We start from the raw sequence: 56,682 nt of genomic DNA on the forward strand, positions 1-56,682 counted from the left end.
GAGGGTCATGGTCTTCCCGTCTGTCCGGGGGAACGAACGCAGTCAGGTCCGGTGGTGAGTCCGGGGTGGGGCTCCGGGGCGGATCGGCTGTCGTGGGTCGCGACGGTGTGGCGGGATGGCGTGGGCGCGGCGGGGAATGCGGGTGTCACCGGCCGGCGTCGACCATCTGGGCCCGCCAGGGGCCAGGGCGAGGAGCGGGATGTCTCGCCGGAGGCCGTCGGAACGGGCCATCAAGACTCGGTAAACCGAGGGTAATGAAATCTTTGCACAGCGTTGTTCTCGGAGGGAAGCGGAAAATCGCCGGTTCACCCCATTGGGTGGTGTTCGAACGGACGGGAATCTGCTGGTGGGAGGCTCGGGCCGGTCCCTGGACGCTCCCCTTGGGCGGCCCTGGGGCGTCGGTCGGGGGCGTCGGCCGGGGGTGGGGCCAGGGGTGGGGCCGGAACGGCGAACGGGCCGCGGCGTCCCCCGGGGTGAGGGGGAGGCCGCGGCCCGTCCGGTCGGTGGCGGTGCCGTGCTCGGGACCGCGTGGTGATGTCAGACGGGGGCTCCGGCCGGGAGTCCGCTCGGACGGCCGCTCGGGATTCCGCCGAGGACGAAGTCCTCGTCCACCTGGGTCGCCAGGTCGATGCCGACCTTGGCGTTGGCCCAACTCTCCGCGTTGCGCCGGTGGAAGAGCACCGCCTGCGCGGTGTAGCGGTGCTCGTCGCGCAGCCCGTACGCCGCTTCGGCCTCGACCCGCAGCTGCTCCAGCACGGCCCGGTTGGCCGGCTCCAGCGACCTCAAGGGCGGCTCGGCGCCCTGCTCCAGTCGGCGTACCCAGTCCGACTGCCCGAAGGTGGTGAGCAGGTCGTCGCCGACCTCGCGGCGCAGGAACGCCAGGTCGTCCGGGCCCTGCACCTTGTTGCCGATCACCCGCAGCTGCACGCCGAAGTCCCGGGCGTAGTCCTTGTACTGCCGGTAGACCGAGACGCCCTTGCGGGTGGGCTCGGCGACCAGGAAGGTGAGGTCGAAGCGGGTGAACAGCCCGGAGGCGAAGGAGTCCGAGCCGGCCGTCATGTCGGTGACCAGGTACTCGTCCGGGCCGTCCAGCAGGTGGTTGAGCAGCAGTTCCACCGCGCCGACCTTGGAGTGGTAGCAGGCCACCCCGAGGTCCTCCTCGGTGAACGCGCCGGTCGCCAGCAGCCGGACCGAGCCCTCGTCCAGCGCGATCGGGCGGGCGCAGGCGGCGTAGACCGGGTTCTCCTCGACGATCCGCAGCAGGCGCGAACCGTGCCCGGGCGGCGTGGTTTTGATCATCTCGTCGGCCGAACGGATCAGCGGGTTGCTGCCCCGGAGGTACTCCTTGATCTCCGGCAGGTGCGCGCCGAGCGAGGGCAGGGCGGCCGCATGAGCGTCCGTCAGGCCGAGTGCGGGGCCGAGGTGCTGGTTGATGTCGGCGTCGACGGCGATCACCGGTCGGCCGATGGCGGCCAGGTGGCGGATGAACAGTGCGGACAGCGTGGTCTTCCCGCTGCCGCCCTTGCCGACGAAGGCGATCTTCATCTGGGGCTCCGGCTCTCGCTCTGGGCCCTGGGGGCGGGCCGCGTGCTCAGGGGCGCGCAGGTGGGGGCGCCCCCTAACTGGAAATCGTTATCGTCTCCGATAGTGGCCATGCTAGCCGGGGTTTGGGGTCCGCCGGGGGAGGGAAGTGAGGATTGCCTCTAACGGGTGATGCGGGGTTGCTGTTCCGGGAGGGGCCGCCCGTTCATTACTCTCGGGTAGGTGAGCACTGGAACAGATCCCCTCGCCCCGTTGGCCCAGCTCCCCGCGGTGCCCGACGCCGTGGCCGAGGTGCGCAAGGCCGTCGACCGGCTCTACGGCCACCGGGTGATGCGCCGCCGCGCGGCCGAGGTCACCTCCGAGTCCGCGCTGCGCGGCGCCCGCGCGTCGGCGGCCGTGGCCGGGGCCGACTGGCCCCTGGAGGAGGTCCGCCGGCGGACCGATTTCAGCGCGGACGCCGAGGCCCGTTCGGTCGGCGCGGCCCTGCGGATCACGGCCGAGGCTGGTCAGCTGCTCAGCGTCTGGCGGCACTCGCCGCTCCAGGTGCTGGCCCGGCTGCACCTGCTCGCGGTCGGCGACACCGACCCGGCCGCCGGCCGGCCGCGCCGGGCGGGGGAGGGGGCCGAGGAGCTCTTCCCGCTGGAGCTCGAACCGGTGGAGAGCGTCGAGGTCGAGGCCGCGGTCGGGCCGACGCCCGTGCTGCCGCCCGCGCCGGGCGCGGAGGAGGTCGCGGCCCGGCTGGACCAGCTCTCCCGGCTGCTGGTGGCCCGCGCGGAGGGGCAGGGCGTGGGGACGCCGGCCCTGGTGGTCGCGTCGGTGGTGCACGGCGAACTGCTCGCCCTGCGGCCGTTCGGCAGCCACAACGGGATGATCGCGCGGGCCGCCCAGCGGATCGTGCTGATCGCCGAGGGCCTCGACCCGAAGTCGATCTGCCCCACCGAGGTCGGCCTGGCCGAGCTGGGCACCGACACCTACCGGCGCGCCTTCGCGGGCTACCTGGCGGGCACGTCCGAGGGCATGGCGGCCTGGATCGCCCACTGCGGGCGGGCGCTGCGACTGGGGGTGCGGGAGAGCACGGCGGTCTGCGAGGCGATGCAGCGCGGCATGGCCTGAGCCCGGGCGGAGAGTCCGCGCGACGCGAACCCCGCGGACACGAAGATGCGGCGGCACCTGATCCTGCTGGGTGCCGCCGCTGGTGCAGACAGCCGGGTGACCAAGCATGCACCGGAAGTGCCGATCAGACGGGGATCCTGCCCGTTCGTCTGGTCCGGCGGCCCGACAGCGGGTCGGCTGCATGTGGGTGCTCGGATGTCTGTACGTGCGGTCCGTGGGGCCTGAACTGCGTTGTCGGTTTGACCTCTTCGGTCCTGACCGGGTCTCGCGGGCCGTGCTTCCTTTGTATCGCGTTTCGGCCGAAAGGGGAACCCGAAACGAGAAGTCTGTGCTGATCTGCCCGTTTCGGGGCTTTCCCGGTGGATCGCACCGGATTGCGGTGGATCAAGGTCTTCCGGTGGGCGCTTCAGGCGGCCGGGCGGCGCCGGCGGGCCAGGTACCAGATCACCCCGGCGGTCACCGCGGCCGTCCCGACCGCCACGGCCGTCAGCACCGAACCGCTCGGCGCGGAGAACTCCGGCACCCGCCGTCGCAGTTGCACCGGCCGGTCGAAGACCAGCACCGGCCACTCCCGGGCCTGCGCCTCCTTGCGCAGCGCGCGGTCGGGGTTGACGGCGGAGGGGTGGCCGACCGCCTCCAGCAGCGGCAGGTCGGTCGAGGAGTCGCTGTAGGCGTACGACGCGGCGAGGTCGTAGCCCTCCGTCCCGGCCAACTCCCGGATCGCCGCGGCCTTGTTCTCCGCGTAGGCGTAGTACTCGATCTCGCCGGTGTAGCAGCCGTCCTCGACCTTCAACCGGGTCGCGATCACGTGGTCCGCGCCCAGCAGTTCGCCGATCGGCTCGACCACCTCGGAGCCGGAGCTGCTGACGATCACCACGTCCCGGCCGGCCGCGTGATGCTGTTCGATCAGTGAGGCGGCCTCGTCGTAGATGATCGGGTCGATCAGGGTGTGCAGGGTCTCGGCGACGATCTCGCGGACCTGCTGGACGTTCCAGCCCCGGGTGAGCGCAGAGAGGTACTCGCGCATCTTCTCCATCTGGTCGTGGTCCGCGCCGCCCGCCAGGAAGACGAACTGGGCGTACGCACTGCGCAGTACGGCCCGACGGTTGATCAGGCCGCCCTGGTAGAAAGGCCGGCTGAACGCCAGCGCGCTCGACTTGGCGATGATGGTCTTGTCGAGGTCGAAGAAGGCGGCGGTCCGCAGGCCGGTCGGCCGGGGGCGGGCGGGTGCGCTCGGCTCCTCGGGCCCGGTGGGGTCGCCCTGGGACTCGTCGGCGTGGTCGTCGGCGTTCTCGGTGGTGTCCACGGGAACCGAGGATAGAGGGAGCCGCAAAACACCCCGCCATTCGGTGTACTCGTGGGCGTGCGGGTTTGTGTTTCTGGCCGCTCGGGTACACCATGGAAGTCACGGATCGTTCGCGACCGTGCTAACCCGGTCCGGCTCCTCCCCCCCGAGTCGGGCTGTGGATAGACGACCCCCGCTCTCCCCCCCGGCGGGGGTCGTCGCACGTCCGGGGCCATTTTCAGGGCTTGAAGGCCCTTCGCGCAGGCTTCCGCGCGGTCCTTCCCGAGGTGTACGGGTGGTGTCGACGGCTCGATCCGTCCACCACCTTTCGTCACTCTGCGTTGCCGTTTGCTCATGACGCGCAGGATGCCCACGGCTGGTTCCGATCGGCTCCCCGGGGTCGTTCCAGCGGGGGTGAGCGGGACTGTCCTGGCGGGGCGCGCGGGGCCGTCCTGATGGCGCGCGCAGGGCCGCTGGGGCGGGGGTGGGGAGGGCGGTCGGCTGGGGGGCGATGGACGGCCGGGCCGTCCCCGCGACCCCCTTTCGTCAATTCTTCGACGAATAGCCCCCCGTCCGAGTGAACGTTTTCATCCACAACCCCCGAGTTATCCACAGGCAATCGGAACGTGGATGACGGAATCCGGATCTCCCCCCACCGTGATGGTCGGCGGCGGTCGCCGGGCAGGGCCTCACCCCTTCCTCTCCCAGAGGTCTGCCTGGCGGCCGTCCGTCGGAACCGTCCGACGCGTGCCGCGGCCGCCCCTGGTGGCCGCGGCACAGAGGGGAGAACACCATGTCGACGCCGATCACCTCCCACGTCACCGCCGAGGGCCCCGCGGCCACCGGGCCGCTCGTGGTCACCGGGGACGAGGACCTGGCCGAGCACCTGCTGCGGGTCTGCGCGGCAGCGGGCACCGAGCCCCGGCTGATCAGGGGCGCGCCGCCGCCGCGCGAGTTGTGGGAGGCCGCCCCGCTGGTCCTGGTCGGGGACGACCGGGCGGAGCACTGCGCGGGGCTGGGTCGGCGCAGCGGGGTCCTGCTGCTCGGGCTGGACCTCGACGACCCCGGCGTGTGGGTCAGAGCCGTCCAACTCGGCGCCGAGCACGTGCTGTTCCTGCCCGACGCCGAGGCCTGGCTGCTGGACCGGATCGCGGACGCGGCCGAGGGCGTCGGCTCCCCGGCCGTCACCGTCGCGGTGCTCGGCGGCCGGGGCGGGGCCGGGGCCTCGACCCTGGCCTGCGCCCTCGCGGTCACGGCCGCGCGGACCGGGCGGCGGACCATGCTCCTCGACGGCGATCCACTGGGCGGGGGCCTGGACATCCTGCTCGGCGGCGAGACGGCCCGCGGGCTGCGCTGGCCCGACCTGGCCGGTTCGCGCGGGCGGGTCAGCGGGGCCGAACTCGCCAGGGCGCTGCCGGCCCTCAAACGGCTCTCCGGGCTGTCCTGCCTGTCCTGGGACCGCGGCGACACCCTGACGGTGCCGCCGGCCGCCATGCGCAGCGTGCTCGCCGCCTCCCGACGGCGCGGCGGGCTGGTGGTGGTCGACGTGCCGCGCCACCTGGACGCGGCCGCCGGGCAGGCGCTGGAGCAGTCCGACCTGGCGCTGCTGGTCGTCCCGGCCGAGCTGCGTGCGGTGGCGGCCGCCGACCGGGTCGCGGCGGCGGCCCGGATGCGGCTCGGGGACGTCCGGGCCGTGGTGCGGCCGGTGCGGGCCGGCGGGCTCCCGGCCCACCGGATCGCCCGCGGGCTGCGGCTGGAGCTGGCGGGGGAGCTGGAACCGGAGCCGGGGCTGACCGAGGACGTCGAGAAGGGCGTCCCGCCCGGCACACGGGAGGGCGGTCCGCTCGCGCGCTTCTGCGCGAGCTTCCTGAACGAGGTGCTGCCGCCGGTGTCGGCGGTCGGAGGAGGTGCGTACTGATGGTCCGTCTGCGCAGGACAGGAACGCGGGGCGGTGCCCCGGCCCCGGGCGACGGTGCGCGGGAGCACCGGCCGCTCCGGAGCGTGCCGCCGCCCGGCGGGCCGGGCCCGGCCGGACACGGGCCCTGCCCGTACGGTCGGACGGCCAGCGAGGAGCGGTCGGCCGAGCTGGTGGACGCGGTCCGGCTGCGGCTGGCCGAGTCCGGGGCCGACCCGACGGCGGGCTCGGTGGCAGCCGTGCTGCGGGCCACCCGGCCACCGCTCGGCGGGGACGAAGTGCTGGACACCGTGCGCTCGCTGCGCGCCGAACTGGTGGGTGCGGGCCCGCTGGAGCGGCTGCTGGCGGCGCCCGACGTCACGGACGTGCTGGTGAACGGTCCGGACGAGGTGTGGGTCGACCGTGGCGGCGGTCTGCACCGGGCCACCGGGGTCCGGTTCGCCGACGCCGAGGCGGTGCGGCGGTTGGCCCACCGGCTGGCCACCGCGGCCGGGCGGCGCCTGGACGACGCCCGGCCCTGGGTGGACGCCCGACTGCCGGACGGCACCAGGCTGCACGCGGTGCTGCCGCCGATCGCGGCCGGCTGCACGCACATCTCGCTACGGGTGTGGCGGCCCCGGCCGTTCACGCTGGACGAGTTGGTGGCGGGCGGCGCGCTGCCACCGGAGGGCGCGGAGCTGTTGGCCGGCATCGTGCGGGCGCGGCTGTCGCTCCTGGTCTCGGGCGGGACGGGCTCGGGCAAGACGACCCTGCTCGCGGCCCTGCTCGGCCTGGTCGGTCCGGACGAACGGATCGTGGTCGCCGAGGACTCCGCCGAACTGCGGCCGGCCCACCCGCACGTGGTCCGACTGCAGAGCCGACCGCCGAACCAGGAGGGGCTGGGCGAGTTCACCTTGCGGGACCTCGTCCGGCAGGCACTGCGGATGCGGCCGGACCGGCTGGTGATCGGCGAGGTGCGCGGGGCCGAGGTGTCGGACCTGCTGGCCGCGCTCAACACCGGCCACGAGGGCGGTTCCGGGACCGTCCACGCCAATACGGCGGCGGACGTGCCGGTCCGGCTGGAGGCGCTCGGCTCGCTCGCCGGGCTCGACCGCCCGGCCCTGCACAGCCAACTGCGGGCCGCGCTGGACGTGGTGGTGCACCTGGTCCGGGACTCGGACTCGGGGCGGCGCCGGGTGGCGGAGATCCACACACTGGCCGGGGACGGCAACGGGCTGGCGGTGACCACCCCGGCGGTGCGGTTCCCGGCCGCGGGCGGCCTGGTGCCCGGGGCGGGCTGGGAACGGCTGGTCGGGCTGCTGGCCGCACGCGGGGTGGCGATCGGGGCGGTGACGCCATGAGGGCCGTGGTGGCGGCGGTCTCGACCGCAGTGCCGGTGTGGGTGCCGGCCCCGGTGTCGGTGGCGGCGGCGGTGGCGCTGACGGGGGCGGGCCGGGCCGAGCGGGAGCTGCGGCTGGTGGAGATCGGGTTCGTGCTGTTCCTGGTCGCGTGTGCGACGGGCGCCCTGGTGCTGCTCGGGGCAGCGGGCCGGAAGGGTCGAGGGCAGGGAGGTGGGTGACATGACGCAGGTCCAACCGGCGCTCTGCTGGGTGACGTTGCTGTGCCTGCTGGCCGCTGTCGGGTGGCGGGCGGTCCAGGAGCAGCTACCCGGTGGGCGGCGCTCCAGGCTGGTGCCGGCGGGCAGCGGGCCCCCGGTGTACGGGCCCCCGGTCCACGGGCCGCAGCCGGAGGAGGTGGGCCGGGTGCGGGGCCGGCTGCTTGGGCTGCTGGCGCCCGAACTACTGGCGCTGCCGGTGGGCTTGGTCGCCGGCCAGGCGACCGCCTCGCCCGTGCCGGTGCTCGCGGGAGTGCTGGCCGTCCTCCCCCTGAGGAGGTGGCGGCTGCGGCGGCGACGGGAGGCCGAGGCCGGGCGGCGGGCCGCCGCGGTGGTGGAGCTGTGTGCCGCGCTGGCCGGGGAGTTGCGCAGCGGTGCGACCCCGGAGCAGGCCCTGCACCTGGTCACGGCCCGGCTGGCCGCGGACCCGGACGGGCTGCGCCGGCTCGGCGCGGAGCCGGTGGCCCGGCTGGCGGCGGGGCGCTACGGCGGGGACGTCCCCGCTGCGCTCCAGCTGCTCGCCGAACTGCCCGGAGGCAGCGGGGCGGCAGCGATCGCGGCCTGCTGGCGGGTGGCCTCCGACGGCGGGTCGGGGCTGGCCGCCGCGCTGGACCGGGTCGCGGAGGCGCTGCGCGGCGAGCGGGCGTTGACCGAGGAGATCGCGGGGGAGCTGGCCGGACCGCGCGCGACGATCGCGGTCCTGGCCGCCCTGCCGGGCGCGGGGCTGCTCCTGGGCGGAGCGCTCGGGGCCCGTCCGGTGGAGGTCCTGCTGCACACGCCGGCCGGACTCGGCTGTCTGGGGGCGGGGGCGGTGCTGGAGGGCCTGGGGGTGCTCTGGACGGCCCGGATCGTCCGGGCGGCGGCCCAGGGCGCGTTGGAGGCCCCCTGGGGTGTGGGGAGCCGTCCTGGGGTGACGGGCCTGCCTCGGCGCGGCGGTGGGCGGCGAGGGGGCCTGTGGGCGCTCGATGTCGGAGCGGGGGCGGGGTGATGCGACTGGGCGGGTGGGTGCCGGCCGGGCTTTCGGTGACGGCTGTGGCGCTATCGGCGGCTGCGGCCGGGGTGGCCCGGCACGGGGCGGGGCGCAGCGCCGGACGGAGGGCGTTCGCCTGGCAGCGGGAACGAGAGGAGGTGCGGAGTCGAACCGGGCCCGGGCGCAGCGATGTTGGGCGCACCGGTGTTGGGCGCAGCGGGGTTGGACCCCGGCGGCGACTGGCGACGGCGGTCGTCGCGGGGCTGGCGGTGGCGGCGCTGGTCGGTGGTGGCCCCGGTGCGGTGGCCGGGGTGCTGGCAGCGGTGGGCGTGCACCGGTGGTCGGCCCGGGCCAGGTCGCCGACGGATCGCCGGGCGATGCTGGAGGAGCAGTTGCTGCTCAGGCAACTTCCCTTGGGCGCCGATCTGTTGGCGGCCTGCCTCGGAGCGGCGGCGCTGCCCTCGGCGGCGGTGGCGGCGGTGGGGCGGAGCGTGGGCGCACCGCTGGGGCCGAGGCTGGTCGCGATCGGGGCCGAACTGGTCCTGGGTGCACCGCCGGAGCTCTGCTGGACCAGGTTGGGCGCACGGCACGCGGCGCTGGCGCCGCTGGCGCGGTGCCTGGTCCGGACGAGCCTCGGTGGAGCTCCCGCGACCGGTCCGTTGGTCGAACTGGCCCGGGAGCAGCGGACCGCCGCCGCCCGGGCGGCCCACGTCAGGGTCCGCCGGGCCGCGGTGCTCGCCACCGCGCCGCTCGGACTCTGCTTCCTGCCGGCCTTCGTCCTGATCGGAGTGGTGCCGGTGGTGATCGGCCTGACCAGCCGTTTCGGGTGGTCGATGTGAGTGGGTGTCGGGTCCGGGCCCGTCGGGCCGGGACCCGCGAGAGGGACCGGTAAGTATCCAGACAGGAGAGATCGATGACTGCAGTTTTCGCGACCAGGCCCAGCATCGGGCGTCCGTTCCAGCACCTGCCGGGAGCGTGGCGGCGGAAGAGCCGCGGGGTCGCCGGCCGGGTACGCAGGGTGGCGCGGTACCGCGGGCGTTCGGACGCCGGGATGACCACGGCTGAGTACGCCGTCGGCACGCTGGGTGCGTGCGCCCTCGCGGCCGGGCTGTACAAGGTGGTCACCAGCGCGGCCATCACCGGGGCGCTGACCGAGACGCTGGAACGGGCGCTCCGTGCGACGTAGCGCCCGACCGCGACCCGGCCGGTCGAACCGGCCTGTACGGGCCGTACGGAGGCCGTGGCAGGGGCCGTGGCAGGGGTCGTGGCGGGGGCGGCGCGGGGACGCCGGCTTCGTCACGGCGGAGACGGCGGTGCTGCTGCCCGCGCTCGTCCTGCTCGCGGCGATGCTGATCTGGGGCGTGCTCGCGGCCGCGGCGCAGATCACCTGCGTGGACGCGGCCAGGATCGGCGCCAGGGCGGCCGCCCGGGGCGAGTCGGACGCCGCCGGACTCGCCCGTGCGGCGGCTCCGCCGGGAGCGCGGGTCCGGGTGGCGGTCGCGGCGGACACGGTACGGGTCGACGTGGACGCCCCGTGCGCGGCGCCGGGGAGGTTGGCCGGGCTGCTCGCCGTCCGGGTCGGTGCGATGGCGGTGGCCGCCCGGGAGGACGTGCTGGGCGGCACCGCGGAAGGAACGGAAGGAGCGGAAGGGACCGTGGAGGGAGGAGGTGGAGGTGGATGGCCCGCCTGACGGCTCGACAGGTGGCCCGGAGGACTGCCAGGTCGGCCGACTGCCGTCCGGTTGGCCGTCGGTGGGCGGTGGAGTGGCCGGCGCGGTTGGGGCGGTTCGGGCGGGTCCGTAGCGCTCGGGCGGCGGCACCGGGCAGGGGCGGGTACGGGGCGGACACGGGCTCGGCGACGGTCTGGCTGCTCGCCCTGGCGATGCTGGGCACGACGGTCTTCGCGGCGACGGTCGCGGTCGGCACGGTGGTGGCCGCCCGGCACCGGGCCGAGTCGGCAGCCGACCTGGCGGCCCTCGCGGCCGCGGACCGGCTGCTGCTGGACCCGGACGGCGGCTGCGCCCGGGCCGTCGGGATCGCGGCGGCGCAGGGGGCCGCGCTGGTGTCCTGCGCGGTGGACCGTTCCGCGGACGCCGTCGAGGTGGTGGCCGAGGTGCCGGTCGGTGGGCTTCCGCGGCGGCTGCCGGTCGGTCCGGCGCGGGCGAGGTCGCGGGCCGGGCCGGTGCGGGCCCCGGCCGCCGCGGCCGAGGACGGCCTCGGCGAGGCGCTGGGCGGCCCCAGCGGCCCCGGTACCCCGGGCGGGACCCCGAGCGCCGCGCCCACGGCCCCCGGCCCGTTGCCGGCCCCCGGTGCGCCCACGGCCCCGGGCGGGGCGGTGGCCTCATGAAGCGGCCGGTGCTCCGCCGTCCGGGTCCGCTGCGGGGCCCATCGCGGGCCCTACCGCTGGCCCTACCGCCGGGCCTGCGGCGGGGGCCGCCGCTCCGGCCGCCCCGGGGGCCCCGGCCAGCAGGACGTCCAGCAGCCGGACGGCGGCCGTCTTGTCCAGCGGGTCGTTCCCGTTGCCGCACTTGGGCGACTGGACGCAGGACGGGCAGCCGCGCTCGCACTCGCAGGAGGCGATCGCCGCGCGGGTGGCGGTGAGCCACTCGACGGCGCGCTGGAAGCCGCGTTCGGCGAAGCCGGCGCCGCCCGGGTGGCCGTCGTAGACGAACACCGTGGGCAGCCCGGTGTCGGGGTGCAGCGGGACGGAGACGCCGCCGATGTCCCACCGGTCGCAGGTGGCGAACAGCGGCAGCAGCCCGATCGAGGCGTGCTCGGCGGCATGGGCGGCGCCGGGCAGCCGGTCGAGCGGCAGGTCCGCGTCGAGCAGTTGGTCCTCGGTGACGGACCACCAGACGGCGCGGGTGCGCAGGGTGCGGGGCGGGAGGTCGAGCTTGCTCTCACCCATGATCTCCCCGGTGGAGATCCGCTTCCGGAGGTAGCCGACCACCTGGTTGACCACCTCCACCGAGCCGAAGCTGAGTCGGCCCTCGCCCCAGTGGACGGTGGTGTCGGTGTCGAGGACGGAGATGGAGGTGATGTCACGGGCGGCCGTGGTGTACGGCGGGTCAGCCGGTTCGACCAGGGCGACCGAGTCCTCCAGGTCGAGCTCCCGGACCAGGTAGGTACGGCCCTGGTGGAGGTGGACGGCCCCGGTGTGGACGGTGGTGTGGGCGGCCGCGGCGTCCACGGTGCCGAGCAGCCGGCCGGTGTCGGCTTCGACGATCTGCACCGGGCTGCCGCCGCTGCCCCGCAGGTCGACGGCGTCGGCGGCGCGCTCCCGGCGGGTCCAGTACCAGGAGCCGTCGGTGCGTCGGCGCAGCAGGCCGCGCCGTTCCAGCACCGGCAGCAGCGGTGCGGTGGAGGGCCCGAACAGCTCCAGGTCGGCGTCGGTGAGCGGGAGTTCGGCGGCGGCCGCGCACAGGTGCGGGGCGAGTACGTGCGGGTTGTCGGGGTCGAGCACGGTGGCCTCGACGGGTGTCGCGAACAGCGCCTCCGGGTGGTGCACCAGGTAGGTGTCCAGCGGGTCGTCGCGGGCGATCAGGATGGCCAGCGCGCCCTGGGCCTCCCGGCCCGCCCGGCCGGCCTGCTGCCAGAGCGAGGCCCGGGTGCCGGGGTAACCGGCCATCAGGACGGCGTCGAGGCCGGAGATGTCGACGCCGAGTTCGAGGGCGGAGGTGGAGGCGAGTCCTAGCAGTCGGCCGGAGTGGAGGTCGCGCTCCAGGGCCCGGCGTTCGTCGGCGAGGTAGCCGCCGCGGTAGGCGGCCACCCGCTCGGCGAGCGGTCGGCCGAGCTGGTCCTGGGTCTGCAGGGCGACGAGTTCGGCGGCGCGCCGGGAGCGGACGAACACGACCGTCCGGGTCTGCCGTTCGACCAGGTCGGTCAGCAGGTACGCGGCCTCGGCGGTGGCGGTGCGGCGCACCGGGGCGCCGTGCTCCCCGACGTTCTCGGTCAGCGGCGGCTCCCAGAGGCCGAAGACCATCGGGCCGCGCGGCGAGGCGTCCTCGGTGACGGCCGCCGCGGGCAGACCGGTCAGTCGCCGGGCGGTGACGGCCGGGTCGGCGGTGGTGGCGGAGGCGAGCAGGAAGGTGGGTGACGAACCGTAACGGGCGCAGAGGCGGCGCAGCCGCCGCAGCACCTGGGCGACGTGCGAGCCGAACACGCCCCGGTAGCTGTGGCACTCGTCGACGACCACGTAGCGCAGCACCTTGAGGAAGGAGGCCCAGCGGGCGTGCGCGGGGAGGATGCCCCGGTGCAGCATGTCCGGGTTGGTGAGCACGTAGGAGGCGTACTGGCGGACCCACTCGCGCTCCTCGGGGGGCGTGTCGCCGTCGTACAGGGCGGCCCGGACCCGGGGCGGGGCGAGTTCGGCGGCGCGGCGGCGCTGGTCGGCGGCGAGCGCCTTGGTCGGGGCCAGGTAGAGCGCGGTGGCGCCGCGGCCGTTGCGGGCCTCGGTGCCCTCCAGCAGGTCGCTGAGGACCGGTGCCAGGTAGCCCAGCGACTTGCCCGAGGCGGTGCCTGTGGCGATCACCACAGTCTGGCCGCTTTTGGCCAGGTTCATCGCTTCTGCCTGGTGCGCCCAGGGCTGTTCCACCCCGACGTCCGCCGCGGCGGCGACGATCTCCGGTCGGATCGAGTCGGGCCACGGTGAATAACGCGCAGGCCGGGCGGGAAGGTGCTCCGTATGGGTGAGCCGGTCGGCCCGCCCCCGACTGGTGGACAGGGTCGTGAGCAGTGCCTCGGGCAGGCTGTGTCGGGGCGGCATGAGGACCCAGTGTGTCACCGGCGTGACGGAGAATCGTCGTAAGCCATCGTGCGGTCATGGTCGCAGGTGGTTGAATGTGGCCGTGACGGCCGTATGGCCGTGGGTCGCAGCGCTGAGGCTCGCCACGCGTTGGCTTGTTGGCTTGGCGCGCCCGGGCTCGCGACCATGCGGTGGCGGCCGTCCGGCCGAGGATCGCACATGACGTAGCAAGGCAAGGTGCTGGAGGTTCCGTGGACCTGTCCCTGTCGACCCGTGCAGTCGGCGATCGTACGGTCGTCGAGGTTGGCGGCGAGATCGATGTGTACACCGCCCCGAAGCTGCGGGAGCAGCTGGTCGAGCTCGTCAACGACGGCAAGTACCACCTCGTCGTCGACATGGAGGGCGTCGACTTCCTCGACTCGACCGGCCTCGGCGTGCTCGTGGGCGGTCTGAAGCGGGTGCGTGCCCACGAGGGCTCGCTGCGCCTGGTGTGCAACCAGGAGCGCATTCTCAAGATCTTCCGGATCACCGGTCTGACGAAGGTCTTCCCGATCCACACTTCGGTGGACGACGCGGTCGCCGCGACCGACTGACGCGTCCGGGCCGGCCCCCGCGGTCGGCCCGCCCGTTCCACGCGTTCGGGGCGCGGGGGCCTGTGCGGCCCCCGTTCCCCGGGCGTCTCAGGGCCGGTCCAGCCGGTCCGCGGGGCCGCGCTGTCGGCCCCGGTCGGAGTACCCCGAGGGGGAGAGATGGCAACCGTCGAACTTCGATTCAGCGCGCTTCCCGAGCACGTGCGGACGGCCAGGCTGGTCGCCGCGGCCGTCGCCAGACGGGCCGGGGTCGACGAGTCGGTGCTCGACGAGGTACGGCTCGCGGTCGGTGAGGCGTGCTCCCGTGCGGTCGGTCTGCACCAGCGTGGTGGGATCGGCGGCACGGTGCGGGTCGCTTTGACCGACCAGGAGAAGCGTTTCCTCATCGAGGTCGAAGACGAGGCGGGCCCCGCCGCGGTCCCGGCCGCCGGTGCCGCCGAGGGCGGCGACCCGGACGAGGACACCCTGGGACTCGCCGTGATCACCGGCCTGGTCGAGGACCTGGAGGTCACCAACGGCGCCGACGGCGGCGTGATCCGGATGAGCTGGCCGGTTTCGGTGCCCTCCGTCGCGGTCTGACGTCACCCGGCTGTGCCTGCGGGCGCCCACGTTCCGGACGCCCGTACTCCGGACGCCCACGTTCCGGACGCCCGTTGACAAGGTGTGCGGCCCGGCGGTTCGCTGCTTCCGGCACGACCGGGTCCGGTCATCGACCGGACCTCGTCGCGGAAGAGGAAGCACATGCGGATCCGCATCCTGTGGCCGGCCGGGCAGGCCACCGCCACGCTGGCGGCCACCCCCACCACCGAAGCGCTCTGGGCCGAGCTGCCGATCAGTTCCACGGCCTCCACCTGGGGCGAGGAGGTCTACTTCGGCACGCCCGTGAGCGTGCCGCGCGAGGACGGTGCCCGGCAGGTGGTCGAGCCGGGCACGGTCGCGTACTGGACCGACGGCGACAGCCTCGCGCTGCCGTACGGACCGACCCCGATCTCGCACGACGGCGAGTGCCGACTGGCCGGTCCCTGCAACGTCCTCGGCCTGCTGGACGGCGATGCCCGGGTGCTGAGCACCGTGCGGCCGGGCGATCCGATCCGGGTCGAGCGGGCCTGAGCGTCGGGGAGGAGCCGTGGGCGTCGGGCGGGGGCCGGGCGTCCTGCGTGGGGCGGGAGCCGGGCAGCCGGGAACCGGACGGGCGGTGACGGCCGTGTAGGTTCGACGACCGAAGACGACCGAAACCGAAAGGCTCCTCCCGGTGAACAAGCGACTGCTGGCCGTACCCGCCCTCGGCGTGCTGCTCGCGTTCGGCGCCGTCGGCTGCGGCGGCGACGACAACAGCAAGCAGCTGGACTCCTGGGCGTCGAACGTCTGCGGCGCGGCCAAGGACCCGATCGCCCAGGCACAGGTCGCGCTCGCCGACACCGCCCAGGTGAAGACCGGTGAGTCCCCGACCGACCTGCGGAAGCGGCTGTCGGCGGACATCGGGCGACTGGGCAAGACCAACCAGGACATCGCGGCCGCGATCGACGCGGCCGGTGCGCCCAAGGTGGACAACGGTGCCGCGCTGCAGAAGGACACCGTCGACGAGTTGAAGAAGGCGGCCGACGGCTACCTGGACGTCCAGAAGAAGCTGGACGCCCTGGCCATCGACGACCAGGCGAAGTTCGCGGACGGGCTGAACAGCGTCGGCGACCAGTTGCGCCGGCTGTCCTCGCTGTCCACCCAGGCGCAGAGCAAGCTGGGCAGCGGCGACCTCGGCAAGGCGATGGCCAAGCAGGAGGGGTGCAAGCCCTCCCAGGCCACCCCGGGTGCCGGGGCGAGCGGCAGTGCCGGTGGCTCCACGGCCACCCCCGGTGCGGGCGGCAGCCCGAGCGCCAGTGCCACCTCCTCGGCGGGTGCCCCCAGCGGCAGCCCCGCGCCGGGCGGGACGGACAGCGCGAGCCCGGCGGCCGCCCCCTCGGCGGGCGCCACCACCCCGGCGGCCCCGGCTTCGTCCTCGGCCCCGGCGACGCCGGCACCCAGCGCGAGCTGAGCCGAGGTCCTGTCCGGCGTCCCGGCTTCCGGAGGCCCTGCCCGACGTCCCGGTGCGCCCGGTGGGGCGCTCCGGCCGTCGGCGGGGGCGTGGGGCCGGGCCTGCGCTCCCGGTGGGGTCGGCGGGCCGGTGGGGCAGGGGCGGGGTGAGGCGGGGGACAATGGCGGGGTGATCAGTAGCCCCGTTCTCGACCCGACCCGCCTGGCCAAGCTGCGCGAGGCGCTGCTGGCCGCCTCGTTCACCGCCGATGGGTGCCTGGACCTCCTGGGGCCCACCGGCTACGCGGCGTTGGCCCGCAGTGAGGCCGTCCCGGCGCTGCGCGCGACGCGGGGCGGCAGCCCGCTGGAGACCCTGGTGCGGCTCTTCCTGCTGCAGCAGCCGGTGCCGTACCGGGCGGCCGCCGCCGCGCTGCCGGTGGAGGACTGCCTGGCGGACGGCTGGCTGCGCCCGGATGGGGACCTGGTGCGCGCCACCGTGGACGTCCGGCCGTACGCCAACGAGGTTTCCGGGATGCCCAGTTCGGACGCCTGGGTGGTGTCCGACCTGGGGTGCGCGGTCGGTGGCGCGGGCGGGATCGGCTCCGGTGAGACCGCGCACGGGGTGGCCCGCAAGGACCTGGTGCTGGGGGTCGGCGGGGCGTCCACCACGCTGGCCAACATCACCGTGCGCCGTCCCGTCCGGGCGGCGCTGGACCTCGGTTCGGGCTCCGGCGTGCAGGCGCTGCACGCGGCCCGGCACGCCGGGAGCGTCACCGCCACCGACCTCAACCCGCGTGCCCTGCGGTTCACCGAACTGACCCTGGCGCTGTCCGGGTTCGACGCCACCGAGGTGTTCACCGGCAGCCTCTTCGAGCCGGTCGGGGAGCGGAAGTTCGACCTGATCGTCTCCAACCCGCCGTTCGTGATCTCGCCCGGCGGCCGGTTCACCTACCGTGACGGCGGCATGGCCGGGGACGACCTGTGCCGCAGCCTGGTGCGGTCGGCCGCCGAGCACCTGGAGCCGGGCGGCTACTGCCAGTTGCTCGCCAACTGGCAGCACGTCAGGGGCGAGGACTGGCAGGAGCGGCTGGCCGGCTGGGTGGCGGGCACCGGACTGGACGCCTGGGTGGTCCAGCGCGAGGTCCAGGACGTGGCCCAGTACGCCGAGTTGTGGCTGCGCGACGGCGGTGACCACCGCGGCCCGGGCGGCGACTACCAGGCCCGGTACGGCGAGTGGCTGGACGCCTTCGAGGCGGGCCGGGTCGAGGGCATCGGGATGGGCTGGATCACCCTGCGGGCGGGCGGCGCCGAGCGTCCGACCGTGCGGGTGGAGGAGTGGCCGCACCCGGTGGAGCAGCCGCTCGGTCCGCACATCGACGCGTGGTTCGACCGGCAGGACTTCCTGCGCTCGCACGACGACGCGGGCCTGCTCGCGGCCCGCTACGTGCTGGCCGACGAGGTGGTCCAGGAGCAGGTCGGTGCGCCGGGGGCGGAGGACCCGGAGCACGTGGTGCTGCGACACAACCGGGGCATGCGGCGGGCCACCAAGGTGGACACGGTCGGCGCCGGGTTCGTCGGGGTGTGCGACGGCACGCTCTCGGCGGGCGAGATCGTGGACGCCATCGCGCACCTGCTGGGCGAGGACCGGGTGGTGCTGCGGGACCGGGTGCCGGAGTCGCTCCGGCTGCTGACCGAGCAGGGGTTCATCGACCCGGTGCGGTGAGGTCCGGTGCGGTGCCGTGCGGTGCCGTGCCGTGCGGGGCCGTGCCGTGTGGCGTGGTGCCGTGCCGTACTCCGGCCCCGTCCGGTAGAACGCCGCTCCGGCACCTTCCGGTTCACCCTCCCGTCCCCCCTGGTTCGTCCGGTGGTCCCCGTCCGGCTGCCCGCCGTTGGTCGGGTGCTGTGAGGCTCTGTCCACAGGCTGTGGACAGAGTTGGGGAGCCGGGGGCCAGGGGTGGACACGACGACGGCGACCGTCGGCGGGCTGGTGCTCGCCCTCTTCGGTGGCGCGCTGCTGCTCTGGTGCGCCGCCGAAGTGCGCCTTCGCCACCGGGTGCGCCGCTCGGGGGTTCCGGTGGTGGCGACGGTCGTCGCCGAGAGGGACGTGCACGGCCAGCTGGACAGCGCGCCGCTGCTCTCCTTCTCCGTGCCGCCGACGGTCGGCGGGGCCGGGCCGGGCTCCGGCTCCGGTTCCGGCCGGATCGCGGAACTCGTGCTCACCCGGCCGCGCGGGCACACCCCGCTGCGCCGTCCGGAGCGGTTCGCGCCCGGAGCCCCGGTGCGGATCTGCTACGACCCGGACCGCCCCCGCCGGGCGGTGCTGGCGGCCGGGGAGATCGGCCGGGCGGCGGTCGTCGACCTGCTCTGGTGCGCCCTGGGGGTGGCGTGCCTGGGGGCGGGAGCCGGGCTGCTGGCGGCGATCGGCCGCTGAGGGGGCGAGCAGCCCCTCGGTCGGTCGGCCGGACCCGGTGTCAGGGTCCGTCGGCCGGATCCGGCGGTCCGTCGGCTGTCGTCCGGCGGCCGGGTCCAGCGCGATCCGGAGAGCGCCATACCGCATGCGCGCCGATTTTCCGTTGACAGATCTTGAAATCCGTCATTCCATCCTCCGGAACCTGCCGAAGCCCCCCTCCACGGGGCGCGAACCTCCGTCATCGGGTTACCGTTCGAGTGGCGTCGGTGAGCGCGGCAAGCGAAACAGCGGGATCCGTCCGTTTGACAAGGGTGGCCGGGGTACGGTCACACTCCGCTGGTGGGGTGTCGTGCAGCGGCGACCCCGGGACGGTGGAGGGGTCGGGCGGAGCGCAGCCCGTGCTGCCAGCGCCGACCAGCCACATAAGGACCGGGAGAGAAGAGCGAAGGTGTCCCCGAGCAGCGAGACCGCGCACGGACAGCGACTCGTCATTGTCGAGTCGCCGGCCAAGGCGAAGACGATCAAGGGCTACCTGGGCCCCGGCTACATCGTCGAGGCGAGCGTCGGGCACATCCGCGACCTGCCCAGCACCGCGGCCGAGGTGCCGGACAAGTACACCGGCGAGGTGCGCCGCCTCGGAGTGGACGTCGATCACGACTTCGCTCCGATCTACGTGGTCAACGCGGACAAGAAGTCCCAGGTCAGCAAGTTGAAGTCGCTCCTGGCGGAGTCCGACGAACTCTTCCTGGCCACCGATGAGGACCGCGAGGGCGAGGCCATCGCGTGGCACCTCCAGCAGGTCCTCAAGCCCAAGGTGCCGGTGCACCGGATGGTGTTCCACGAGATCACCAAGACGGCGATCCAGGAGGCCGTGGCCAACCCGCGCGAGCTGAACCAGCGCCTGGTCGACGCCCAGGAGACCCGCCGCATCCTCGACCGCCTCTACGGCTTCGAGGTTTCGCCGGTGCTGTGGAAGAAGGTCATGCCGAAGCTGTCGGCGGGCCGGGTGCAGTCCGTGGCGACCCGTCTGGTGGTCGAGCGCGAGCGTGAGCGGATGGCTTTCCACACCGCCTCGTACTGGGACCTGGTCGGCACCTTCGGCACCGGCCGCACCCCGGCCGACGCCGCCAACCCGGAGACCTTCGGCGCCCGGCTGGCCTCGGTCGACGGCAAGCGGATCGCCAGCGGCCGCGACTTCGGTTCGGACGGCCGGCTCAAGGCCGGCAGCACCAACACCCTGCACCTGGACGAGCAGGCCGCGCGTCAGCTGGCCGCCGCCCTGGAGCAGACCGCGTTCAGCGTCCGCAGCGTCGAGTCCAAGCCGTACCGCCGCTCGCCGTACGCGCCGTTCCGCACCACCACGCTCCAGCAGGAGGCCAGCCGCAAGCTGGGCTTCGGTGCCAAGCGGACCATGCAGGTGGCCCAGAAGCTGTACGAGAACGGCTTCATCACCTACATGCGTACCGACTCGACCACGCTGTCGGAGACGGCCGTCACCGCCGCCCGCGTGCAGGTCACCCAGCTGTACGGCGCCGACTACCTGCCGGACGCCCCGCGCACCTACGCCAGCAAGGTCAAGAACGCCCAGGAGGCGCACGAGGCCGTCCGCCCCTCCGGCGACCGCTTCCGCACCCCCGCCGAGACCGGTCTGAGCGGCGACGACTTCCGGCTGTACGAGCTGATCTGGATGCGCACCGTCGCCTCCCAGATGAAGGACGCGGTCGGCCAGTCCGTCACCGTCCGGGTCGGTGGCGCCTCCGCCGACGGGCGGGACGTCGAGTTCTCCGCCTCCGGCAAGATCATCACCTTCCACGGCTTCCTCAAGGCCTACGTCGAGGGCGCCGACGACCCGAACGCCGAGCTCGACGACCGCGAACGCCGGCTGCCGCAGGTCGCCCAGGGCGACCCGCTGGCCGCCGAGCGGATCACCCCGGAGGGCCACGCCACCAAGCCGCCGGCCCGCTACACCGAGGCCTCGCTGGTCAAGGAGCTGGAGGACCGCGAGATCGGCCGCCCCTCCACCTACGCGTCGATCATCGACACGATCATCCAGCGCCGGTACGTGTTCAAGAAGGGCACGGCGCTCGTCCCGTCCTTCCTCTCCTTCGCCGTGGTCAACCTGCTGGAGAAGCACTTCGGCCGGCTGGTCGACTACGACTTCACCGCGAGGATGGAGGACGACCTCGACCGGATCGCCGCCGGTGAGGCGAAGTCCGTGCCGTGGCTCAAGCGCTTCTACTTCGGTGAGGGCGAGGGCGCGGCCGGCGGTGCCGCCGAGGCCGGCAACGGCGACGGCGACCACCTGGGCGGCCTGAAGGAACTGGTCACCGACCTCGGCGCGATCGACGCCCGGGAGATCAGCTCGTTCCGGATCAGCGACGACATCACCCTGCGGGTCGGCCGCTACGGCCCGTACGTCGAGCGCGCCTCCGCCGTCGAGGGCGAGCCCGGCCAGCGCGCCGACATCCCGGACGAGCTGCCGCCGGACGAGCTGACCGTCGAGCTGGCCGAGGAGCTGCTGGCCAAGCCCAGCGGCGACTTCGAGCTCGGCCCGGACCCGGTCAGCGGCAACATGCTGGTCGCCAAGGACGGCCGCTACGGCCCGTACGTGACCGAGATCCTGCCCGAGGGCACGCCCAAGACCGGCAAGAACGCCGTCAAGCCGCGCACCGCCTCGCTGTTCAAGACCATGGCGCTGGACACCGTCACCCTGGAGGACGCGCTGCGGCTGCTCTCGCTGCCGCGCGTGGTCGGCACCGACGCCGAGGGCGCCGAGATCACCGCGCAGAACGGCCGCTACGGCCCGTACCTCAAGCGCGGCACCGACTCGCGCTCGCTCACCAGCGAGGACCAGCTCTTCACCATCACCCTCGACGAGGCGCTGGCGATCTACGCCCAGCCCAAGCAGCGCGGTCGCGCCGCGGCCGCCCCGCCGCTCAAGGAGCTGGGCACCGACCCGGTCTCCGAGCGCCCGGTGGTGGTCAAGGACGGCCGCTTCGGCCCGTACGTGACCGACGGCGAGACCAACGCCACGCTGCGCAAGGACGACGAGGTCGAGACCATCACGCCGGAGCGCGGCTACGAGCTGCTCGCCGAGAAGCGGGCGCGCGGGCCGGTGAAGAAGGTGGCGAAGAAGGCCCCGGCGAAGAAGGCCGCGGCCAAGAAGACGACCACCGCCAAGGCGACGGCGACCAAGACCGCCGCCAAGAAGACGGCGGCGAAGAAGACGACCACCACCAAGACGGCGGCGGCGAAGAAGACGGCCGCGAAGAAGACCGCGGCCGCCAAGACCACCGCCACCACCGACGAGGGCTGATCCGACGGGGCTGATCCGTCGGGCGGCAGCTCGACGGCAGCTCGACGGCGGCACCGGGCCCGTGTCCCCCACCAGGGGGCGCGGGCCCGAGCTCTGTGCGGGGACGGGCTCGAGCTCTGTGCAGGGATCGTCACAGGCCGGTGATGAGGGCGAACCGGAACCCCCTTCGTCTCAATCCGGCAAAGCCCAGCCCGCTACGCTGACCGTATGACGAGCGAGGAGCAGCCCACCCCCAGCGCCGCCCCGGCCGCCGGAGCCACCGGGCCCGACCTGCCCGAGGTCGCGCCCGCCGGCACCCCGGTGGACCGGGCCCGGGCGCTGCTGCGGACCAGGCCCTACCGGCGCCTGTGGACCACCCAGCTGATCGGCGGCACCGCCGACCGGCTCGGGCTGCTGGTGCTGCTCGCGCTCACCGTGATCGCCGTCGCCCAGGGCGGGCAGTTCGGCGACCTGCCGCGCAGCCTCGCCTTCGCCGTGGCGGCCGTCCTCGCCGCCCGGGTGGCGGCCACCGGGCTGGTCGGCGTGGCGCTGCTGGAGCCGGTGCACCAGCTGGTCGCCGGCAAGCTCGACCGGCGCTGGACGCTGGTCGGCGCCGACGCGCTGAGCGCCCTGCTGATCGGGCTCGCGCCCTGGTGGACGGTCTGGCTGGGCTCCGGCCCCCGGCCCTCCGGCGGGGCCGGCTACGTGCTGCTCGCCACCGTGTTCCTCACCGGTGCGGCCGAGCGGGTCCGGGGGATCGCCAGGGCCGTCGCCGTCCCCGGCCTGCTGCCGCCGGCCAACCCGTACGCCCCGGCCGCCGAGCGGCGGCCGGCCGCCGCCAACCTGGACACCGTCCGGAGCATCGACCGGTTCACCGGCTGGGTCACCGTGCCGCTCGGCGCCCTCGGCCTGGTCGCGTTCACCCTGGTCAACAACGTCGGTGCGGCGCTCGGCTCGGACTGGCTGCGCGCCCACCAGCTGACCTTCGCGGCGCTCGGCGCGGCCGGCCTGTTCACCGCCGCGGCCGTCTGCGGCCACCTCCAGCAGCTGCCCGGCGGCCCCGTGGCCGTCGCCCCGCACTCGCCGCTGACCGGCCTGCGCGCCCCGACCGACGCGACCCCCGGCCCCGCCCTGGGCAAGGGCCGCACCGGCAGCGCCCCGTACTTCACCTTCGCCGTCGCGGCCGGCTACGCCTCGATGGCGGGCGTCGCCGCCCTGGCGCTGCTCACCGCCGCCGAGCACCGGGCCGGACCGATCGGCTACGGCCTGGTCGTGCTCGCCGCGGCCAGTGCCCCGGCGCTGGGCACCCGGCTCACCCGGGCCACCCTGCCCTCGCTCTCCCGCCGCCGGCTGCTCGCGCTGGCGCTGCTCGCCGAGGGCGTCGCGCTGATCCTGGCCGGGCTGGTGCTGGACTTCGTGCTGGTCCTGCTGCTCACCGTGCTGGCCGGACTGGCCGCCGGGATCGTCGTCTCCGCCGGGCGGGGCCTGCTCGCCCAGGAGGTCGAGGAGGCCCGGCTGTCCAAGGTCACCGAGCACCTGTACGCGGTGCTGCGGGCCGTGGTCGCCGCCGCGCTGGTCGTCGTCCCGCTGATCGCCGCCGGGTACGGGGACGTCGAGTACGGCACCGTCGAGCCCGGCTCGTTCACCTTCATCCACGGCGGCGGCGCCCTCGCCGTCGCCACCGCGGGGCTGCTCACCCTCGTCCTCGCCGCCGTCGTGCTGCTGCGCACCGACGACCGGCGCGGCACCGTGCCGTTCGGCCGGGACCTGGTCGACGCCGTCCGCGGCGGCAGCGGCCCGGTGCCGCACCGGGGCGCCGGCACCGGCTTCTTCATCGCCCTGGAGGGCGGCGACGGCGCCGGCAAGTCCACCCAGGCCCAGGCACTCGCCGAGTGGATCCGCGGCAAGGGGCACGAGGTCGTGCTCACCCGCGAGCCCGGCGGCAGCCCGGTCGGCCAGCGGCTGCGCGGCCTCGTCCTGGACGTCGGCAACACCGGCCTGTCGCACCGCGCCGAGGCGCTGATCTACGCGGCCGACCGCGCGGAGCACGTCGAGAACGTCATCCGGCCGGCCCTCGCCCGCGGCGCCGTGGTGATCACCGACCGGTACATGGACTCCTCCATCGCCTACCAGGGCGCCGGGCGCGACCTGGCCGCCACCGAGGTCGCCCGGATCTCCCGCTGGGCGACCGGCGGACTGCTGCCCGACCTCACCGTGGTGCTGGACGTCGACCCGACCCGGGCCCGGCAGCGCTTCACCGAGGCGCTCGACCGGCTGGAGTCCGAGCCCACCGAGTTCCACCAGCGGGTCCGGGCCGGCTTCCTCGCCCTCGCGGCCGCCGACCCGGCGCGCTACCTGGTGGTGGACGGCAGCCAGGCCCCCGGCTTCGTCACCACCGCCATCCGCCACCGGCTCGACCGCGAGCTGCCGCTCTCCGAGCAGGAGAAGGCCGCCCGCGCCGAGCAGGAGCGGTTGGCCAAGGAGGAGGCCGAGCGGCGCGCTGCCGAGGAGGCCCGCAGGAAGGCCGAGGAGGAGGCCGCCGAGCGCAAGCGCCAGGAGGTGCTGGCGCAGCTGCGGGCCGAGCAGGCCGAGCAGGAGCGGCTCGCCAAGGAGGAGGCCGAGCGGGTCGCCGCCGAGGCGCGGCGCAAGGCCGAGGAGGAGGCCCGCCGCCGGGCCGAGCAGGAAGCCCGTCGCCGGGCCGAGGAAGAGGCTCGCCGTCGGGCGGAGGAAGAGGTCCGGCTGGCGGCGGAGGCCGCCGAACGGAAGCGGATCGCCGACGAGGCGGCCGCCCAGGCCGAGCTCCAGCGGCAGCGGGAGCTGGCGCGCGAGGAGCAGCGGCGCCGGGCGGAGGAGGCGCTGCAGCGGGCCGAGGAGGCCCGGCTGGCGCAGGCCGCCGCGCTCGCGGCTGCGGCTGCTGCGGCGCAGACGGCTGCGGACCGGGCCGGTGCGGCGGCGACGGCGGAGCTCCGGGCGGTTCGGGACACGCCTCGGGACGAGCCTCGGGACGCGCCTCGGGACACTTCTCGGGACGCGGCGGGCGGCCTCGGCGACGAGGCGACGCGGGAGCTGACGCCGCAGGACCGGCAGGCGGCCGTCCGGGCGGCTGAGGCTGTTGAGGCCGCTAAGGCCGCGAGGGCGGCTGAGGCTGTTGAGGCTGTTGAGGCGACCACCCGGCTGCCGAAGGTGCCGGCCGTCGACGAGACCGCGGTGCTGCCGAAGGTGCCTGCGGTGGACGAGACGGCCGTGCTGCCGAGGGTTCCCGCCGTGGACGAGACGGCGGTGCTGCCGCGGGTCGGTCCGGGGCGTCCCGGCGAGCCGGTGGACAGTACCCGTGAGCTGCCGGTGGTTCCGCAGGCCGGCGAGTCACAGTCCGGCGAGTCGCAGTCCACCGCCGAGCGGCCGAGGCCGGACTGGGCCGAGGAGACGCCGATGGACGACCTGCCGAGCCTCACCGACACGCTGCTCGGCTCGCGGGACGAGTGGGCGCACTGGGAGCACGGCGGAGACCGGGCCGACCCCGGCCGCGGTGGCGGGGACGACCGCGGCGAGGACGGCGGCAAGGGCAAGGACAAGGGCAAGAGCCGCCGCTGGGGCCGACGCAGCTGAGCAGCGCTGGCCGGGAGGTCCGACGGCCGGTTGGAGGACGGGCGGTGTCGCACCGGGGGAGCCCCGGGGTGGCACCGCCCGTCGTCGTACCCGGGGCGCGCGGCTGTCGGCCGTGGGTTCGGCCGTGAGTTCGGCTGTGAGTTCGGCCGTGGGCTCGGCGGGGGTGCGGGGCGGGGCGGCGGCGGTTCGGCCGTCGTTCGCGGCCCGGTGCGCCTCGGACGGAGCAGTGGCTGTCGGAGCGGAGACGTATGCTCGACGGCGGGGAATCGGCGCCTGGCGCGCTGCCGTACGGAGCTTGGGAGCAGCAGTGGCCGTCTGGGACGACCTGGTGGGCCAGGATCGGGTGGTCGAACAGCTGACCGCCGCGGCCCGGGCGGCCGGGGCGACGGTCGAGGCCGGTCGCGGCGCCGCCGCCGACCAGGGCGGGAACGCCTCCCTGATGACGCACGCCTGGCTGTTCACCGGCCCGCCCGGCGCCGGGCAGGTCACCGCCGCGCGCGCCTTCGCCGCCGCCCTCCAGTGCACCAGCCCCGACCTCGCGCTGGGCGGCACGCCCGGCTGCGGGTTCTGCGACGGCTGCCACACCGTGCTGGCCGGCAGCCACGCCGACGTCAAGTACGTGCGGACGGACGGCCTGTCCATCGGCGTCGGCGACATGCGCGACCTGGTCCTGCGCGCCTCCAGCTACCCGACCGGCGGCCGCTGGTCGGTGATCCTGGTGGACGCGGCCCACCGGCTCACCGAGGCCGCCGCCAACGCTCTGCTCAAGGGCGTGGAGGAGCCCTCCCCGCGCACCGTCTGGCTGCTGTGCGCCCCCTCCGTCCAGGACGTGCTGCCGACCATCCGCTCGCGCTGCCGCCTGCTGGTGCTGCGCACGCCTGCCGCCGAGGCGGTCGCCGACATGCTGGTCGGCCGTGACGGCGTCGACCCGGAGACCGCCCGGCTCGCCGCGCTCGCCGGCCAGGGCGACATCGAACGCACCCGCCGCCTCGCCGTGGACGAGCAGGCCCGCACCCGCCGGGCCGAGGTGCTGCGGATCCCGCTGGAGGTCGCCGACATCGGCGGCTGCCTGACCGCCGCCCAGCGCCTGGTCGACACCGCCAAGGCGGACGCCGAGGCCCTCGCCGAGACCCAGGACACCAAGGAGACCGACGACCTCAAGGCCGCCTACGGCGCCGCCGAGGGCAGCAAGGCGCCGCGCGGCATGGCCGGGGCCGTCAAGGAGCTGGAGAAGCGGCAGAAGAGCCGAGCCACCCGCACCCGCCGGGAGACGCTCGGGGTCGCGCTGCTCGACCTGCTCGGGTTCTACCGGGACGTGCTGGCGATCCAGCTCGGCTCCACCGGTGTGCTCGCCAACGAGGACCAGCGGCAGGCGCTCGACCGGGTCGCCCGGGACGGGACGGCCGAGAACACCCTGCGCCGGATCGAGGCGGTGCTCGCCTGCCGGGTGGCGCTGGACCGCAACGTGGACCCGCTGCTCGCGGTCGAGGCGATGACGATGGCGCTGCGGGCGGGCTGAGGGGCGTCCCGGTCGGGGGCGGTTGAGCGGCTGTCGGGTTGTCGGCTCGTCAGGTCGTCAGCTGGTGTGGCTCTGCGGCCGTGCGGACGGCGGTGGGGCAGGGGCCGTACGCCGCCCGGAGGTGCCGGGGGTCGGTCCGGCGTCCCACCTTCGAGTGAACGGGCGATACTCGCCGGGCACACCCGCGTGTGACGGCGTGCCCGTTGTGCACGCTGGGGGCCGACTGTGCCCCGGCCGTACCCCGGTCCTCCCCGTCGGGAGGGCCCGCCGCCGGAGCGGTCGCCCCCCGCACGGCACCGGGTCCGGTCCGGCGCCGGCCCTCGTCCCGAGGTGGTGCGTTCCGTGGTTCGTCCGCTCCTCGTCATTCCCCTGCTGGCTGCCGCCATCGGCGGACTCTGGCTGGCGCGTGGTGCGCTCCAGCGCTGGCGCGACCTGCAGTCCGCCGCGACCTACGAACTGGCGGGCGACCGGTGGCCGATGCTGGTCCGGGCGGGAGGGGCGATGGTCTGCGGGGTGTGCGTCACCGCGTTGACGCTGCTCACCGCGCTCGGGGCGTTCGGTGGTCTCGGGCACGGCCCGTCCTCGACGGACCGGACCGAATCGGCTGTCGACGCGGCCGCGGCCGGGGCCTGGTCGGGCTCCGCGCCGGGGACGGCGGGCCGGCAGCAGGCGGCGCCGCCCGTCGCCACCGAGCCGGCCGCGGGTGCGGCGGGTGCGTCGGGTGCGGCAGGTGCGGCGGGTGCGGGTGCGGCGGGTGCCTCGGCGTCGGCGGCCGCCCCCGCCGTGGTCAGCCGCTTCGACAGCGTGGGGCACCCGGGCGGCGGCGAACTGCTGCAGTCCGCCGTGCTCGGCCCCGACGGGAAGCCGCGCAACGTCCGGGTCTGGCTGCCCGCGCAGTACGCCAAGGAGCCCAACGCGCGCTTCCCGGTCGTCGTGATGCACGCCGCCACCCCGGGCAAGACCGCCGACGCCGAGGTCCCGGACGTCTTCGAGGGCGTCGGCGCCGCCCTGCAGGCCGGCCGCGCCCGTCCGTTCATCCTGGTCGCCCCCGAGGCGCCGAACGGCACCGCGCACCCCTGCGAACTGGTCGCCGCCGCCCCGGCCGCCGTCGCCGACGACGCGGCCCTGCGCACCACCATCGCCGCCTCCTTCCGCACCCTCCAGCCCGGCCCGGCCTCCTGGGGCACCCTCGGGGTCGACGGCGGCGCGCCGTGCGCCGCCGCGGCCGGGCTCTCCCGCCCGGACCTGTACGGCGCCGCCGCCGCCGTCTCCGGCCGCTACGACACCGCCGCGCTCACCCAGACCGGCGCCGAGGCCCCGGCGGGCAGCTCGGCCAAGCTGCTGCTCGCCGCCGCCAAGGGCGACGCCGCCGGGCTCGACGCGGCCCGCAAGCTGCAGGCCTCGCTCAAGGCCGCTCCGGGCCCGGCGGCCAAGGCCGAGGTGCGGATCTCGGACAACGTGCAGGACTACTCGGCCGACCGGGAGCGGCTGCGACTGGTCCGTCAGGCGGCACAGTTCCTGGCCGAGGCGCTGGCCAAGGCTTCCTGAGCGACGCTGGTGGAGGCGCCGTGAGCGCCGGCCGAGCCGGCGTTACGCTGCCCGGTGCCCGGGGTGGGTACCGGGCAGCGGTGTTCCTTCGTTCCCGTACGTTTCTCGGACTGGTGGGTTGGGAGGAGACGGATGAGGGGCTCCGCGCGGTTGCGGGCGGTTGCGGTGGTGCTCGCGGTCGGGCTGCTGGCGGCCTCGGCGGGCGGGTGCGGCCGGGGTTCCTCGGGGCCGGCGGGTGGGTCCGGCGCCTCCGGTGTGCCCGGACAGGCCTCCTCCGACTCGACGGCTGCGGGGGCGGACGCGGGTACGGGCGCGGGCTCGGACGCGGGTGCGGGTGCGCGGCCCGGTGGTGGTGACGGTGACGGTGCCGGCGTCGGAGCCACCCCCTTGGAGCCGCTGCCCGCCGCCGTCCCCGCCGCGCTCGCGCCGTACTACGCCCAGCACCCGGCCTGGCAGTCGTGCGACGGCGGCTTCGAGTGCGCCACCTTCCGGGTCCCGATGGACTACGACCACCCCGGTGACGGTGAGCTCACCCTCGCGGCCGCCCGCGCCGCCGCCCTGCCCGACGACCCCGGCGGCGCCGGCGCCGCCGGCGACACCCCCCGGGCGGGCTCGCTGCTGCTCAACCCGGGCGGCCCCGGCGGCTCGGCGGTCGAGTACCTGGAGGCCGTCGCCGGGACGTACGACCGCACGGTGCGCGCCCGGTACGACCTAGTCGGCCTCGACCCGCGGGGGGTCGGCCGCAGCAACCCGGTCAGCTGCCTGAACGGCGAGCGGATGGACGCCTTCACCGCCGCCGATCTGGCTCCCGGCGACCAGGGGGCGGTCGACGCGCTGGTCGCCGTCGACAAGGAGTTCGCCGAGGGCTGCCGCAGGCAGGCCGGGACCGCGCTCGGCCACCTCAGCACCGTCGAGTCCGCCCGCGACATGGACGTGCTGCGCGCCCTGCTCGGCGACGAGCGGCTCAACTTCGTCGGAAAGTCGTACGGCACCTTCCTCGGCGCCACCTACGCGGGCCTGTTCCCGACCCGGGTCGGGCGGGTGGTGCTGGACGGCGCCATGGACCCGGCGCTCGACTCCGTCACCGGCAACCGCACCCAGGCCGGCGGCTTCGAGACCGCCTGGACCGCCTTCGCCGAGGACTGCGCCAAGCGCGAGGACTGCCCGCTCGGCCGCACCGGACAGCAGGTCGGCGACCAGCTCACCGCCCTGCTCGCGACCGTCCACGCCCACCCGCTGCCCAGCACCGACAACGGGCGCCGGCTCACCGAGGCCCAGGCCACCACCGGCGTCGTCCAGGCCATGTACGCCGAGTTCCTCTGGCCCAAGCTGCGCACCGCGCTCACCGACGCCAGGGCCGGCGACGGCACCGGGCTGCTCAAGCTCTCCGACGCCTACTACGGGCGCGAGGCGGACGGCTCCTACCCCAACCTGATGTTCGCCAACACGGCGGTCAACTGCCTCGACCTGCCCGCGCCGTTCCGCTCGCCCGAGGACGTCCAGCGGGCGGTGCCGGACTTCGAACGCGCCTCGCCGCACTTCGGCCGCGACATGGCCTGGATGGCCCTGACCTGCGCCTACTGGCCCGTCCGGGCCACCGGCGCGGCCCACACCATCCGGGCCGCCGGCGCCGCCCCGATCGTCGTCATCGGCACCACCCGCGACCCGGCCACCCCCTACGCGTGGGCCCGATCCCTCACCGGACAGCTGGAATCCGGCCGCCTGCTCACCTACGACGGCGACGGCCACACCGCGTACGGGCGGCGCAGCAGCTGCGTCGACGGCGCGGTCAACCGCTTCCTGCTCACCGGGGAGGCGCCGGACCAGGGCAAGCGCTGCGACCGGTAGCCCCGGGTGGCCCCGGGTGGCCCCGGGGAGCCGCCGGCCGGGCCTCCGCTCAGGCGGAGGAGACCGCCAGCTTCGCGGCGAAGCCCGCGAACAGGACGGCGACACCGCTGGTCAGGGTCGCGGACAGGCGCCGGCGGCGACGGAAGGCCGTCGCGAGCGTGGTGCCCGCGAATATCAGCAGCGAGAGGTACAGCATGCTGAAGGTCTGCAGGATCCCGCCCAGCAGCGCGAAGGAGAGCACCGGCTGCCCGTAGGACGGGTCGACGAACTGGGTGAAGAACGACAGCAGGAACAGGATCGCCTTCGGGTTCAGCAGGCTGATCACCAGCGCCCGCCGGAACGGCCGCTCACCCGCCTCCTCCACCGCCTCCGCACCGCCCGCCGGATCGGCCTCGGCCCGGTGCTCGCGCCACAGCTGGCGGGCCGCCCGCAGCATCCCGAAGCCGATCCACAGCAGGTACGCGGCACCGCCGAACTTCACCACCGCGAACACCGCCGGATTGGCCTTCAACAGCGAGGCCGCCCCCAACGAGGTCAGGCTGATCAACGTGAGGTCGCCGACGAACACCCCCGCCGCGGCCCGGTACCCGGTCCGGACGCCCTTGCGGGCGGCGACCGACAGCACGTACAGCGAGTTGGGGCCGGGCAGCAGAATGATGACGAGGGCGCCGAGGACGTACGTCGCCAGGTCGTTGACACCGAACACGGTGGCTCCGGGAGTGGGGAGGGGGCTGGCAGGGGGGCGCTCATCGTAACGTCGTACCAGCGATCGACCGAAGCGAAAACCGTCCACCCGCCGCGGCACCCCCACCCCGGCCCCACCCCGGCCCCACCCCGGCCCCACCGCCCCGGCTACGGATCACCTGCGAACCTGTGTAGACTGACCCGCGTTGCCACCACACATGGCAGCGGTGCCGCCTTAGCTCAGTTGGCCAGAGCAACGCACTCGTAATGCGTAGGTCGCGGGTTCGAATCCCGCAGGCGGCTCTGTAGAAGCCCCAGGACTCACTCGCCGTGACCTGGGGCTTTTGCCTTTTCTCGGCCTGGGGGCAGGACCGGTGCGCGGGTGCCGGGGGTTATTGGTCGAGGTAGGTGAGGACGGCGAGGACGCGGCGGTTGTCGGTGTCGGTGGGGAGGAGGTTGAGCTTGGTGAAGATGTTGCTGATGTGTTTGGCGACGGCCTTCTCGGTGATGAAGAGGCCCTGGGCGATGCCGGCGTTGGAGCGGCCCTGGGCGAGCCATTCGAGGACTTCGCGTTCGCGGGTGGAGAGGGCGGCGACGGATTCGTCGCGTTCCTTGCGGATGAGGAGTTGGGAGATGACCTCGGGGTCCATGGCGGTGCCGCCGTCGGCGACGCGGCGGATGGAGTCGAGGAACTGGGAGCCGTTGGTGACGCGGTCCTTGAGCATGTAGCCGACGCCGCGGCCGCCGCTGGCGAGGAGTTCGCGGGCGTAGAGGGGTTCGACGTACTGGGAGAGGAGGAGGACGGGGAGGGCTGGGGTGGTGCGGCGGGCGGTGAGGACGGCGCGCAGGCCCTCGTCGGTGAAGTTGGGGGGGAGCCGGACGTCGACGACGGCGACGTCCGGCTGGTGGTCGGTGAGGGCGCGGAGGAGGTCGGCGCCGTTGTCGACGGCGGCGGTCACCTCGTGGCCGTAGGCCTGGAGGAGGCGGATCAGGCCGTCCCTCAGGAGGAAGTGGTCTTCGGCGAGGACAATGCGCACGGGAGCTCCATGGTGACCATGGTGGGGCCGTTGACGGGGCTGCTGACGGCGAGGACGCCGTCGAAGGTGGCGAGCCGTCGTTCGATGCCGCGCAGGCCGGTGCCGCGGGTGGCGTCGGCTCCGCCGCGGCCGGTGTCCGTGACGGTGACGCGCAGCATGCCGTGATCGTAGCGAATGTCGATCCAGGCGCGGTCCGCGTGCGAGTGCTTGGAGACGTTGGTGAGGATCTCCGAGATGGCGAAGTAGGCGGCGGACTCGACGGGCATCTCGGGGCGGCCGGGGAGGTCGACCGCGACCTCGGTGGGGACCGGGCAGACCATCGCCAACGCCCGGACGGCGTCGGCCAGTCCGCGGTCGGCGAGGACCGGCGGGTGGATGCCGCGGACCAGGTTGCGGATCTCCTCCAGGGCCTTGGAGGAGGACTCCCGGGCCTCGATCAGCAGGGCGCGGACGGCGTCCGGGTTGGTCTCCAGGAGGTGCTCGGCGGCGTCCAGGGTCATGCCCATCGCGACCAGGCGGGCCTGGGCGCCGTCGTGGAGGTCGCGCTCGATCCGGCGGATCTCGGCCATCTGGGTGTCCACCGCGGTGCTGCGGGTGGTGGTGAGGTGCTCGATCCGGCTGGCCATCAGCTCCTGCTCGCTCGGGGCGAGCATCGAGCGGGTGTGGAGGGCGTGCCGGCGCACCGCGCGGGGCGCCGTCCAGAGGGCGAGCGGGAGTTGGAGCAGGCCGAGGACACCGGCCAGGACGGCGGTGGCCTGGCCGTCGATCGGGATGAACTGGTACCAGAGGCCGTCCCACTCGGTGGACAGCGGGACGCCGAAGAAGGCCAGGAAGATCCCCCAGAGGCCGCTGAGCACCAGGGCGATCGGGCCGAAGGCGAGCAGGCCGCCGGCGATCGGGTCGGTGAGGATCCAGGCGAACTCCCGGCGGGTCTGCGGGTCGCTCATGATCCAGCGGTAGCGGGCGATCGCCCCGGAGGCGCCCTCGGGGACGGGCGGCAGCGGTCCGGGCGGGCCCGGGATCCGGACGCCCGACCAGTCCTCGGCCAGGCCGCGCTGACGGGCCGCCAGGGCACGGACCCGCTGCATCGCCCGGGGCACCAGGCCGAGGCCGGGGCCGACCAGGGAGATCGCGGTGGTGAGTCCGAGGGACCGGCCGAAGGCGGAGACGGAGAGCCAGCAGAGCGTCAACGCGCGCCGGAGTCCGGTGAGTCCGGCGGAAGCGGAGAAGCCCCTGATCTCGACCGGTGCCGGGTCGGGCCCGAGCTGCATCGTGCGGTCCATGGACGCGCTCCTCTCTGGTGCCTGCGTGCTGCTCCCGGCCGTGGTGGCCGTGGGGACCATTCTGGGGCGGTGGGGTGCGGGACGCGGTGGTACTAACTCCCCTCTTGGGGAGACGCCTTCGGGGTGGCGAGGAAGAGGGAGAGGGTGTCGGCGACGCAGGCCGCGCGGGTCTCGCCCTCGATCTCCACGGTCATCCGCACCGCGGCCAGGTGGCCGGCCGGTGTCTCGCGCACGCTGGTCACCCGGGCGCCGCCGCGGACCCGGGCGCCGACCTTCACCGGGTGCGGGAAACGCACCTTGTCCAGGCCGAAGTTGACGCCCATGGTGACGGACTCGATCGCGAAGATGGCGCGCATCATCGCCGGCAGCAGGCCGAGCGTCAGGTAGCCGTGGACGATGGTGGTGCCGAAGGGGCCGGTGGCCGCGCGTTCCGGGTCCACGTGGATCCACTGGAGGTCGCCGGTCGCGCCGGCGAACCGGTCGACGCTCTCCTGGGTGACGACCAGCCAGTCGCTGTAGCCGAGGTGCTCGCCGGTCGCCTCGGTGAACTCGGCCAGGGTGGCAAAGGATCTCATGGGGTGATTCTCCGCCGCGGCGGCTGACGCTCAACTGACGTGCCGCTGAAGGAGGGTGGGGGAGAGGGAGGAGGGTGGAGGAGGGTCGGGGGAAGGAGGGAGGGGCGGGGTCAGCCGTAGCGCTTGAGCTCGTGGAAGAAGTCGGGGACGGTGTGCAGCCGGCCCGCCGCCAGGACCTGGTCGTGGACGTGCTTGGCGACGGCCAGGTCGAGCACGCCGAGGCCGAACGGGGAGAAGACCACCGTGCGGTCGGCGGGCGGGGTGATCGTGCCGGTGAGCACGTCGTACAGCGTGCCGGCCACGAACGCGCGGTGGCCGACGCGCTGTTCGGCCAGGTGCGGAGAGGTGCCGGCCTTGAGGCAGTGGTCGATGTCGTCGACCACGTTCCAGGAGTCGAGGACGATCTCCGGGGAGAGGTCGCGCAGCGAGATGTGCAGCACGAGCGGGTGGTGGGCGAACCAGGCCGGGTCCGTCACGTGCGGTTCGCCGGCCACGGTGGCGAAGACGACCAGGTCGGCGGAGCGGACCAGGTCCTCGGGCTTCTCGTGGACGGTGACGGCCAGGTCCTCGCCCTCGGCCCGGCGCAGGTAGTCGGCGAAGCCGTGGGCGTGGTCGGCGGAGAGGTCGTGGACGCCGGCCTCGGTGAAGTCGAAGCCGTTGGCGGCGAGGTAGGTGTGGAGGTAGCGGGCGATCAGGCCGACCCCGAAGAAGCCGACCCGGCGCGGGCGTTCGCCGCGGGCGTCGGCCAGCCGGGCGGCCTCGACGGTGGCGATGACGTCCTGCTCGTGGCCGTGCAGAGCCTCGTGCACCTGGGCGCCGGGGACGACGGCGAAGGTCGGGGCACCGGTCATGGGAACACTGGTCATGGGAACACTGCTCCTGCTCGGGTGCGGTACGGGAGTGGGTTCAGCCGATCCGGGCGAGGCCCTTGGCGCCCTGCCGGGCGCGCCCGCGGGAGACCAGCAGCGGGTCCCAGTCGGGGCCGCGGTCGGGGAGCCTGGCCGGGTCGCCGAGCACGGCGCCCGCGGCGACCTCGGTCAGCAGCGGGCGGTCCAGGATCTGCCCGGCGGCGACGATGCCGCCGGTGGCGACCGCGCTCAGGCCGCTGCCGAAGCGGGTGCTCTGGCCGACCACGTACAGGCCCTCGACGTCGGTGCGCACGTCGGGCCGCTTGCTGACGTTGCCCCAGCGGGCCATGCCGTACGGGGTGCCGCCGCTGCTGCGGGTGTAGCGCTCGTGGCTGAGCGGGGTGGCCGTCTCCAGGTGGGTGATGCGGTCCCGGAAGGGGCCGACCACCTTCTCGGCGGCGGTCACCATCAGTTCGGTGAACTGCTGCTTGCGCGCCTGGTAGGCGGCGTCGCGGCGGTAGGGCTCGCCGTCCACCGGGCCGCCGCGGACGCCCCAGAAGTCGTAGCCGGGCGGGCAGAGGGTGAGCAGCTGGAAGTTGGAGTGGCCGGGCGGGCAGACCGCGGTGGCGTCCGGGTCCTTGCGGGAGGCGAAGGAGAACATCAGCTGGGGTATCGAGTCCACCGTGCCGTCGCGTTCCCAGCGCTCGATCATGGCGGCGTGCGCGGCCTCCATGTCGTCGCTGCCGTGCCACCAGAGGTTGGCGTTGGGCAGGCCGGGCAGCTCGGTGTCGAGGGCGATGTACACCGCGACCAGGGCGCCGCGCATGGTGGCCGCGCGGGTCCGGTCGACCAGGTCGGCGGGGAAGGCCCGTTCGCCGCCGCACAGGTCGAGCACGGTGCGGCGGTAGTCGGCGTTGGAGATCACCAGGGGGGCGGAGATCCGGGTGCCGTCGGTGAGTTCGACGCCGGTGGCGCGACCGTCCTCGATCAGGATGCGGCGCACCTCGCAGCGGGTGCGCAGCTCGCCGCCGTACGACTCCAGGGCCTCGACGAAGGCGGCCACCAGGACCTGCCCGCCGCCCTCCGGGTAGTAGGCGCCGCGCAGGTAGTGGTCGAGCATCGCGGCGTGCTCGGCGAAGGTGATGCCGTCCGGCATGGTGCCGTAGTTGCCGGCCTGGGCGGCGAGCAGGGTGCGGGCCTTGGGGGAGAGGCCGCAGTGGGTCAGGGCCTCGGCGAGGGTCCGGGCCCGGCGGGCCCAGCGCATGGTGTCCGGGTACTGGCGGAACAGGTCGACCATGGGGCGGCCGAGCAGGGCCTCCCGGGTGGCTCCGGCCACCGTCTCGGCGAGGTGGACGAAGCGGTCGACGCCCTCGGCCTCCTCGGGCAGGGCCGCGCGCAGCCGGTCCCGGTAGCCCGGCCAGCCGGCCGGCACGTCCAGGGTGGCGGTGGGGGTGATGATCCGGTCGAAGCCCTGCTCGTTGTCCATCGGGCGGAAGGACACCCGGTCGCGGACGCCGAGTCCGGACAGGATCGCGGGGAAGATGCCGTCCGGCCCGCAGTCGCCGACGTAGTGGGTGCCGACGTCGAACTCGTACTTGCGCCGGCGGCGGAAGACGTGGGCGTTGCCGCCGGCCACGTCGTGCTGTTCGAGGACGAGCACGCTGCGCCCGTCGGCGGCCAGGTAGGCCGCGCTGACCAGTCCGCCGAGGCCGCTGCCGACCACGATCGCGTCGTAGTGGTCTCTGCCGCCCCCGGCCGTCGGACCCTGCACTTCCCGCATTCCCGCCCCCACTCGTCGGACCATCAGAACGTGCCGCCGCCGTGGATCTCGAAGACCGACCCGCTGATGTACGCCGCCCGGTCGGACAGCAGGAAGGAGACCAGGTCGGCCACCTCTTCCGGCTTGCCGATCCGCCCGAGCGCAACGCTCCCCAGCATCCGTTCCAGCGCTGCCCCGGACATCCCGCCGACCATGTCGGTCGCGATCAGGCCCGGGGCGACCACGTTGGCCCGCACGCCGCGCGGGCCGCACTCCTTGGCCAGGGATTTGGTGAAGCCGATGATCCCCGCCTTCGAGGCGGCGTAGTTGGCCTGGCCGACGTTACCGTAAATCCCGGACACTGACGACAGGTTGACGATCACTCCGGTGCGCCGCGTGCTCATCGCGAAGGCCGTCGCGCGGCACACGTGGTAGACGCCGTCCAGGTTCGTGCGCAGCACTTCGTCCCAGTCGGATTCGGGCATCAGGATCACCGGACGGTCCCTGGTGATGCCCGCCGAGGTGACCGCGGCGTCGACCGGGCCGAGGTCGCGCTCGGTGCGGGCGAACCAGTCGCGGACCGCGGCGGAGTCGGCCACGTCGCAGCGGGTCGCGGTGATCCGGGTGCCGGCCTCCCCGGCCTCCTTGACCAGCCGGTCGGCTGCGTCGGCGTCGGCGCGGTAGCAGAAGGCGACGTCGTAGCCGTCCCGGGCGAGGCGGAGCACGATCGCCCGGCCGATGCCCCGGGAGCCGCCGCTGACCAGGGCGATCATGCGTCGGCTCCGTTCGGGGCGGTCGGGTTCGGGGCGGTCGGGTTCGGGGTGGTGGTGGCGGGAACGGTGGCCGGGGCCAGCAGGCGGAGCACCGCGCAGCCGACCGCGCCGTCCCGGTCGACGGCGGTGACCAGGGCGGTCCGGCCCGCCGCGGCCGGTTCGGTCTCGGCGGTGCTGAGCAGCGCCTGGATCTGGAAGGTCGCGGCGGCCGGGCCGGGGTCCAGCAGCTGCTGGTGGCCGGTCACGGGCCTTCGGCCCGGGTTGCTTGAGCCTTCGGCGCTGCGCGGCGGCTTCGCCTCGGCCCCCGCCGCCTCACCCCGGAGGAGCGAGCCCTCAGGCTCAAGAGCTGGGAGCCGTACGTCGGCCAGGCCGTCCGCCCGCTCCGGCGGCTCCAGCGGCTCCAGCGGCCCGGCGGGAAGGGTCGAGGAAGACCTTCTCCAGCGGCAGCCCGAGGTCCTTGCAGACGCCGAGCCAGGACAGCCGGTTGACGTTGTGCGGCAGCACCAGCGCCAACTCGTCGATCCCGCAGCCCGCTTCGGCCAGCGCCGCGGCGATCACCTCGCACAGGCCGGGCCCGTAGAGGTCCTGGAACTCCTTGGCGGCGACCTCGCCCATGACGAACTCGTCGCCGAACCGCGGGTAGGTGCGCGCCGCGTAGCCCGTCATCCGGTCCGGGCCGGAGCGGTCCGCGCTCACCAGGACGGCGGCGGTGCCCTCGCCCATCACGGTGACGTCCGGGATGGACTGGGTCTGCGCGGTGCAGGCCTTCTCCCCGGCGACGACCAGGGCGAGCGCGTTCGGGTCCGGGTCGGCGGCGAGCAGGGTGCCGGCCAGGTCCAGGGCGAGCAGGCCGGAGGCGCAGGCGTGGTGCGAGACGACGAACGCGGCGGCGTGCTCCAGGCCGAGTTCGGCCTGGAGCGGCCCGAGCGCGGTCAGCGGGTACGGCAGCGGCGAGGGCATGGTGCGGGCCTGGAGGACGTACTTGACGCGCTGTTCCTGGCCGCGCAGCTCGACCAGCTTGGTCGCGGCGCGCAGCAGCAGCTCGGTCTCGGTGGCCGCCGGGTCGCGGCACACCTCGGCGAGCCCGTAGAAGCGCTGGTAGCGGCGCAACTGGACGTCCGTCAGCTGGAGTCGCCGCTGGAAGCGGGCGATCGGGACGGTGTCGGGAAGGCAGCTGGAGACCGCCGTGATCGACGTCATGCCCACTACGGTGGCGCGCGGCGCTGACGGGCAGCTGACGCCGGGCTGACCGTCGCCGACTCCCGGCGGCCTGCGCAGGCCGCCGGGAGTCGGCGCAGGCAGCCGGGAGTCGGCGCAGGCCCGCCGCGCCGGGCGGGCCCGCCGGTGTCGTCGCCGCCCTGGCGCTACCGGTGCAGGACGGTGCCGCCTCCGATGACCCAGAAACCGGCCGGGACGGTGCCGCACCGGGTGACCTCGGTGTGCCTCGTGGGGTCGGTCCGTTCCCAGCCGACCCGGCGCTCGCCGTGCCCGTCGGCCGGGTAGAAGGTCAGACCGGCCTCGGGGTGCTGCCCGGGCTGGAAGGGCTGCGGCTCGCCGCCGAGCGGGGTGAGCACCATCCGCGAGATCGGCCCGGTCACCGTGACGGCGCCGTCCGCGTCGACGGTCAGACAGTCGACGTCGAACTCGGCCCGGATGGTGCCGTCCTTGTCGAAGACGTGCTGCACCACGGCGTGCCCCCGGGCCCGGCCGTCGACCGTACGGGCGCTGACCTGCGCGGTGAGCCGCTCGCCGGGGTTGGCGCCCGGGCCGTGCTCGTTGAGCAGCGTCCAGCCGCGCAGAGCGAGGTGCCCGGCCGGTCCTGCGGTCGCCGCAGCCGCGGCCGCAGGTACGGGTACGGCCGCGGGCACAGCGGCGGGCGCGGCGCCGGCGGTGCCGGCCGTCCCGGCGGCGAGGGCCGTGACGGCGGTGGCGAGCGCGATGGCGGCGGTGAGCTTGCGCATGGTCGATCCTTCGATGCGTCAAGGGAGTTCGGGCTGTTGCCCGACCCCTCCAAGCTCCCAGCCCACCACCGCCCGCGGCCTCCGCCCCGGGGAGGGACCGGCTCCCCCCGGTGGGGGAACCGCGCCTCCTCCGCCCGGCCCACCGCAGGACGCCGGGGCCGTACGGTGACGGCCGCACGCGGTCACCGCGCCGCCCTCACCGCACGGCCCGGCGTATCGCCTCCAGGGCGAGCGCGGCCGCGGCCAGCGCGGCGGCCAGCCCCGCGACCGCCGCCGGGGCCGGGGCGCGGTCTCCGGAGACGCCCAGGAAGTCCAGCCCGGAGGCGTGGTTGACCATCCCGTACCAGAGCATCGGGTAGACGGTCTGGAACAGCCGGGGCCCACGGCTGAGGCTGCCGCAGAGCAGGGCCAGGGCGGGCACCAGCAGCGCGCCCGCCACGGCGCCCAGCGCCGCCCGGGACTGCCCGGCGGCGGCGAGCCGCAGGGCCGGCACGGCCGTCACCGCCAGTGCCGGGACGATCCCGGCGAGCAGCCCGGCCAGCCCCCGGCGCAGCGGGGACGGGCAGGCGGCGAGCAGCTGCTCGGTGCTGCCGCCGCCGGCCCGGTGGCCCATCCGGGCCCAGAGCGGCATCGGCCAGAGCACCGCGAACGGCAGCACCGCGTGGCTCGGCCCGTCCGGTGCGACGGCCGCCGCGGCCACCGCGAGCAGGGCCGCCCCGGCCCACCAGAGCCGCTGCCCCCGCGCCAGGATCCGCAGCTCCCCGAGCAGCGCGTCGAAGCCGATCCGCCCCTGCCGGGGAGCGGCCGGTCGGGCGGGCCCCAGGGCGAAGCCCGCCGGCTCGGCGGCGACGCCGGGGCCGGGGCCGATGGTCCCGCCGCCCGCCCTGCCTGGCCGCGCCCGCCCGGTGCCCCGCCGGGCCGGATCCCCGTCGAAGCGCCGGAACCAGAGCGCCCCGACCAGCGCGATCCCCACCGCCGCGCCGACCAGCAGCACCCCCGTGGCCGCTGGTCCGCCCGCCTCGCCGGGCCCGAGCCCGGGCCAGTCGAAGGTGCCGAGCACCCGGTTGTCCGCCGTCAGGCCCACGCCGAACTCCACCCCGGCGACCGGCCGCCCGCCCGCCGCGAGCGACTCCCGGATCGAGGCGGTGATCCGCCGCATGCCCAGCAGGTCCGGCCCGCCGCCGGCCTGCGCGCCGAGCACCGTCACCAGCCAGACCGCGAACCAGACCGCCGCTCCCAGCCCGCCGCGCAGCCCGGGCACGGTGTCGAAGAGCACCGCGCACCCGGCCACCGCCGCCAGCAGCGGCAGTGTGATCAGGACGTACGGCAGCAGCAGCCGCACCGCGTCCACCCGGCCCGAGTCTCCCTTGACCAGCTGCACCGCGAGCGCCGTCCCGGCGAGCGCGAGCAGCATCGAGCCGAACAGCAGCAGGTTGCCGACGAACTTGCCCGCCAGGTAGCCCGCCCGGCTGAGCGGGGTGGCGGCGAGCAGCCGACCGACACCGCTCTGCTCGTCCCGCCCGATGCCGCCCCGGGCGATCCCGAAGCCGGCCAGCGAGAGCCAGACCGCGCCGCCGAGCGCGGTGACCGTCCCCACGTAGCCGCTGGTGTAGCGGCCGTGCAGGTCGGTCACCTGGAACACTTCCCAGCGGGAGTCGCCCACCGGCGCGGCGAGCAGCCCGAGCGCGAGCGTGCCGAGCAGCACCACCAGGTAGCCGGGCCGGCGCCGGCGCTCCCGGAAGTCGGCCAGGGCCAGCGCCCCGATGCGCGTCACCATGCCCTCACCGCCTCCGGCTGCCCGGGCCCGGTGCGGTCGGCGGTGAGCAGCAGGTAGGCGTCCTCCAGCCGGGGCGGTACGGGCCGCGCCCCGGGCGCGGGCGCCTGCCGGGAGAGCACCCGGGCCCGGACGCCCTCCGGGGTGCGGGTGGTGGCGCCGACCGGGAAGCGCGAGCGCAGCGCCGGGAGCCCGTCCGCGGCGACGGTCAGCTCCCAGACGGAGCCCTCGGCCCCGCGCAGCAGCTCCTCCGGACTGCCGTGGTGCAGCAGCCGCCCGCCGCCCATCACCGCGATCCGGTCGGCGGTGGCGGCGACGTCCGGGACGATGTGGGTGGACAGCACGACGATCCGGTCGGCGCCGAGCCCGCTGAGCAGGCTGCCGAAGCGCAGCCGCTCCTCCGGGTCGAGCCCGACCGTGGGCTCGTCCACGATCAGCAGCGCCGGGTAGTTGAGCAGCGCCTGGGCGATGCCGACCCGTTGGCGCATCCCGCCGGACATCGCGCCGAGCCGCTGCCCGGCCGCGCCGGTGAGGTTGACCAGGTCGAGGAGCTGCTCGATCCGGGCCGCGGCGGAGCGCCGCCGCAGCCCCTTGGCGGCGGCCAGGTAGGCGAGGAACTCGCGGGCGGTGAGCTGCGGGTAGACGCCGAAGTCCTGCGGCAGGTAGCCGACGGCGCGGCGCAGCGGCCCGGGCCGGCGGGCGATGTCCACCCCCTCCCACAGCACCCGCCCCGAGGTGGGCCGGGTGACCGTGGCCAGGATGCGCATCAGGCTCGACTTGCCGGCGCCGTTGGCGCCGAGCAGGCCGAGCACGCCGGGCCGGAGCGTCAGCGAGAAGGAGTCGACCGCGCGTCTGCCGCCGCGGTACTCCTTGGTGAGGTCGAGGATCTGGAGTTCGGTCACGTCCCGAATGCTTCCGGCCGGGCCGTGCCCGCACATCTGCCGTTCGGCAGATATCCGGCGGCTTCCGGCACCGGATCACGCCGGGGAACGCCGGAGGGGTGTGCCGTTCGGCACACCCCTCCGATCATCTGACGATGAATCAGATGTCAGTCCTCGTCGCCGAAGTCGCCCTCGACGTCGCCGCCGAGGTCGCCCCCGGCGTCACTCCCGTCCGGGGTGCCGCTGATCGCGTACCCCTGCCGGCGCGCCTCGTAGCAGGCCACCGTCGCGGCCGCCGAGACGTTCAGCGAGCCGACCCGGCCCAGCTGCGGCACGAACACCACCTGGTCGCAGAGCTCCAGCGCCTCGGGCGTGATCCCGCGGTCCTCGTGCCCCAGCACGAAGGCCACCGCGGGGGTCAGCCCGGCGGCGAACATCGGCACCGCGTCGTCCGCCAGCTCCAGCCCGACCACCTTGAAGCCGTCGGCCTTCGCGGCCGCGACCGCCTCGGCGACGGTCGGGAAGTGCTCCACCTTCAGGTACTTGTCGGTGCCCATCGCGGCCTTCTGCGCGCCGGACGAGCGCACCGACGGGGTGTCCCCGGTCAGGTACAGCTTCTCGGCGCCCATCGCCGCCCCGGTGCGCACCACCGAACCGACGTTGAACGGCGACTGCAGGTTCTCCAGGATCATCGCGAGCCGGAACTCGTTGCTGCGCCGCCAGGTGCGGTGCAGTCGCTTCAATTCGGTCCCGCGCAGCTGCTTCACGACGTCGTTCCCCGTCCACTCTCGGTGCCCTCGCCCGCTTCCGGGCGGGGCCGCGCTTCCAGAATCCGGAACCCGTTGACCGACGCGACCCGGGAGGTCGGGTAGCCCTGCTCGTTGAGCCACTTCTGCAGCGAGTCCGAGCCCAGGTGCTTCTGCACCACGAGGAACGCCGAGCCGTCCGGGGTCAGCCGGCCGAGCCAGTGGGTCAACAGCCCGCGCAGCTCGGCCTTGCCGATCCGGATCGGCGGGTTGGAGTAGATGGTGGCGAACCGGAGGTCCTCGGGGACCTCGTCCGGCAGCGCGGCCTGGACGTTGCCCAGCCGCAGGGCCTCCGCGTTCAGCCGGACCAGCTCCAGCGCGCGCTCGTTCACGTCCACCGCCCACACCGGGAGCCGCTTGCGGCGGGTCGCCCAGGTCAGCGCGATCGGGCCGTAGCCGCAGCCGACGTCCAGGATCGGGCCGCGGACCCGCGGCGGCGGGGCGTGCTCCAGCAGGACCCGGGTGCCCTGGTCGAGTCGGCCGTGCGAGAACACCCCCGCGTCGGTGGTGAGTTCGAGGGTCAGGTCCGGGAGCGAGACCGTGATCGGCCGGCGCTCGCTGGCGACCTCGGGCGCACTGGAGAAGTAGTGCGAGCCGGACATGGGTTCCCCGTCGTTCGTAAGGGCCGTCATGGTCAGGCCGTCGTGCGGATGGGCCTCGGGGCCCACCGGGTGGGTGCGGGACGGCCCTGGGTACGGCACCGATCGTACCCCCGGCGGCCTGCGGGGCGTTCCGCCCGGCCCCGGGGGGACGGGCCCGCGGGCGGGCCCCGGACCGGTCGGCGCGGCCGCCCGGGCGGCGTCCGGGCGGCGTCCGGGGCGATCGTCGCGCGGAACGCCTCCGGAGCCGGGCGGGCGTGGTCGGGGCCCGGACAACACGCCGGAGCGCCCTCGGCACGTCGCGTCCGCGCGCCCGGCGGCGGATACTGCGAGTACCGCCATCCGGGCCCTGGGAGCCTCCCGACAGTGAGGACGGACGCCATGCCGCAGAATCACGAGGACTACCTGATCGACGAGGCTGCCGAGACCGTCGAGCCCGACGACGCAGCGACCGACGGCGACGAGTACGACGAGGTCGCCGAGCGCCGGGCCGTCGGCGGGGACCCGGCCACCGACCTCGCGGACGCCGCCGAGCAGAGCCGGGTCGTCCAGCTCGACGAGGACGAGTACCGGGAGTAGCGGCAAGCGCCCACCAGCACTCACCGGCCCCCACCGGCCCCCGCACGCCCCACCGGCCCCCACGCGCCCCCTACAGCGCCTTGCGGCCCTACAGCGCCTTGCGGCGCTGCAACCAGGTCATCGCCGCCCAGCCCGGCAGCACCGGCAGGATCAGCGTCAGCAGCCGGAACAGCGCCACCGCCGCCAGCGCCCCGCCCTCCTCCATCGACGCGGTCTGCTGGAGCCCCAGCAGCAGCGCCCCGTCCACCGCGCCGACCCCGCCCGGGGTCGGCGCTGCGTTGCCCGCCGCGTTGCCCACCAGGAACACCACCGCCACCGCGGCGAAGGACGGTGCCCGGCCGATCGCCAGGGCGCAGCAGTACAGGCAGGTGATCAGGCAGAGCGACACCGCCAGCTGTCCGGCCACCCCCACCGCCAGCCGCCCCGGATTGCGCAGCAGGTCCAGCAGCCGCGGCAGCACCTCGGCCGTCAACGGCCGCAGTCGCGCCGCCAGCCACCGCCGGGCGGGCGGGATCGACCACACCACCACCAGCAGCACGGCCGCCACCACCAGCCCGCCGACCACGGCCGGCAGCGCCGCCAGCTCCGAACCGCCCGGCTGCGCGTCCACCAGGTAGACGAAGGCCCCCAGCTGCAGCAGGTGCAGCACCAGCCCGATCAACTGCCCCACCCCGACGCTGGACAGCGCCTGCGCGGTGGGGATGTTCGCCCGCTGCAACAGCCGGGTGTTCAGCGCGATCCCGCCGACGCCCCCGGGCGACACCAGCTTCACGAACGCCCCGGCCAGCTGCGCCAGCACCACGTTGCGGAAGTTCAGCCGCTCCGGCACGAACCCGACGAACCCCATCGCCGCCGCCACGTGGCTCAGCCCCGCGGCCAGCACCGCCAGCGCCATCCACCACGGATCGGCATCGGTCAGCGCCGCGATCGGGTTGTCCTCCACCGCGAAGAACTGCGGGATCAGCAGCACCCCGGCCACCACCCCGCCCGCCACGGCGAACAGGGTCCGCGGCTGCAACCGCTCCAGCCGCACCGGCCGCCCCACCACCTCCGGGCGCCCGCGCGACACCTCCGCCCGGATCTCCTCCAGCAACCCGCCGGACACCCCGGCCTCCGCCCCGGCCTCCGCCCCGGCCGCGGAGCCGGCCTCCGCGGCCGGGCCGACCCGGCCGACCGCCGGAGCGGCGGACGACCGGGTGGGGACGGCAGCGCTGCCCGAGCTGCCGTCCGGGACCACCGGCTGCCCGGTCTGCTGCCCACCGCCGGCCGCGTCGCCCGGCGCCTGCCCGCCCGGTGTCGACGCGCCCGGTGTCGACGCGCCCGGTGTCGACGCGACCGGTGTCGACGCGACCGCACCGTGGCCGCCCCCCTCCGGGGCCTCCGCCCCCGCCCCCGCCGGACCGGCGCCCGGGCGGCGCTTGAGCGCCTGGCGGGTCGAGCGGGCGAGGGCGATCGGTTGGAGGAGGGGGAGTGCGGCGCCCAGGGCGTCGCGGCCGAGGACGGTGGTGGCGGTGCGGACGGCGCGGTCGGCGCCGGCCCGGAGGGCGAGGGTGGTGAGCAGTTGGACGACGTCGCAGCGCAGGACGAGTTCGCTGGCCGCGATGTCGCCGTCGGCGAAGTCGACCAGGTGGACCGCGCCGGTGCCGTCGACCAGCAGTGAGGACGGGACGAGGGCGCGGTGGGCGATCTCGCGGCGCTGGAGCAGGGCGAGCTGGCCCCAGGCGTCGGTGAGGAGCCCGTCGGTGATCTCCTCGTCGTCGAGCCGGTCGAGGGTGCGTCCGGCCAGGTGCTCGTACGCGATCAGGGCGGTGTCGTGGCCGAGGCCGGCGGTGGCGGCGATCCGGCGGGTGCGGACGCCGGCGGCGAGGGCGGCGTAGGTGACCAGGGCCTCGTGTTCCAGCCCGGTGCGCGGTGAGCGCAGGGCGCGCGGGTGGGGGGCGGTGCGCAGCCGCAGGCGGCGCCAGGCGCGCTGGACGGCGGCGGCGGTGACGGCCTGCCGGTCGAGCAGTTGGACGTCGAGTTCGGGCCGGTCGTCGGCCTGCCGGACCCGGTATCGGTCCGGTCCGGCGGGCAGTGCCTCGACCGGTCGCAGTCCGCTGTCGCGCAGGGCGCGGAGCACTTCGCCGGGCCGGGGCCGCGGGTCCGGGGTGCCGACGGCGTACAGGGTGCCGTGGGCGCCGGTCCAGCCGATGAGCAGCCCGAGCAGCAGGGCGGTGGGGGTGGCGTACCCGCCGGCCAGTCCGGCGAGGCCGGAGAGGGTGAGGACGGCCCAGGGCAGGCGCCGTTCGCGGCTGGCGGAGGCGGTCATGAAGGCGAGGACGGGCGCCAGGTAGCCGTAGACGGGTTCGGTGTGCGCGAGCGCGTCGGCGGGCAGCCGCTGGGTGAGGGCGGTGAGCAGTGAGGCCGGGGCGAGGTCGTCGGCCCACAGGTCGAGGGCGAGGGTGGCGCCGTACGCGATGACGGCGGCGAGCAGCCCGTCGGAGACCTGCTGGAGGGCGCGCCGCCGGTCGGGGCCGAGCAGGCGGCGGACGGCGAGGCCGACGGGCAGCAGCAGGACGGCGGCGGTGGTGAGCCCGCCGGCCAGGTTCGCCAGCGGCCTGGGGACCAGCGCGGCGGCCCCGGCGACGTCGGCGGCGATGCCGCCGGTGGTGGCGCGGGCGTAGTCGGCGAGCAGCAGGGTGAGCGCGATCGTGATCAGGCCGGTGAGCAGCCGGATCAGGGCGACGGGCTGTCGGACCCGGCCGGCCTCGGCCAGCGGGCGGGCCCGTCGCCGCCGGCCTCCCGGGCCTCCCGGTCGGCCGGGTGCGGCCCTGTCGGCATGCCGCTGCCCGGGTATCTCCCCGTCGCTGTCCGGTCGTCCGGCCGGGGTGGTGGTGCCGCCCCCGCCGGTGTCGCCGTTCGTTCTCCCCGTCACGATCGCCACGGGTGGCATGCTCCCATGCCGCCCGTGGGCCGGGGGCGCGGGTTCGGCGCCCCCGCCCCGCCCCCGCCCCGCCCCCGTCGCGCCCCGGCCCCCCGTCGCGCCCCGCCCCTGTCGTGCCCCGCCCCCGTCGCGCCCCGGGCCCGCCCGCGTCACGCCTGCCGGGTCGGCAGCACCACCTGGTGGCGCAGGTTGACGTGCCGGGGCCGGCTCACGGTGTAGGCGATGAGGTCCGCGATGTCGTCCGCGCCGAGCGCCGGGATCGCGGCGAACAGGCCGCCGAGCTGTTCGCGCAGCACCGGGTTGTCGATGTGCTCGCCGAGTTCGGTCTCGGTGAGGCCGGGCTCGACGGCGCTGACCCGGACGTCGCGCGGGCCGAACTCGGTGCGCAGGGCGGTGGAGAGCTGGGTGAGGGCGGCCTTGGTGGCGCCGTACACCGCGTAGTCGGGGAAGGAGACGTGCGAGGCGATGGAGGAGACGTTGACCAGGTCGGCGGTGCGGCCGTCGGCGGCGGCCGCGGTGAGGTCGGCGGTGAAGGCGCGGACGATCCGCAGGGCGCCGGTGAGGTTGGTGTCGATCATCCGGGTCCATTCGTCGATCCGCCCGTCGGCGAGCGGGTTGGCGAGCATCACCCCGGCGTTGTTGACCACCAGGTCGACCGGGCCGTAGGCGGCGTGGACGGCCTTCGCGGCGGCGTCGACCGAGGCCTGGTCGGTGATGTCGGCGGTGACGGCGAGGGCCTGCCCGCCGGCCGCGGCGATCTCGGCGGCGAGCGCGTCGATCCGCCCGGTGCGGCGGGCGAGCAGGGCGACCCGGGCGCCGTTCGCGGCGAGCAGCCGGGCGGTGGCGGCGCCCATGCCGCTGGCGGCTCCGGTGACGACGGCGGTGCGGGTGGCGAGGGCGGGGTAGCTCATCGGGGACTCCTGGAGGGGTTCGACCTGCTGACGTCGACCACTCTGCGGCGCCGCCGCGCGCCTACCCAGGGCCACGTTCTTCCCGGGTCCGCGCTTTCCGGGAAGTCCCTGCCCGGGAAGTCCCTGCCTGGGAAAGGCAGTACCACCCTCGGGCCGTCGCCCCAGGGCTACCCTGCCTGGCATGGAGAACACCCTGGGGGACTTCCTCCGCTCGCGCCGGGCCCGGATCCAGCCGGAGGAGGTGGGCCTGCCCGCGCACGGCCGCCGCCGGGTGCAGGGCCTGCGCCGGGAGGAGGTGGCGCAGCTCGCCGGGGTCAGCGTGGACTACTACATCCGGCTGGAGCAGGGCCGCGGCGGGAGCGCCTCGGACGCGGTGCTGGACGCGGTCGCCCGGGTGCTGCGGCTGGACGAGGCGGAGACGGCGCACCTGCGGTCGCTGAACCGCCCGCCGAAGGAGACGCCAGCCCGGGTCCGCGGGGACCGGCGGGTCCGCCCGGGGACGCGGCTGCTGCTGGACCTGATGGCCGGGGTGCCGGCCTTCGTACTGGGCCGCCGGATGGACGTGCTGGCCTGGAACGCCCTGGGCGACGCGGTGAACGGCTTCTCCGAGCGCGCCGCGGCCGGAAAGCCCGGTGCGCCGCTCAACCAGGTCCGGGACGCCTTCCTCGACCCGGCCGCCCGCACCCTGTACCGCCAGTGGGACGCCGTCGCCGCCGAGACCGTCGCCCAGCTGCGCCGGGACGCCGGGCTGCACCCGGACGACCCGGCCCTGGCCGCCCTGGTGGGCGAACTGTCGGTGCGCAGCGAGGAGTTCCGCCGGCTCTGGGCCGACCACCTGGTGCGGGAGAAGACCAGCGGCGTGAAGCTGCTCCGGCACCCGCTGGTCGGCGACCTCGACCTCGGTTTCGAGACCCTGGCCGTCCAGGGCTCGCCGGACCAGGTGCTGGTCGCCTACACCGCCGCGCCGGGTTCGCCCACCGCCCAGAGGCTGGCCCTGCTGGCCAGTTGGACGGCCGCCGGCCCGGTTCCGGAGCCCGCGGAGCGTGCGGAGCCCGTGGAGTCCGGGGACGGGTCCTGAGTGAACGGTCTGAGCGAACGGTCTGAGCGAACGGTCTGAGCGGGCGGCCCGGCCGGAGCCGTCATAGCCTTCGAACATGACCGCCTGCGAAGACCTCGCCATGGCCCCCCGGGACATCGAGCCCGCCCCGCCCACCGACGGCTGCGCGGACTGCCTGGCCGGGGGCAGCCGGGACTGGGTGCACCTGCGGGTCTGCCTGGACTGCGGCCACATCGGCTGCTGCGACAACTCGCCGCAGCGGCACGCCACCGCGCACTTCCACAACTCCTCCCACCCGGTGATCCGTTCCTACGAACCGGGGGAGGACTGGCGCTGGTGCTACGTCCACGAGGTCATGGGCTGAGCCGGCCCCCGACCGCTCCGGTGGCACCGGCCCGTCGACCGGATAAAATCCGGACATAACACCCGAGCGGCCCCTCGGTCCGGCATCCGTCCGGCCGCGGCCGCCGAAGGGAGGCCGACGATGACCAAGCGAACCGCGGGCAGCACCGCCCAGCTCCGCAAGGGCACCCAGGAACTGCTGGAACGCCGGGGCATGGCGACGATGCCCGGCCGGCTCGGACCGAAGCCCGCCTTCGGCGCGCTGTCCGCCCCCGGGAGCCCGACCGGCGACGCCTTCCGCCACGGCGGGCGGGACGCGGCCTCCGCGATGCCGCACGCCGCCCCGGCGATGCACGCGGAACTCAAGGGGCACCGCCACCGCGGCGCCGAGAAGCACTCGGCCCACTGAGCCGGCCCCGCGCCGACCACGCACCCCGCTGACCGGCCGACTGTCAGTGGGGTGCGCTACGTTCGACCCGTTCACCAGGACGCGGCGGGGCGCCCGGAACGCACAGGGCGCGACGGGGCGCGACGGGGCGAACGGAACGCACGAGGCGACGGGGGCGCACCATGACCGACGTGACCACGCAGGAGCCGGTGGAGCTCCAACTGGAGCGCCACCGCACCGAACTCACCGGCTACTGCTACCGCATGCTCGGCTCGGTCTTCGAGGCCGAGGACGCGGTGCAGGAGACCATGGTCCGCGCCTGGCGCGGGCACCGGGGCTTCGAGGGCCGGTCGGCGCTGCGCTCCTGGCTGTACCGGATCGCCACCAACGTCTGCCTGGACGCGCTGAACGGCCGCAAGGGCCGGGCCCGCCCGATGGACCTCGCCGGTCCGGTGACGGTGGCCACCGCGAGCGACGTCCGGCTGCCCGAGGTGACGTGGATCGGCCCCGCGCCGGACGGCCGGGTGCTCCCCGAGACGGGGGACCCTGCCGAGGTGGCCGCCCGGCGCGAGTCGGTGAAGCTGGCCTTCGTCGCCGCGCTGCAGCGCCTCGCGCCCCGGCAGCGGGCGGTGCTGATCCTGCGCGAGGTGCTCGGCTGGAAGGCCGCCGAGGTCGCCGAACTGCTCGGCGTCACGGTCGCCTCGGTCAACAGCGCGTTGCAGCGGGCCCGCGCGGTGCTCGCCGCGGACGCCTCCGCCGCCCGCCCGGCCGCCGCACTGGACGAGGCGCACCGCGCCCTGCTGGAGCGCTACGTCCGCGCCTTCGAGGCGTACGACATGGACGGCCTGACCGCGCTGCTGCACGAGGACGTCACGCTCAACATGCCGCCGTACTCGATGTGGCTGCGGGGGGCGGCCGAGGTCCGGGCCTGGATGCTGGGCCCGGGGCACGGTTGCCGGGGCTCCCGGCTGCTCCCGGTGACGGCCAACGGCGGTCCGGCCCTCGCCCAGTACCGGCCGGGCCCGGCGGGCGGGTACGCGCCGTGGGCGCTGGTCGTGCCGGAGGTGTCGGACGGCCGGATCACCGGGCTCACCAACTTCCTCGACACCGACGTGCTCTTCCCGCTGTTCGGCCTCCCGGCCCGGCTCCCGGCCGAGTAGGCCGTGCTGCTCGGCGGGCGTGGCGGCCGCGCCCCGGTGGCAGAGTGGGGGCGACCGAACCGCCCTGCCCCAGGAGGAACACCGTGACGGCTGAGCCCTTGAGATCCCGCGAGGAGTGGCTGGCCTCGCTGCCCCGGATCTACGCGGCGGCGGGCTGCCTGCTGCGCGACGAGTCCGGCCGGATCCTGATCGTGAAGGCCGGGTACCGCGAGCACTGGCAGTTCCCCGGCGGGACGATCGACCTCGGGGAGGGCCCGGTCGAGTGTGCCGCGCGGGAGTTGGAGGAGGAGACCGGCATCGTCAAGGAGGCCGGCGACCTGCTGGCCATCTCCTGGACCCACCCCTCGAACGAACTCGACCACCCGGCCCAGCACTTGATGTTCGACTTCGGCACCGTCCCGGACGGCACCCCCGTGACCGTCCCGGCCGGCGAGCTGGACACCCACCGCTGGGCCCCGCTGGACGAGGCTCTGGAGCTGCTCGGCCCGGCCCGTTCGGCCCGGCTGCGGGCGGCCCTGGAGGCGGCCGCCGACGGCCGGGTCCGGATCGTCACCACCCACGTCTCCGGCTTCTAGGCCGAGCTGCCGAAGTGCCGTGCCCCGGAAGGGAGTCCACCCCGGGGCACGGTCGGTGGGCCGGTCCTCACCGAGCCCCGGGGTCGGCCTCCCGGGCGGCGATCAGGGCGGCGACGGCCTCCGAGACGAAGGTCTCCGCCTCGGTCTTGTCCACGTTCAGCCCGGCGAGCACGCCCTTCCCGTTCTCCAACTCCAGGAGGGCGAGCAGGATGTGCTCGGTGCCGACGTAGTTGTGCCCGAGCTTGAGCGCCTCCCGGAAGGTCAGCTCGACGGCCTTCTTGCCCTGGGTGGAGTACGGGATCAGCGCGGGCACCTGCTGCTCGACGGCGGTCGGCAGCGCGGCGGTGGTCGCCGTCCGGACGGCCTCCGGGGTGACGCCCTGGGCGAGGAGCGCCTTGAGCCCGATGCCCTCGGGCTCGGCGAGCAGGCCGAGCAGGATGTGCTCGGGGCCGATCTCGGGGTTGTTGGCCCGGCGGGCCTCCTCCTGCGAGGCCACCACGACCTTGCGGGCCCGGGGCGTGAAGCGGGAGAAGCCCTGGCTGGGGTCGAGGTCGGCCGGGCTGCCCGGGCCCTTGGAGACGAAGCGCTTCTGGGCGGCCTGCTTGCTGACGCCCATGCTGTGGCCGATGTCGGTCCAGGAGGCGCCGGAGCGGCGGGCCTGGTCGACGAAGTGGCCGATGAGGTGGTCGGCGAGTTCGCCGAGGTGGTCGGCGGCGATGACCGCGTCGGAGAGCTGGTCGAGCGCGTCGGTGTGGACCTTCTTGATCGCGGCGATCAGGTCGTCGAGGCGCAGCGGAGTGGTGTTGGGGACAACGGGATTCTCCATGCGTCAACCGTAGGTTGTCGATCCGAGGATCGTCAACCATCGGTTGACGCTTACCGTCGGGTAGCTTGTGCCCGCCCCCTGTCGAACTCCGCGACCCCTACGCGGCGGGCAGCAGTCGGCCCCGGACGGCGGCGACCTGGGCGGGCGTGACCCCGGCCGCGAGCAGGTATCCCGCCGGGTCCAGCCCGTCGAGCGCGGCGGCCAGGGCGGCCTCGGCGGTGGTCCCGGCCTCGGCCAGCGCGGCGTCGATCCGGCGGTACGGGTCCGGCAGGCCGAGCATCCCGTACAGCGGGCGGACGTTGGGGCCGCTCAGCAGGTAGTCCTCGGCGATCGAGGCCCGGTCGACCCCGGCCAGGGCGAGCAGCAGCAGGGCGGCCAGGCCGGTGCGGTCGCGCCCGGCGCCGCAGTGCACCACCAGGCCGCCGGGGCGGGCGTCGGCGATCGCGGTGACCAGCGCGGCGGCGGCGTGCGGGCAGTGCTCCAGGTAGGGGCGGAAGGCCAGCGGGGTGCCGTCCAGTCGGCCGTGGGCCGCCCACCAGGCGGGGCCGGCCAGTTCGTCCAGCGGGACGCGGACCAGCTCGACGCCGTCGGGCAGCGGGAGGAGCGGCTTGTACTCCTCGGCGTTGCGCAGGTCGACCACGGTGCGGACACCGTGGTCGAGGAGGGCGTCCCAGCCCTCGCGGGTCAGCCGGTCCAGGTTGTCCGCCCGGGCTATCGCGCCGCGGGTGGTCGGGCGGCCGGAGGCGGTGGGGAGTCCGCCCAGGTCACGGACGTTCAGGCAGCCGTCCCAGACGAGGGTGCGGTCCTCGGTGGTGGTCAGTGCGTCGGTCCGCATGTGGGGCTCCCCGGTCGGTCGTCTCGGGGGATCCCGTTATCCCCTCGTTATATGGACTCCCGGGAGATCCCATTGGTTCCTGATCGTTCGAACCCTCGGCACCGGCAGTTCGTACGGCGTACCGACGGTGTGCCGGCTGCGTGCCCGGCGGCGCACCGACGGGGGCTCAGGCCGCGGTCGGGGTCCCGGTCTCGGCGGCGACCAGCTTCTCGATCGGGTCGACCGCGATCCGGCCGAACAGCGAACCGGCCGCGATCGCGCCGATCAGGAACACGGTGGACAGCCAGGCCATGGTCGACACCGGCAGGGTGAAGGCGCCGACCACCCGGGCCGCGCACTCGGCCAGCAGCGCGGTGCCCCAGATGCCGGCGAACACCCGCTCGTGGCGGCGGAAGGCCCGCGAGCCCGCCGCCCGGCCCTCGACCAGCCGCTGCCAGGCGGCGGCGCGGTCCTGCTTCCCCTTCGTGAGGAAGGGCATCAGCATCGGGGTCATCACCGGCTTGCCGACCGCCGCGGAGACCAGGATCGCCAGCGCCACGGTGCCGCTCAGCCCACCGTCCTTGGCGATCATCATCCGGGCGTCGCCGGTGACGAAGGTGAGCGCCAGGCCCGCCAGGTTGACCGCCAGCATCAGCGCGGCCCACAGGTTGACCTGACGCTCGCGCAGCAGGCCGAGGACGGTCCGGCCGGCCGGGAAGACGCTGCTCCAGGCCAGCGCGGCGAACTCGCTGAGGCCGCAGACCGAGTGCAGCAGGTAGTACCCCGCCAGCGGGGCGGCCACGTCGAGGACCAGCGGACGGAGCCCCGAGGCCACCGGGTTCGGCGCCGGGGCGGCGGCCCCGTCCGCGGGGGCGGGGGCGGTGGTGGCGGGCGTGGTGGTGGCGGGAACGGTGCCGGCGGCGCTGACGGTCTGGCTGCTCATGGTGGGTTCCTCCCCGGCTGGTGGCCGCGGGCCGCTGCCCGCGTCGTGCCTCCAGCTTCGCCGTCCGACCCTCCGTCAGAGCAGTGCCGTCCGTTGCCTGATCCGCATGACAGCTGTCACGGTGCGGCCCGTGACACCCTCGTTGACCTGCGCCGTTCTAGGGGTGCGTCGGGCCGAAGGCCCACAGCTCCCGGCCGAGCGTGTCCAGGCACCGCACCGTGCGGAACCGTTCGTCCCCGGCGGACAGGAAGCCCTGCGCCGCTCCGGCCAGCACCGTCCGGGCGACCCCGTCGCCCCGGGTCCAGGCGCCGGTCAGCAGCAGCGCCCCGTCGGCCAGCTCGGCACGCTGCACCCGGGCCACCGAGGCGGTCAGCAGCGCGGCGTTGACGTCCTCCAGCTCGGCGGGGGAGAGGTACGGTCCGGCGGTGGGGGAGAGGTCCGCCGCGGCCCGGCGCCGCAGCTCCGGCAGGCCGTAGTCGCGGACGGCGGCGACGGCGTCGTCCAGCGGCAGCCGCCAGCGCGGCCCGGGCAGCACCTCCCACCAGACGTCCTCGCCGACCGGCAGCACCTCGCCGATCCGGGCCCGCCAGACCTCGACGCCGCCCCCGGCGTCCGGGCCCGGCCGCTCCCCGTCGGTCCCGCCGCCACGCGCTGCGTCGCCGCCACCGGCCCCGTCGGCGCCGCCCGCTCCGTCGGCGCCGCCGGCCCGACGGACCACGCGGAGCCCGAAGGTGAAGGCGACCCGGTCGGCGGCGGGCCGCTCGACCAGCTCGACCAGCAGCCGGTGCGTGTCGTCCGGCAGGACGAAGGCCCGCTGCCGACCGGTGAGGCCCAGGGCGCGCAGGGCGGGCGCGAGGTGTTCGCGCAGTCCCGTCGTGTGGAGCTCGTGGGCAGTCGTCATCGCGGTCTTTCCCTGCTGGTCGTGCGGTCGTCCCGGCCCCGCTCCGGCCGGGGACAGCCCGGAAGCGCCCGCCCGAACGGGTTCGGGCGGGCGTCGTAAGAACGGGCGCGGCGGGGTCGCGGGGTCACGGCGCGGGGTCACGGCGAGGGTCGGGCGCGTCGGCGGGCCCGGCGTCCGGGGCGCGGTCGGCGCCCGGATCGATTCGCCTACCGACAAGGTAGGCAGGGGCGGTGTCCCGGGGCTGCGGGCGAACGGCAGCCGTCCACGGGACCTTGGCCCCGTCCGGCCCGGTCCTTCGACCGGAGCCGACCCGTTGGCCCGGATGGCGCATCATGTGGCGGGTGCAGAGTGCAGAACAGCCCGGAGCGGGCACCGGCAGCCCCCTCGGCCGGTCCGGACCAGTACCCTCCGTCGGCCCACCACCGGGCGGGGGCCCCGCTCCCACCGACCTGACCGAGGCGGTCCGCGCCGCACAGCAGGGGGACGAAGAGGCGTTCCGGCTGCTGTTCCGGACCGTCCAGCCGGGCCTGCTGCGCTACCTGAGGGTGCTCGTCGGCGGGCGGCCCGAGGACGTCCAGGACGCCGAGGACATCGCCTCCGAGGCCTGGCTCCAGATCGCCCGCGACCTGCGCGGCTTCTCCGGCGACGGCGACGGCTTCCGCGGCTGGGCCGCCACCGTCGCCCGCAACCGGGCGATGGACCACCTGCGCGCCCGGCGCCGCCGCCCGGTCGCCGACCTGCCGTACGAGTACCTGGCCGAACTGGCCGCCGGGGACGACACCGCCCGCACCGCCCTCGCCACCGTCGGCACCGCCGACGCGCTGGCCCTGATCTCCCGGCTGCCGCGCGACCAGGCCGAGGCGGTGCTGCTGAGAGTGGTCATGGAACTGGACGCCGAGAGCGCGGCCCGGGTGCTCGGCAAGCGGGCCGGCAGCGTCCGGATGGCCGCCCACCGGGGGTTGCGCCGACTGGCCAAGCTGCTGGACCAGCCCTTCGCCTCCGGGGCCGGGATCCCGGCCGCCCGCCAGGCCGAACCGGGCGCCCGCCGGGCCGAGCCGGCTGCCCGCCGGGCCGAAGCGGCCGCCGGGGAACGGTCGCCGGCCCGGGCGCGGGAGTCCGCGGGGCGACCTGCCGTGGAACCCACGGAAAAAACTTCTCCGCAGGGTGTGACAGAACGCCGGGCCGCGACGCTGAAGGACATGAGATGAGCACCAACCGATCCCGTCGGATCGACCGTGATGCCGCCGAGCACCTGCTCGGCGGTGCCGTGGGCGGCCCGTCGGCCGGGCAGGACGCCTCGCTCACCGGACCGGACGGTCCCGGGCAGCTCGCCCGGGTGCTGGCCGCGGCCGCCGCCCCGGCGACGGCCGCCGAACTGGCCGGGGAGGAGGCCGCCCTGGCCGCGTTCCGGCAGGCGAGTCTCACGCCCGACCCCGTAGTGACACCCCTCCGGAGACGATCCATGGCAACCGCCGCGCTGGCCAGGGCCTTCAGCACGAAGGCCGCTGCCGCCGTGCTCGGCGCCACCGCGCTGTGCGGGGTCGCGGTCGCCGCCGGCACCGGCAACCTGCCGTCCGCCCTGGGCGGCGGCCCGTCCGAACCCGAGCACGCGGTCGCCGCCCCGGGCGGCCCGTCCGGCTCCCCGCACGGCACCTCCACCGGAACCGGCTCCGGCTCCGCCTCCCCGGGCGGACCCACCCGGCCGTCCATCGGCGCCCCCGTGGACCCGCACCGCACCGTCCCGTCCGACCCCGGCTCGCCCGACGGCCCCACGGCCGGCGAGCACCCCGGGCACCCCGCCCCGCCCGCCGCCCTGGTCCCGCTCTGCCAGCGCTTCGCGGACCGTACGGGCAAGGGCGAACGCCCCGGGAAGCTGGCCGGCGACCCGCTGTTCGCCCCGCTGGTCGCGGCGGCCGGCGGAGCGGACGAGGTCCAGGACTACTGCGAGGGCGCCCCCGGCCAGGAGCACGGGGACCACCAGGGCACCGGCCCGCGGCCGAGCCCCTCCGGCGCCGGGAAGGGCAACGGCGACGGCGACGGCAAGGCCAAGCCCGGCAAGGGCAACGGGAACGGGACCGGTACCGGTACTGGCACCGGGAACACCAACGGCAACACCAACGGCAACGAGGACACCAACGGCAACGGCGACGGCAAGGCCAAGCCCGGCAAGGGCAACGCGATCCCGACCCCGTCGAACCTCCCCACCCTGCCGGACACCCGTCCGGGCAGGACCGGCCCCTCCGAGGACGAGCAGTCCGCCCGGAGATGACCCCCAGAACTCCGGATGGGCGGCGAGC

At 75.2% G+C, this 56,682-nt stretch carries 50 protein-coding genes, 1 tRNA gene and 2 pseudogenes (1 of these 53 cut by a window edge); 29 read left to right on the forward strand and 24 right to left on the reverse strand.

The annotated features are described in order from the left end of the window. Together ACFXOZ_RS07515 and ACFXOZ_RS07520 are read right to left on the reverse strand one after the other, a co-directional pair. On the reverse strand, positions 1-9 hold the beginning of the coding sequence (locus ACFXOZ_RS07515) for a SulP family inorganic anion transporter (protein WP_380588279.1). It extends 2,355 nt beyond the left edge of the window; 9 of the gene's 2,364 nt are visible here — the first part of the coding sequence; its start codon is at positions 7-9; its stop codon lies beyond the left edge, outside the window. A gap of 528 nt (positions 10-537) precedes the next feature. Then, on the reverse strand, positions 538-1,545 hold the full coding sequence (locus tag ACFXOZ_RS07520) for an ATP-binding protein (RefSeq protein WP_375887599.1): 1,008 nt from the start codon (positions 1,543-1,545) through the stop codon (positions 538-540). Positions 1,546-1,764: 219 nt separating this feature from the next. Here ACFXOZ_RS07520 and ACFXOZ_RS07525 point away from each other — a divergent pair, with 219 nt between their 5' ends. Further along, positions 1,765-2,655, forward strand: coding sequence for an oxidoreductase (locus ACFXOZ_RS07525; RefSeq protein ID WP_380588282.1), 891 nt, complete (start codon positions 1,765-1,767; stop codon positions 2,653-2,655). Between the two features lie 406 nt (positions 2,656-3,061). Here ACFXOZ_RS07525 and ACFXOZ_RS07530 read toward each other — a convergent pair whose 3' ends face one another. Then, positions 3,062-3,859: an HAD family hydrolase gene (locus tag ACFXOZ_RS07530; RefSeq protein WP_375887701.1), complete on the reverse strand. Its 798-nt coding sequence runs from the start codon at positions 3,857-3,859 to the stop codon at positions 3,062-3,064. Between the two features lie 874 nt (positions 3,860-4,733). On the opposite strand from ACFXOZ_RS07530, the gene ssd reads away from it, so the two are divergent. The 8 genes from ssd to ACFXOZ_RS07570 all read left to right on the forward strand — a co-directional run bounded on the left by ssd (position 4,734) and on the right by ACFXOZ_RS07570 (position 10,766). Next, on the forward strand, positions 4,734-5,858 hold the full coding sequence (ssd, locus tag ACFXOZ_RS07535) for a septum site-determining protein Ssd (RefSeq protein ID WP_380399521.1): 1,125 nt from the start codon (positions 4,734-4,736) through the stop codon (positions 5,856-5,858). After that, a complete protein-coding gene (locus ACFXOZ_RS07540) occupies positions 5,858-7,195 on the forward strand; it encodes a TadA family conjugal transfer-associated ATPase (protein ID WP_380588285.1) in 1,338 nt (445 codons plus the stop codon). The genes ssd and ACFXOZ_RS07540 overlap by 1 nt, the downstream gene beginning before the upstream one ends. Further along, positions 7,192-7,413, forward strand: a complete 222-nt coding sequence (locus tag ACFXOZ_RS07545) for a hypothetical protein (RefSeq protein ID WP_380588288.1) — start codon at positions 7,192-7,194, stop codon at positions 7,411-7,413. The genes ACFXOZ_RS07540 and ACFXOZ_RS07545 overlap by 4 nt, the downstream gene beginning before the upstream one ends. Position 7,414: 1 nt before the next feature. Beyond that, positions 7,415-8,437, forward strand: a complete 1,023-nt coding sequence (locus ACFXOZ_RS07550) for a type II secretion system F family protein (protein WP_380527143.1) — start codon at positions 7,415-7,417, stop codon at positions 8,435-8,437. A gap of 251 nt (positions 8,438-8,688) precedes the next feature. After that, complete coding sequence (locus ACFXOZ_RS07555; protein WP_380527141.1) at positions 8,689-9,258, forward strand: type II secretion system F family protein; 570 nt, start codon at positions 8,689-8,691, stop codon at positions 9,256-9,258. A gap of 74 nt (positions 9,259-9,332) precedes the next feature. After that, a complete protein-coding gene (locus ACFXOZ_RS07560) occupies positions 9,333-9,605 on the forward strand; it encodes a DUF4244 domain-containing protein (protein ID WP_375887585.1) in 273 nt (90 codons plus the stop codon). 127 nt (positions 9,606-9,732) lie between these two features. After that, complete coding sequence (locus tag ACFXOZ_RS07565; RefSeq protein ID WP_380530456.1) at positions 9,733-10,110, forward strand: TadE family type IV pilus minor pilin; 378 nt, start codon at positions 9,733-9,735, stop codon at positions 10,108-10,110. Further along, positions 10,098-10,766, forward strand: a complete 669-nt coding sequence (locus ACFXOZ_RS07570) for an Rv3654c family TadE-like protein (protein ID WP_380588291.1) — start codon at positions 10,098-10,100, stop codon at positions 10,764-10,766. The genes ACFXOZ_RS07565 and ACFXOZ_RS07570 overlap by 13 nt, the downstream gene beginning before the upstream one ends. On the opposite strand, the gene ACFXOZ_RS07575 is transcribed toward ACFXOZ_RS07570, so the two are convergent. Next, positions 10,761-13,184, reverse strand: coding sequence for a DEAD/DEAH box helicase (locus ACFXOZ_RS07575; protein ID WP_380588294.1), 2,424 nt, complete (start codon positions 13,182-13,184; stop codon positions 10,761-10,763). The two genes, ACFXOZ_RS07570 and ACFXOZ_RS07575, sit on opposite strands and share 6 nt — an antisense overlap. Positions 13,185-13,414: 230 nt before the next feature. Here ACFXOZ_RS07575 and bldG point away from each other — a divergent pair, with 230 nt between their 5' ends. The 11 genes from bldG to ACFXOZ_RS07630 all read left to right on the forward strand — a co-directional run bounded on the left by bldG (position 13,415) and on the right by ACFXOZ_RS07630 (position 29,986). Beyond that, positions 13,415-13,756 (forward strand): anti-sigma factor antagonist BldG, encoded by a 342-nt coding sequence (gene bldG / locus ACFXOZ_RS07580; protein ID WP_188305076.1) that lies wholly within the window; start codon positions 13,415-13,417, stop codon positions 13,754-13,756. Positions 13,757-13,912: 156 nt separating this feature from the next. Further along, positions 13,913-14,332 (forward strand): ATP-binding protein, encoded by a 420-nt coding sequence (locus ACFXOZ_RS07585; RefSeq protein ID WP_375887576.1) that lies wholly within the window; start codon positions 13,913-13,915, stop codon positions 14,330-14,332. Positions 14,333-14,494: 162 nt separating this feature from the next. Beyond that, entirely contained in the window at positions 14,495-14,863 is a 369-nt protein-coding gene (locus ACFXOZ_RS07590; protein WP_375887574.1) for a cyclophilin-like fold protein, read from the forward strand. A 142-nt stretch (positions 14,864-15,005) separates the two neighbouring features. After that, complete coding sequence (locus ACFXOZ_RS07595; protein ID WP_380588297.1) at positions 15,006-15,782, forward strand: small secreted protein; 777 nt, start codon at positions 15,006-15,008, stop codon at positions 15,780-15,782. 168 nt (positions 15,783-15,950) lie between these two features. After that, complete coding sequence (locus ACFXOZ_RS07600; protein ID WP_375887568.1) at positions 15,951-17,483, forward strand: methyltransferase; 1,533 nt, start codon at positions 15,951-15,953, stop codon at positions 17,481-17,483. 231 nt (positions 17,484-17,714) lie between these two features. Further along, complete coding sequence (locus ACFXOZ_RS07605) at positions 17,715-18,191, forward strand: DUF3592 domain-containing protein (RefSeq protein ID WP_375887567.1); 477 nt, start codon at positions 17,715-17,717, stop codon at positions 18,189-18,191. A 427-nt stretch (positions 18,192-18,618) separates the two neighbouring features. After that, positions 18,619-21,486: a type I DNA topoisomerase gene (gene topA / locus ACFXOZ_RS07610; RefSeq protein ID WP_380588300.1), complete on the forward strand. Its 2,868-nt coding sequence runs from the start codon at positions 18,619-18,621 to the stop codon at positions 21,484-21,486. A gap of 207 nt (positions 21,487-21,693) precedes the next feature. Further along, positions 21,694-25,071 carry a dTMP kinase gene (gene tmk, locus ACFXOZ_RS07615; protein WP_380588302.1) on the forward strand — a complete coding sequence of 1,126 codons (3,378 nt, stop codon included), beginning with the start codon at positions 21,694-21,696 and terminating at the stop codon, positions 25,069-25,071. A 307-nt stretch (positions 25,072-25,378) separates the two neighbouring features. Next, positions 25,379-26,590, forward strand: coding sequence for a DNA polymerase III subunit delta' (locus tag ACFXOZ_RS07620; RefSeq protein WP_375887698.1), 1,212 nt, complete (start codon positions 25,379-25,381; stop codon positions 26,588-26,590). 342 nt (positions 26,591-26,932) lie between these two features. Next, positions 26,933-28,138 carry a hypothetical protein gene (locus ACFXOZ_RS07625; RefSeq protein ID WP_380588305.1) on the forward strand — a complete coding sequence of 402 codons (1,206 nt, stop codon included), beginning with the start codon at positions 26,933-26,935 and terminating at the stop codon, positions 28,136-28,138. Positions 28,139-28,270: 132 nt separating this feature from the next. After that, positions 28,271-29,986: an alpha/beta hydrolase gene (locus tag ACFXOZ_RS07630; protein ID WP_380588307.1), complete on the forward strand. Its 1,716-nt coding sequence runs from the start codon at positions 28,271-28,273 to the stop codon at positions 29,984-29,986. Positions 29,987-30,035: 49 nt separating this feature from the next. Here the strand turns inward: ACFXOZ_RS07630 and leuE are convergent, their stop codons facing one another. Continuing rightward, the gene (gene leuE / locus ACFXOZ_RS07635) at positions 30,036-30,692 is read right to left on the reverse strand and encodes a leucine efflux protein LeuE (protein ID WP_375887555.1); all 657 of its coding nucleotides are present in this window, start codon (positions 30,690-30,692) and stop codon (positions 30,036-30,038) included. A 207-nt stretch (positions 30,693-30,899) separates the two neighbouring features. Here leuE and ACFXOZ_RS07640 point away from each other — a divergent pair. Further along, a tRNA-Thr gene (locus ACFXOZ_RS07640) sits at positions 30,900-30,973 on the forward strand. 89 nt (positions 30,974-31,062) lie between these two features. On the opposite strand, the gene ACFXOZ_RS07645 is transcribed toward ACFXOZ_RS07640, so the two are convergent. From ACFXOZ_RS07645 to ACFXOZ_RS07705, 13 genes and pseudogenes are all read right to left on the reverse strand, one after another. Next, positions 31,063-31,707, reverse strand: a complete 645-nt coding sequence (locus tag ACFXOZ_RS07645) for a LuxR C-terminal-related transcriptional regulator (RefSeq protein WP_380588310.1) — start codon at positions 31,705-31,707, stop codon at positions 31,063-31,065. Then, the gene (locus tag ACFXOZ_RS07650; RefSeq protein ID WP_375887551.1) at positions 31,671-32,990 is read right to left on the reverse strand and encodes a histidine kinase; all 1,320 of its coding nucleotides are present in this window, start codon (positions 32,988-32,990) and stop codon (positions 31,671-31,673) included. The genes ACFXOZ_RS07645 and ACFXOZ_RS07650 overlap by 37 nt, the downstream gene beginning before the upstream one ends. A 92-nt stretch (positions 32,991-33,082) precedes the next feature. Then, positions 33,083-33,565 (reverse strand): MaoC family dehydratase, encoded by a 483-nt coding sequence (locus ACFXOZ_RS07655; RefSeq protein WP_380588313.1) that lies wholly within the window; start codon positions 33,563-33,565, stop codon positions 33,083-33,085. A gap of 110 nt (positions 33,566-33,675) precedes the next feature. Beyond that, a pseudogene (locus ACFXOZ_RS07660) lies at positions 33,676-34,335 on the reverse strand (2,3-diaminopropionate biosynthesis protein SbnB); the annotation flags it as partial. Positions 34,336-34,471: 136 nt separating this feature from the next. After that, positions 34,472-36,184: a phytoene desaturase family protein gene (locus ACFXOZ_RS07665; protein ID WP_380588316.1), complete on the reverse strand. Its 1,713-nt coding sequence runs from the start codon at positions 36,182-36,184 to the stop codon at positions 34,472-34,474. A gap of 32 nt (positions 36,185-36,216) precedes the next feature. Next, positions 36,217-36,945: a 3-oxoacyl-ACP reductase FabG gene (gene fabG, locus ACFXOZ_RS07670; protein WP_380588319.1), complete on the reverse strand. Its 729-nt coding sequence runs from the start codon at positions 36,943-36,945 to the stop codon at positions 36,217-36,219. Next, on the reverse strand, positions 36,942-37,190 hold the full coding sequence (locus ACFXOZ_RS07675) for a hypothetical protein (protein WP_380588322.1): 249 nt from the start codon (positions 37,188-37,190) through the stop codon (positions 36,942-36,944). The genes fabG and ACFXOZ_RS07675 overlap by 4 nt, the downstream gene beginning before the upstream one ends. Before the next feature lie 94 nt (positions 37,191-37,284). Then, positions 37,285-38,145: a 3-oxoacyl-ACP synthase gene (locus ACFXOZ_RS07680; protein WP_380529415.1), complete on the reverse strand. Its 861-nt coding sequence runs from the start codon at positions 38,143-38,145 to the stop codon at positions 37,285-37,287. 164 nt (positions 38,146-38,309) lie between these two features. Then, entirely contained in the window at positions 38,310-38,906 is a 597-nt protein-coding gene (locus tag ACFXOZ_RS07685) for a hypothetical protein (protein ID WP_380529413.1), read from the reverse strand. A gap of 196 nt (positions 38,907-39,102) precedes the next feature. Further along, on the reverse strand, positions 39,103-40,683 hold the full coding sequence (locus ACFXOZ_RS07690) for an ABC transporter permease subunit (protein ID WP_380588325.1): 1,581 nt from the start codon (positions 40,681-40,683) through the stop codon (positions 39,103-39,105). Beyond that, complete coding sequence (locus ACFXOZ_RS07695; protein ID WP_380588328.1) at positions 40,677-41,618, reverse strand: ABC transporter ATP-binding protein; 942 nt, start codon at positions 41,616-41,618, stop codon at positions 40,677-40,679. Before ACFXOZ_RS07695 ends, ACFXOZ_RS07690 begins: the two co-directional genes overlap by 7 nt. Positions 41,619-41,728: 110 nt before the next feature. Continuing rightward, positions 41,729-42,328 (reverse strand): TrmH family RNA methyltransferase, encoded by a 600-nt coding sequence (locus ACFXOZ_RS07700; RefSeq protein WP_380529407.1) that lies wholly within the window; start codon positions 42,326-42,328, stop codon positions 41,729-41,731. Continuing rightward, positions 42,325-43,068, reverse strand: coding sequence for a class I SAM-dependent methyltransferase (locus ACFXOZ_RS07705; RefSeq protein ID WP_380588331.1), 744 nt, complete (start codon positions 43,066-43,068; stop codon positions 42,325-42,327). Before ACFXOZ_RS07705 ends, ACFXOZ_RS07700 begins: the two co-directional genes overlap by 4 nt. A gap of 279 nt (positions 43,069-43,347) precedes the next feature. Here ACFXOZ_RS07705 and ACFXOZ_RS07710 point away from each other — a divergent pair, with 279 nt between their 5' ends. After that, complete coding sequence (locus ACFXOZ_RS07710; protein ID WP_375887489.1) at positions 43,348-43,545, forward strand: hypothetical protein; 198 nt, start codon at positions 43,348-43,350, stop codon at positions 43,543-43,545. An 88-nt stretch (positions 43,546-43,633) separates the two neighbouring features. On the opposite strand, the gene ACFXOZ_RS07715 is transcribed toward ACFXOZ_RS07710, so the two are convergent. Further along, complete coding sequence (locus ACFXOZ_RS07715; protein WP_380588334.1) at positions 43,634-46,468, reverse strand: lysylphosphatidylglycerol synthase domain-containing protein; 2,835 nt, start codon at positions 46,466-46,468, stop codon at positions 43,634-43,636. Between the two features lie 149 nt (positions 46,469-46,617). Further along, the gene (locus tag ACFXOZ_RS07720; protein ID WP_380529402.1) at positions 46,618-47,379 is read right to left on the reverse strand and encodes an SDR family oxidoreductase; all 762 of its coding nucleotides are present in this window, start codon (positions 47,377-47,379) and stop codon (positions 46,618-46,620) included. 181 nt (positions 47,380-47,560) lie between these two features. On the opposite strand from ACFXOZ_RS07720, the gene ACFXOZ_RS07725 reads away from it, so the two are divergent. The 5 genes and pseudogenes from ACFXOZ_RS07725 (at position 47,561) to ACFXOZ_RS07745 (ending at position 50,901) form a co-directional block, all read left to right on the forward strand. After that, positions 47,561-48,457: a helix-turn-helix transcriptional regulator gene (locus ACFXOZ_RS07725; RefSeq protein WP_380529400.1), complete on the forward strand. Its 897-nt coding sequence runs from the start codon at positions 47,561-47,563 to the stop codon at positions 48,455-48,457. 76 nt (positions 48,458-48,533) lie between these two features. Next, complete coding sequence (locus ACFXOZ_RS07730; protein ID WP_375887480.1) at positions 48,534-48,800, forward strand: UBP-type zinc finger domain-containing protein; 267 nt, start codon at positions 48,534-48,536, stop codon at positions 48,798-48,800. Positions 48,801-48,920: 120 nt separating this feature from the next. Further along, positions 48,921-49,187, forward strand: coding sequence for a hypothetical protein (locus ACFXOZ_RS07735; RefSeq protein WP_380529398.1), 267 nt, complete (start codon positions 48,921-48,923; stop codon positions 49,185-49,187). A gap of 131 nt (positions 49,188-49,318) precedes the next feature. After that, positions 49,319-50,326, forward strand: a pseudogene (locus ACFXOZ_RS07740) (sigma-70 family RNA polymerase sigma factor); the annotation flags it as partial. A gap of 83 nt (positions 50,327-50,409) precedes the next feature. After that, entirely contained in the window at positions 50,410-50,901 is a 492-nt protein-coding gene (locus ACFXOZ_RS07745) for an NUDIX domain-containing protein (protein ID WP_380529396.1), read from the forward strand. Between the two features lie 67 nt (positions 50,902-50,968). Here ACFXOZ_RS07745 and ACFXOZ_RS07750 read toward each other — a convergent pair whose 3' ends face one another. From ACFXOZ_RS07750 to ACFXOZ_RS07765, 4 genes are all read right to left on the reverse strand, one after another. Beyond that, positions 50,969-51,727, reverse strand: a complete 759-nt coding sequence (locus tag ACFXOZ_RS07750; RefSeq protein WP_375887470.1) for a Clp protease N-terminal domain-containing protein — start codon at positions 51,725-51,727, stop codon at positions 50,969-50,971. Between the two features lie 97 nt (positions 51,728-51,824). Further along, positions 51,825-52,562, reverse strand: a complete 738-nt coding sequence (locus ACFXOZ_RS07755) for a tyrosine-protein phosphatase (RefSeq protein ID WP_380529394.1) — start codon at positions 52,560-52,562, stop codon at positions 51,825-51,827. A 166-nt stretch (positions 52,563-52,728) separates the two neighbouring features. Further along, complete coding sequence (locus ACFXOZ_RS07760) at positions 52,729-53,484, reverse strand: VC0807 family protein (protein WP_380588338.1); 756 nt, start codon at positions 53,482-53,484, stop codon at positions 52,729-52,731. Between the two features lie 157 nt (positions 53,485-53,641). After that, the gene (locus tag ACFXOZ_RS07765; protein WP_380588341.1) at positions 53,642-54,385 is read right to left on the reverse strand and encodes a hypothetical protein; all 744 of its coding nucleotides are present in this window, start codon (positions 54,383-54,385) and stop codon (positions 53,642-53,644) included. Positions 54,386-54,717: 332 nt separating this feature from the next. Here ACFXOZ_RS07765 and ACFXOZ_RS07770 point away from each other — a divergent pair, with 332 nt between their 5' ends. Beyond that, a complete protein-coding gene (locus tag ACFXOZ_RS07770) occupies positions 54,718-55,593 on the forward strand; it encodes an RNA polymerase sigma factor (protein WP_380588344.1) in 876 nt (291 codons plus the stop codon). After that, entirely contained in the window at positions 55,590-56,654 is a 1,065-nt protein-coding gene (locus tag ACFXOZ_RS07775) for a hypothetical protein (protein ID WP_380588347.1), read from the forward strand. The genes ACFXOZ_RS07770 and ACFXOZ_RS07775 overlap by 4 nt, the downstream gene beginning before the upstream one ends. Positions 56,655-56,682: the final 28 nt, after the last annotated feature.

It is taken from the genome of Kitasatospora sp. NPDC059160 (genome assembly GCF_042755465.1).
GTDB lineage: Bacteria > Actinomycetota > Actinomycetes > Streptomycetales > Streptomycetaceae > Kitasatospora.

Coding starts and splice junctions, on each gene's coding strand:
- fabG (WP_380588319.1), bottom strand. CDS start 36,945: ATGATCGCCCTGGTCAGCGGCGGCTCCCGGGGCATCGGCCGGGCGATC.
- ACFXOZ_RS07720 (WP_380529402.1), bottom strand. CDS start 47,379: ATGAGCTACCCCGCCCTCGCCACCCGCACCGCCGTCGTCACCGGAGCC.
- tmk (WP_380588302.1), top strand. CDS start 21,694: ATGACGAGCGAGGAGCAGCCCACCCCCAGCGCCGCCCCGGCCGCCGGA.
- ACFXOZ_RS07775 (WP_380588347.1), top strand. CDS start 55,590: ATGAGCACCAACCGATCCCGTCGGATCGACCGTGATGCCGCCGAGCAC.
- ACFXOZ_RS07695 (WP_380588328.1), bottom strand. CDS start 41,618: ATGTGCGGGCACGGCCCGGCCGGAAGCATTCGGGACGTGACCGAACTC.
- ACFXOZ_RS07655 (WP_380588313.1), bottom strand. CDS start 33,565: ATGAGATCCTTTGCCACCCTGGCCGAGTTCACCGAGGCGACCGGCGAG.
- ACFXOZ_RS07730 (WP_375887480.1), top strand. CDS start 48,534: ATGACCGCCTGCGAAGACCTCGCCATGGCCCCCCGGGACATCGAGCCC.
- ACFXOZ_RS07575 (WP_380588294.1), bottom strand. CDS start 13,184: ATGCCGCCCCGACACAGCCTGCCCGAGGCACTGCTCACGACCCTGTCC.
- ACFXOZ_RS07685 (WP_380529413.1), bottom strand. CDS start 38,906: ATGCGCAAGCTCACCGCCGCCATCGCGCTCGCCACCGCCGTCACGGCC.
- ACFXOZ_RS07560 (WP_375887585.1), top strand. CDS start 9,333: ATGACTGCAGTTTTCGCGACCAGGCCCAGCATCGGGCGTCCGTTCCAG.
- ACFXOZ_RS07750 (WP_375887470.1), bottom strand. CDS start 51,727: ATGGAGAATCCCGTTGTCCCCAACACCACTCCGCTGCGCCTCGACGAC.
- ACFXOZ_RS07735 (WP_380529398.1), top strand. CDS start 48,921: ATGACCAAGCGAACCGCGGGCAGCACCGCCCAGCTCCGCAAGGGCACC.
- ACFXOZ_RS07650 (WP_375887551.1), bottom strand. CDS start 32,990: ATGGACCGCACGATGCAGCTCGGGCCCGACCCGGCACCGGTCGAGATC.
- ACFXOZ_RS07550 (WP_380527143.1), top strand. CDS start 7,415: ATGACGCAGGTCCAACCGGCGCTCTGCTGGGTGACGTTGCTGTGCCTG.
- ACFXOZ_RS07520 (WP_375887599.1), bottom strand. CDS start 1,545: ATGAAGATCGCCTTCGTCGGCAAGGGCGGCAGCGGGAAGACCACGCTG.
- ACFXOZ_RS07590 (WP_375887574.1), top strand. CDS start 14,495: ATGCGGATCCGCATCCTGTGGCCGGCCGGGCAGGCCACCGCCACGCTG.
- ACFXOZ_RS07585 (WP_375887576.1), top strand. CDS start 13,913: ATGGCAACCGTCGAACTTCGATTCAGCGCGCTTCCCGAGCACGTGCGG.
- ACFXOZ_RS07545 (WP_380588288.1), top strand. CDS start 7,192: ATGAGGGCCGTGGTGGCGGCGGTCTCGACCGCAGTGCCGGTGTGGGTG.
- ACFXOZ_RS07755 (WP_380529394.1), bottom strand. CDS start 52,562: ATGCGGACCGACGCACTGACCACCACCGAGGACCGCACCCTCGTCTGG.
- ACFXOZ_RS07630 (WP_380588307.1), top strand. CDS start 28,271: ATGAGGGGCTCCGCGCGGTTGCGGGCGGTTGCGGTGGTGCTCGCGGTC.
- ACFXOZ_RS07540 (WP_380588285.1), top strand. CDS start 5,858: ATGGTCCGTCTGCGCAGGACAGGAACGCGGGGCGGTGCCCCGGCCCCG.
- ACFXOZ_RS07765 (WP_380588341.1), bottom strand. CDS start 54,385: ATGACGACTGCCCACGAGCTCCACACGACGGGACTGCGCGAACACCTC.
- ACFXOZ_RS07770 (WP_380588344.1), top strand. CDS start 54,718: ATGTGGCGGGTGCAGAGTGCAGAACAGCCCGGAGCGGGCACCGGCAGC.
- ssd (WP_380399521.1), top strand. CDS start 4,734: ATGTCGACGCCGATCACCTCCCACGTCACCGCCGAGGGCCCCGCGGCC.
- ACFXOZ_RS07570 (WP_380588291.1), top strand. CDS start 10,098: ATGGCCCGCCTGACGGCTCGACAGGTGGCCCGGAGGACTGCCAGGTCG.
- ACFXOZ_RS07710 (WP_375887489.1), top strand. CDS start 43,348: ATGCCGCAGAATCACGAGGACTACCTGATCGACGAGGCTGCCGAGACC.
- ACFXOZ_RS07690 (WP_380588325.1), bottom strand. CDS start 40,683: ATGGTGACGCGCATCGGGGCGCTGGCCCTGGCCGACTTCCGGGAGCGC.
- ACFXOZ_RS07760 (WP_380588338.1), bottom strand. CDS start 53,484: ATGAGCAGCCAGACCGTCAGCGCCGCCGGCACCGTTCCCGCCACCACC.
- ACFXOZ_RS07725 (WP_380529400.1), top strand. CDS start 47,561: ATGGAGAACACCCTGGGGGACTTCCTCCGCTCGCGCCGGGCCCGGATC.
- ACFXOZ_RS07680 (WP_380529415.1), bottom strand. CDS start 38,145: ATGACGTCGATCACGGCGGTCTCCAGCTGCCTTCCCGACACCGTCCCG.